General features: G+C 71.9%; 53 protein-coding genes, 1 tRNA gene and 2 pseudogenes (1 of these 56 running past the window's edge). 15 read left to right on the forward strand and 41 right to left on the reverse strand.

Annotation, left to right across the window (positions count from 1 at the left end; all coding sequences use genetic code 11):
• Positions 1 to 158: 158 nt before the first annotated feature.
• A complete protein-coding gene (locus ACF09K_RS09010) occupies positions 159 to 1,442 on the reverse strand; it encodes an adenylosuccinate synthase (protein ID WP_392241827.1) in 1,284 nt (427 codons plus the stop codon).
• Positions 1,443 to 1,684: 242 nt separating this feature from the next.
• Here ACF09K_RS09010 and ACF09K_RS09015 point away from each other — a divergent pair, with 242 nt between their 5' ends.
• A complete protein-coding gene (locus ACF09K_RS09015; protein WP_392241829.1) occupies positions 1,685 to 2,521 on the forward strand; it encodes a diacylglycerol kinase in 837 nt (278 codons plus the stop codon).
• 46 nt (positions 2,522 to 2,567) lie between these two features.
• Here the strand turns inward: ACF09K_RS09015 and ACF09K_RS09020 are convergent, their stop codons facing one another.
• Positions 2,568 to 3,083, reverse strand: a complete 516-nt coding sequence (locus tag ACF09K_RS09020; RefSeq protein ID WP_392241830.1) for a GbsR/MarR family transcriptional regulator — start codon at positions 3,081 to 3,083, stop codon at positions 2,568 to 2,570.
• Positions 3,084 to 3,156: 73 nt separating this feature from the next.
• On the opposite strand from ACF09K_RS09020, the gene ACF09K_RS09025 reads away from it, so the two are divergent.
• Complete coding sequence (locus ACF09K_RS09025) at positions 3,157 to 4,071, forward strand: ATP-binding cassette domain-containing protein (protein WP_392241831.1); 915 nt, start codon at positions 3,157 to 3,159, stop codon at positions 4,069 to 4,071.
• Positions 4,068 to 5,648: an ABC transporter permease gene (locus ACF09K_RS09030; protein WP_392241832.1), complete on the forward strand. Its 1,581-nt coding sequence runs from the start codon at positions 4,068 to 4,070 to the stop codon at positions 5,646 to 5,648. The genes ACF09K_RS09025 and ACF09K_RS09030 overlap by 4 nt, the downstream gene beginning before the upstream one ends.
• A gap of 65 nt (positions 5,649 to 5,713) precedes the next feature.
• Here the strand turns inward: ACF09K_RS09030 and ACF09K_RS09035 are convergent, their stop codons facing one another.
• From ACF09K_RS09035 to ACF09K_RS09050, 4 genes are all read right to left on the reverse strand, one after another.
• Complete coding sequence (locus ACF09K_RS09035; protein WP_392241834.1) at positions 5,714 to 6,934, reverse strand: cytochrome P450; 1,221 nt, start codon at positions 6,932 to 6,934, stop codon at positions 5,714 to 5,716.
• A 44-nt stretch (positions 6,935 to 6,978) separates the two neighbouring features.
• Entirely contained in the window at positions 6,979 to 7,644 is a 666-nt protein-coding gene (locus ACF09K_RS09040) for a response regulator (protein WP_392241835.1), read from the reverse strand.
• Positions 7,641 to 8,996: a sensor histidine kinase gene (locus ACF09K_RS09045; RefSeq protein ID WP_392242421.1), complete on the reverse strand. Its 1,356-nt coding sequence runs from the start codon at positions 8,994 to 8,996 to the stop codon at positions 7,641 to 7,643. The genes ACF09K_RS09040 and ACF09K_RS09045 overlap by 4 nt, the downstream gene beginning before the upstream one ends.
• 246 nt (positions 8,997 to 9,242) lie before the next feature.
• Entirely contained in the window at positions 9,243 to 10,133 is an 891-nt protein-coding gene (locus ACF09K_RS09050; protein ID WP_392241837.1) for an alpha/beta hydrolase, read from the reverse strand.
• A 209-nt stretch (positions 10,134 to 10,342) separates the two neighbouring features.
• Here ACF09K_RS09050 and ACF09K_RS09055 point away from each other — a divergent pair, with 209 nt between their 5' ends.
• Complete coding sequence (locus ACF09K_RS09055; RefSeq protein WP_392241839.1) at positions 10,343 to 10,951, forward strand: TetR/AcrR family transcriptional regulator; 609 nt, start codon at positions 10,343 to 10,345, stop codon at positions 10,949 to 10,951.
• A 53-nt stretch (positions 10,952 to 11,004) separates the two neighbouring features.
• On the opposite strand, the gene kynU is transcribed toward ACF09K_RS09055, so the two are convergent.
• The 11 genes from kynU to ACF09K_RS09110 form a co-directional block, all read right to left on the reverse strand.
• Positions 11,005 to 12,204 (reverse strand): kynureninase, encoded by a 1,200-nt coding sequence (gene kynU / locus ACF09K_RS09060; protein ID WP_392241840.1) that lies wholly within the window; start codon positions 12,202 to 12,204, stop codon positions 11,005 to 11,007.
• Complete coding sequence (locus tag ACF09K_RS09065; protein WP_392241842.1) at positions 12,197 to 13,027, reverse strand: tryptophan 2,3-dioxygenase family protein; 831 nt, start codon at positions 13,025 to 13,027, stop codon at positions 12,197 to 12,199. Before ACF09K_RS09065 ends, kynU begins: the two co-directional genes overlap by 8 nt.
• Positions 13,028 to 13,317: 290 nt before the next feature.
• Complete coding sequence (locus ACF09K_RS09070) at positions 13,318 to 13,731, reverse strand: DUF3151 domain-containing protein (RefSeq protein WP_366059049.1); 414 nt, start codon at positions 13,729 to 13,731, stop codon at positions 13,318 to 13,320.
• 72 nt (positions 13,732 to 13,803) lie between these two features.
• Positions 13,804 to 15,294 (reverse strand): MFS transporter, encoded by a 1,491-nt coding sequence (locus ACF09K_RS09075; protein WP_392241844.1) that lies wholly within the window; start codon positions 15,292 to 15,294, stop codon positions 13,804 to 13,806.
• Between the two features lie 89 nt (positions 15,295 to 15,383).
• The gene (gene fbaA / locus ACF09K_RS09080) at positions 15,384 to 16,415 is read right to left on the reverse strand and encodes a class II fructose-bisphosphate aldolase (protein ID WP_392241845.1); all 1,032 of its coding nucleotides are present in this window, start codon (positions 16,413 to 16,415) and stop codon (positions 15,384 to 15,386) included.
• 146 nt (positions 16,416 to 16,561) lie between these two features.
• Positions 16,562 to 17,113, reverse strand: coding sequence for an orotate phosphoribosyltransferase (gene pyrE / locus ACF09K_RS09085; RefSeq protein WP_392241846.1), 552 nt, complete (start codon positions 17,111 to 17,113; stop codon positions 16,562 to 16,564).
• 10 nt (positions 17,114 to 17,123) lie between these two features.
• Positions 17,124 to 17,993 (reverse strand): aldose 1-epimerase, encoded by an 870-nt coding sequence (locus ACF09K_RS09090; RefSeq protein ID WP_392241847.1) that lies wholly within the window; start codon positions 17,991 to 17,993, stop codon positions 17,124 to 17,126.
• A 71-nt stretch (positions 17,994 to 18,064) separates the two neighbouring features.
• Positions 18,065 to 19,018, reverse strand: coding sequence for an SRPBCC domain-containing protein (locus ACF09K_RS09095; protein ID WP_392241848.1), 954 nt, complete (start codon positions 19,016 to 19,018; stop codon positions 18,065 to 18,067).
• A 315-nt stretch (positions 19,019 to 19,333) separates the two neighbouring features.
• Positions 19,334 to 20,992 carry a polyamine aminopropyltransferase gene (locus ACF09K_RS09100; protein WP_392241849.1) on the reverse strand — a complete coding sequence of 553 codons (1,659 nt, stop codon included), beginning with the start codon at positions 20,990 to 20,992 and terminating at the stop codon, positions 19,334 to 19,336.
• A gap of 36 nt (positions 20,993 to 21,028) precedes the next feature.
• Positions 21,029 to 21,598, reverse strand: a complete 570-nt coding sequence (locus ACF09K_RS09105; RefSeq protein ID WP_392241850.1) for a DUF2617 family protein — start codon at positions 21,596 to 21,598, stop codon at positions 21,029 to 21,031.
• A gap of 391 nt (positions 21,599 to 21,989) precedes the next feature.
• Complete coding sequence (locus tag ACF09K_RS09110) at positions 21,990 to 22,334, reverse strand: hypothetical protein (protein ID WP_392241851.1); 345 nt, start codon at positions 22,332 to 22,334, stop codon at positions 21,990 to 21,992.
• A gap of 142 nt (positions 22,335 to 22,476) precedes the next feature.
• On the opposite strand from ACF09K_RS09110, the gene ACF09K_RS09115 reads away from it, so the two are divergent.
• Positions 22,477 to 23,676 carry a pyridoxal phosphate-dependent aminotransferase gene (locus ACF09K_RS09115; RefSeq protein WP_392241852.1) on the forward strand — a complete coding sequence of 400 codons (1,200 nt, stop codon included), beginning with the start codon at positions 22,477 to 22,479 and terminating at the stop codon, positions 23,674 to 23,676.
• A 16-nt stretch (positions 23,677 to 23,692) separates the two neighbouring features.
• Here ACF09K_RS09115 and ACF09K_RS09120 read toward each other — a convergent pair whose 3' ends face one another.
• Positions 23,693 to 23,956, reverse strand: coding sequence for a type II toxin-antitoxin system RelE/ParE family toxin (locus tag ACF09K_RS09120; protein WP_363087484.1), 264 nt, complete (start codon positions 23,954 to 23,956; stop codon positions 23,693 to 23,695).
• Positions 23,949 to 24,218, reverse strand: coding sequence for a type II toxin-antitoxin system Phd/YefM family antitoxin (locus ACF09K_RS09125; RefSeq protein WP_005483715.1), 270 nt, complete (start codon positions 24,216 to 24,218; stop codon positions 23,949 to 23,951). The genes ACF09K_RS09120 and ACF09K_RS09125 overlap by 8 nt, the downstream gene beginning before the upstream one ends.
• A gap of 101 nt (positions 24,219 to 24,319) precedes the next feature.
• Between ACF09K_RS09125 and ACF09K_RS09130 the strand changes: the two are divergent.
• The 3 genes and pseudogenes from ACF09K_RS09130 to ACF09K_RS09140 all read left to right on the forward strand — a co-directional run.
• A pseudogene (locus ACF09K_RS09130) lies at positions 24,320 to 24,484 on the forward strand (aminotransferase); the annotation flags it as partial.
• 87 nt (positions 24,485 to 24,571) lie between these two features.
• A complete protein-coding gene (locus ACF09K_RS09135) occupies positions 24,572 to 24,829 on the forward strand; it encodes a type II toxin-antitoxin system Phd/YefM family antitoxin (protein WP_392242423.1) in 258 nt (85 codons plus the stop codon).
• A gap of 9 nt (positions 24,830 to 24,838) precedes the next feature.
• Positions 24,839 to 25,099 carry a Txe/YoeB family addiction module toxin gene (locus tag ACF09K_RS09140; protein ID WP_392241854.1) on the forward strand — a complete coding sequence of 87 codons (261 nt, stop codon included), beginning with the start codon at positions 24,839 to 24,841 and terminating at the stop codon, positions 25,097 to 25,099.
• Positions 25,100 to 25,444: 345 nt separating this feature from the next.
• On the opposite strand, the gene ACF09K_RS09145 is transcribed toward ACF09K_RS09140, so the two are convergent.
• The 6 genes from ACF09K_RS09145 to ACF09K_RS09170 form a co-directional block, all read right to left on the reverse strand.
• Positions 25,445 to 26,047 carry a hypothetical protein gene (locus ACF09K_RS09145; RefSeq protein WP_392241855.1) on the reverse strand — a complete coding sequence of 201 codons (603 nt, stop codon included), beginning with the start codon at positions 26,045 to 26,047 and terminating at the stop codon, positions 25,445 to 25,447.
• Complete coding sequence (locus tag ACF09K_RS09150) at positions 26,044 to 27,855, reverse strand: alpha/beta hydrolase (RefSeq protein WP_392241857.1); 1,812 nt, start codon at positions 27,853 to 27,855, stop codon at positions 26,044 to 26,046. The genes ACF09K_RS09145 and ACF09K_RS09150 overlap by 4 nt, the downstream gene beginning before the upstream one ends.
• Before the next feature lie 9 nt (positions 27,856 to 27,864).
• Complete coding sequence (locus ACF09K_RS09155) at positions 27,865 to 28,344, reverse strand: hypothetical protein (RefSeq protein ID WP_392241858.1); 480 nt, start codon at positions 28,342 to 28,344, stop codon at positions 27,865 to 27,867.
• A 245-nt stretch (positions 28,345 to 28,589) separates the two neighbouring features.
• The gene (locus ACF09K_RS09160) at positions 28,590 to 29,144 is read right to left on the reverse strand and encodes a Uma2 family endonuclease (protein WP_392241860.1); all 555 of its coding nucleotides are present in this window, start codon (positions 29,142 to 29,144) and stop codon (positions 28,590 to 28,592) included.
• Between the two features lie 155 nt (positions 29,145 to 29,299).
• Positions 29,300 to 30,292 carry a hypothetical protein gene (locus ACF09K_RS09165; RefSeq protein ID WP_392241861.1) on the reverse strand — a complete coding sequence of 331 codons (993 nt, stop codon included), beginning with the start codon at positions 30,290 to 30,292 and terminating at the stop codon, positions 29,300 to 29,302.
• A gap of 282 nt (positions 30,293 to 30,574) precedes the next feature.
• Complete coding sequence (locus ACF09K_RS09170) at positions 30,575 to 30,805, reverse strand: DUF397 domain-containing protein (protein ID WP_392241863.1); 231 nt, start codon at positions 30,803 to 30,805, stop codon at positions 30,575 to 30,577.
• Positions 30,806 to 30,812: 7 nt separating this feature from the next.
• On the opposite strand from ACF09K_RS09170, the gene ACF09K_RS09175 reads away from it, so the two are divergent.
• Positions 30,813 to 31,136: a cytotoxic translational repressor of toxin-antitoxin stability system gene (locus ACF09K_RS09175; protein WP_392241865.1), complete on the forward strand. Its 324-nt coding sequence runs from the start codon at positions 30,813 to 30,815 to the stop codon at positions 31,134 to 31,136.
• A 166-nt stretch (positions 31,137 to 31,302) separates the two neighbouring features.
• On the opposite strand, the gene ACF09K_RS09180 is transcribed toward ACF09K_RS09175, so the two are convergent.
• The gene (locus ACF09K_RS09180; RefSeq protein WP_392241867.1) at positions 31,303 to 31,845 is read right to left on the reverse strand and encodes a YbjN domain-containing protein; all 543 of its coding nucleotides are present in this window, start codon (positions 31,843 to 31,845) and stop codon (positions 31,303 to 31,305) included.
• A 135-nt stretch (positions 31,846 to 31,980) separates the two neighbouring features.
• Positions 31,981 to 34,581 carry an ATP-dependent chaperone ClpB gene (clpB, locus tag ACF09K_RS09185; RefSeq protein WP_392241869.1) on the reverse strand — a complete coding sequence of 867 codons (2,601 nt, stop codon included), beginning with the start codon at positions 34,579 to 34,581 and terminating at the stop codon, positions 31,981 to 31,983.
• A 118-nt stretch (positions 34,582 to 34,699) separates the two neighbouring features.
• Between clpB and ACF09K_RS09190 the strand changes: the two genes are divergently transcribed.
• Entirely contained in the window at positions 34,700 to 35,113 is a 414-nt protein-coding gene (locus ACF09K_RS09190) for a pyridoxamine 5'-phosphate oxidase family protein (RefSeq protein ID WP_392241870.1), read from the forward strand.
• Between the two features lie 421 nt (positions 35,114 to 35,534).
• On the opposite strand, the gene ACF09K_RS09195 is transcribed toward ACF09K_RS09190, so the two are convergent.
• Both ACF09K_RS09195 and ACF09K_RS09200 read right to left on the reverse strand, forming a co-directional pair.
• Entirely contained in the window at positions 35,535 to 35,873 is a 339-nt protein-coding gene (locus tag ACF09K_RS09195) for a hypothetical protein (RefSeq protein WP_392241872.1), read from the reverse strand.
• 7 nt (positions 35,874 to 35,880) lie between these two features.
• Positions 35,881 to 36,036, reverse strand: coding sequence for a hypothetical protein (locus ACF09K_RS09200; protein ID WP_392241874.1), 156 nt, complete (start codon positions 36,034 to 36,036; stop codon positions 35,881 to 35,883).
• A 155-nt stretch (positions 36,037 to 36,191) separates the two neighbouring features.
• Between ACF09K_RS09200 and ACF09K_RS09205 the strand changes: the two genes are divergently transcribed.
• Positions 36,192 to 37,211, forward strand: coding sequence for a helix-turn-helix transcriptional regulator (locus ACF09K_RS09205; protein WP_392241876.1), 1,020 nt, complete (start codon positions 36,192 to 36,194; stop codon positions 37,209 to 37,211).
• Between the two features lie 5 nt (positions 37,212 to 37,216).
• Complete coding sequence (locus tag ACF09K_RS09210; protein WP_392242425.1) at positions 37,217 to 38,209, forward strand: helix-turn-helix transcriptional regulator; 993 nt, start codon at positions 37,217 to 37,219, stop codon at positions 38,207 to 38,209.
• Here the strand turns inward: ACF09K_RS09210 and ACF09K_RS09215 are convergent.
• The 7 genes from ACF09K_RS09215 to ACF09K_RS09245 form a co-directional block, all read right to left on the reverse strand.
• On the reverse strand, positions 38,167 to 39,138 hold the full coding sequence (locus tag ACF09K_RS09215) for a LuxR C-terminal-related transcriptional regulator (RefSeq protein ID WP_392241878.1): 972 nt from the start codon (positions 39,136 to 39,138) through the stop codon (positions 38,167 to 38,169). The genes ACF09K_RS09210 and ACF09K_RS09215 overlap by 43 nt on opposite strands.
• 827 nt (positions 39,139 to 39,965) lie before the next feature.
• The gene (locus ACF09K_RS09220) at positions 39,966 to 41,069 is read right to left on the reverse strand and encodes a sugar ABC transporter substrate-binding protein (protein WP_392241880.1); all 1,104 of its coding nucleotides are present in this window, start codon (positions 41,067 to 41,069) and stop codon (positions 39,966 to 39,968) included.
• A 603-nt stretch (positions 41,070 to 41,672) separates the two neighbouring features.
• Positions 41,673 to 42,125: a heat shock protein transcriptional repressor HspR gene (locus ACF09K_RS09225; RefSeq protein ID WP_392241882.1), complete on the reverse strand. Its 453-nt coding sequence runs from the start codon at positions 42,123 to 42,125 to the stop codon at positions 41,673 to 41,675.
• 5 nt (positions 42,126 to 42,130) lie between these two features.
• Positions 42,131 to 43,315 (reverse strand): molecular chaperone DnaJ, encoded by a 1,185-nt coding sequence (dnaJ, locus tag ACF09K_RS09230; RefSeq protein WP_392241884.1) that lies wholly within the window; start codon positions 43,313 to 43,315, stop codon positions 42,131 to 42,133.
• Positions 43,316 to 43,351: 36 nt separating this feature from the next.
• A complete protein-coding gene (gene grpE, locus ACF09K_RS09235) occupies positions 43,352 to 44,005 on the reverse strand; it encodes a nucleotide exchange factor GrpE (RefSeq protein WP_392241885.1) in 654 nt (217 codons plus the stop codon).
• A complete protein-coding gene (dnaK, locus tag ACF09K_RS09240; RefSeq protein WP_392241887.1) occupies positions 44,002 to 45,846 on the reverse strand; it encodes a molecular chaperone DnaK in 1,845 nt (614 codons plus the stop codon). The genes grpE and dnaK overlap by 4 nt, the downstream gene beginning before the upstream one ends.
• 95 nt (positions 45,847 to 45,941) lie before the next feature.
• Complete coding sequence (locus ACF09K_RS09245) at positions 45,942 to 47,117, reverse strand: MraY family glycosyltransferase (RefSeq protein WP_392241888.1); 1,176 nt, start codon at positions 47,115 to 47,117, stop codon at positions 45,942 to 45,944.
• 327 nt (positions 47,118 to 47,444) lie between these two features.
• Between ACF09K_RS09245 and ACF09K_RS09250 the strand changes: the two genes are divergently transcribed.
• Together ACF09K_RS09250 and ACF09K_RS09255 are read left to right on the forward strand one after the other, a co-directional pair.
• Complete coding sequence (locus tag ACF09K_RS09250) at positions 47,445 to 49,736, forward strand: heterodisulfide reductase-related iron-sulfur binding cluster (protein ID WP_392241890.1); 2,292 nt, start codon at positions 47,445 to 47,447, stop codon at positions 49,734 to 49,736.
• Positions 49,737 to 50,001: 265 nt separating this feature from the next.
• Entirely contained in the window at positions 50,002 to 51,009 is a 1,008-nt protein-coding gene (locus ACF09K_RS09255; RefSeq protein WP_392241892.1) for a Yip1 family protein, read from the forward strand.
• Between the two features lie 243 nt (positions 51,010 to 51,252).
• Here the strand turns inward: ACF09K_RS09255 and ACF09K_RS09260 are convergent, their stop codons facing one another.
• From ACF09K_RS09260 to dcd, 3 genes are all read right to left on the reverse strand, one after another.
• Positions 51,253 to 52,563, reverse strand: a complete 1,311-nt coding sequence (locus ACF09K_RS09260; protein ID WP_392241894.1) for a DUF5933 domain-containing protein — start codon at positions 52,561 to 52,563, stop codon at positions 51,253 to 51,255.
• Between the two features lie 415 nt (positions 52,564 to 52,978).
• A complete protein-coding gene (locus ACF09K_RS09265) occupies positions 52,979 to 53,488 on the reverse strand; it encodes a phosphoribosyltransferase (RefSeq protein WP_392241896.1) in 510 nt (169 codons plus the stop codon).
• A gap of 7 nt (positions 53,489 to 53,495) precedes the next feature.
• Positions 53,496 to 54,071 carry a dCTP deaminase gene (gene dcd, locus ACF09K_RS09270; RefSeq protein ID WP_392241898.1) on the reverse strand — a complete coding sequence of 192 codons (576 nt, stop codon included), beginning with the start codon at positions 54,069 to 54,071 and terminating at the stop codon, positions 53,496 to 53,498.
• A 541-nt stretch (positions 54,072 to 54,612) separates the two neighbouring features.
• Here dcd and ACF09K_RS09275 point away from each other — a divergent pair.
• Positions 54,613 to 54,683: transfer RNA gene (locus tag ACF09K_RS09275), tRNA-Gly, on the forward strand.
• 297 nt (positions 54,684 to 54,980) lie between these two features.
• On the opposite strand, the pseudogene ACF09K_RS09280 reads toward ACF09K_RS09275, so the two are convergent.
• Positions 54,981 to 55,138: pseudogene (locus tag ACF09K_RS09280) on the reverse strand (VapC toxin family PIN domain ribonuclease); the annotation flags it as partial.
• 16 nt (positions 55,139 to 55,154) lie between these two features.
• Positions 55,155 to 55,215, reverse strand: partial view of a hypothetical protein gene (locus ACF09K_RS09285; RefSeq protein ID WP_392242467.1) — the 3' end only. Its footprint extends 77 nt past the window's final position; only the last 61 of its 138 coding nucleotides appear in the window; the start codon falls outside the window, past its right edge; the stop codon is at positions 55,155 to 55,157.

Below are 55,215 nucleotides of genomic sequence, written 5' to 3' on the forward strand. Positions count from 1 at the left end.
GCCCCCCCCCCGCCCCGGGGCCCCGGGGTCTTGCATGGTGCCCCCCCCCCCCGGGGCGCGGGCCCCCGGGGGGGGGGGGCCGGGGGCCCCCCCCCCCCCCCGCCGGGGGGGGGGGGGCCGCCCGTCGGCCGGTCCCCGGCGGTGTCCCGGGTGGTGCCTCAGATGAACGAGTTGATCTCGATCGTCTCGTCCCGGCCCGGGCCCACGCCGATCGCGGAGATCGGGGCGCCGGACATCTCCTCCAGCGCCTTGACGTAGTTCTGGGCGTTCTTCGGCAGGTCCTCGAAGGTCTTGGCCTTCGTGATGTCCTCGGACCAGCCCGGGAGGGTCTCGTAGATCGGCTTCGCGTGGTGGAAGTCGCTCTGCGAGTACGGGAGTTCCTCGACGCGCTTGCCGTCGATCTCGTACGCCACGCAGACCGGGATCTGCTCCCAGCCGGTGAGGACGTCGAGCTTGGTGAGGAAGAAGTCGGTCAGGCCGTTCACGCGGGTCGCGTAGCGGGCGATGACCGCGTCGAACCAGCCGCAGCGGCGGTCACGGCCGGTGGTGACGCCCCGCTCGCCGCCGATGCGGCGCAGCGCCGCGCCGTCCTCGTCGAACAGCTCCGTCGGGAACGGGCCGGCGCCGACGCGGGTCGTGTACGCCTTGAGGATGCCGATGACCCGGCTGATCTTCGTCGGGCCCACGCCGGCACCGGTGCAGGCGCCGCCCGCGGTCGGGTTCGACGAGGTGACGAAGGGGTACGTGCCGTGGTCGATGTCCAGGAGCGTGCCCTGGCCGCCCTCGAAGAGGACCATCTTGTCGTCCTCCAGGGCCTGGTTGAGCACCAGGACCGTGTCGGCGACGTACGGGCGCAGCTTCTCCGCGTAGCCCAGCAGCTCCTCGACGACCTGCTCGACCGCGATGGCGCGGCGGTTGTACAGCTTGGTCAGCAGCTGGTTCTTGACGTCGAGCGCCGCCTCGACCTTCTGCTCCAGGATCGACTCGTCGTACAGGTCCTGTACGCGGATGCCGACCCGGTTGATCTTGTCGGCGTAGGTCGGGCCGATGCCCCGTCCCGTGGTGCCGATCTTCCGCTTTCCGAGGAAGCGTTCCGTCACCTTGTCGACAGTCACGTTGTAGGGCGTGATGATGTGCGCGTTGCCGCTGATGAGCAGCTTCGACGTGTCGACGCCTCGCTCGTTCAGACCGCTCAGCTCGGAGAGCAGGACCGACGGATCGACGACGACTCCGTTTCCGATGACGGGCGTACATCCGGGCGACAGGATTCCGGAAGGGAGGAGGTGCAATGCGTACTTCTGGTCGCCCACGACGACCGTGTGGCCGGCGTTGTTGCCGCCCTGGTAGCGCACTACATAGTCCACCGAGCCGCCGAGCAGGTCGGTGGCCTTTCCCTTGCCCTCGTCACCCCACTGAGCACCGAGCAGCACAAGTGCGGGCACGCGCGTACACCCCTTCCGGGTGGGGCATGTCCAGGGTCAGGGGCGTACGCGGCGACTCTCACCACCACGTGCACCACGACCGTCGTCGGTCGCGGCACCGCGACCGTCATCGGCCGCCACGCGACCGCCTTCGGTCGCACACCGTCGGACCCGGATGCCCCGGAATAGACGAAGCCCCTGGCGCAATAGCGCAAGGGGCTCTTGCACAAAGATGCTACCCGAGGAAGCGAGGCAGGACCGAGGTGGCGACTTTCGCGACGCCGGAGCAGCTGCTGGTGATCATCGATCCGGTCGCCCGGAGGACGGACGGGGAGTCCGTGCGGATCGCGAAAGACGTGCTCAGCGCGGGTGCGGCGGCGAAAGTGTGCCTCCCGGAGGACGCGGAGGAATTCGCCCGGGTCCTCGCCCGCCGCGGCTCGCGGCGGCCGGTGGTGATCGGCGACGACCGCGCGCTGCTGCGGGCGGTGACCCTGCTGCACCGGCGGCGGGAGCTGGCCGGATGCGTGCTGTCGATGGTGCCCGTGGGCGGCTCCCTGAGCGTCGCGCACTCCCTGGGGGTGCCCCCGGGCACGGTCGCGGCGGCGCGGGCCGTCCTGGACGGCGCCGAGCGGCGTCTGGACCTGCTCGTCGACGACAGCGACGGGGTTGTCCTGGGCGCGCTGCGGATTCCGCCGCTGTCCGACCCGGACGCGCGGCCGGACGCGGACGGCGTACGGCCGTGGCTGCGGACCTGCCGGTCCCTGGTGCGCACGCTGGCGCCGTCCCGGCCGGCCCCGGCCCCGCCGGCGCCCGGCCCCGCCCGGCTGCGGGTCGAGGTCGACGGGGTGACGCTGGTCGACCTGGACCAGCCGGTCGAGGCCGTGTCGGTGACCCCGGACGCCTCCGGCACGGCGGCGGTGGAGGTCCGGCCGGTGTCGGTGGGCGCGGAGGCGTCCCCGCTGGAGGCGCGCGGCCGCACCGTCACGGTGTCCGGTGCCGACTTCCGCTACCGGGCCGACGCGACGGTGGCGGGGCCCGTACGGCGGCGGACGTGGGTGGTCCGCGAGGGCGCGCTGGGGCTGGTGCTGCCGGGGCGGTGAGGAGCCGAGGGGCCGAGCCACGCGCGGTCGGCCCGGCGGTGGGCGTCTAGCCCTTGCCGAAGACCTGCTCGCGGTGGGTGCGCCAGCGCTCCATCATGGCCGCGATCTCGCCCTCGACGAACTCGAAGAAGGCGAGCGTCTCGGCCATCCGGCTGCCCGCGGGGGTGTCGGCGCCGAGGCTGGCGACGCCGTCGCGCAGGGCGGCCTCCCAGCGCTTGAGGACGGTCTCGCGGTTGGTGAGGGCCTCGTACCACTGGTCGCTGTGCACCCGGTAGCGCTCCCGGCGCGAACCGGGCTCACGCTCGCGCGCCACCATGTGCTGATGCGACAGGTACCGGACGGCGCCGGACACCGCCGCGGGGCTGATCCGCAGCTGTTCGCCCAGTTCGGCCGAGGTGAGGGCCCCGGAGTCGGAGGCCAGCAGGGCGGCGAAGACCCGTGCGGCCATGCGCTGCATGCCCGCCTCGACGAGCTGCGCGGCGAAGGACTCGACGAACCTCGACACGGCGTCCGCGTCCCGCCCGCCCCCGGCGCCGGCCCCCGTACCCGCTGCTTCGCTCATGGCCACATCCTAACGACCGTTTTCACACTTCCTTAACTTCACAAATTTCTGAAGCAAGCGTACGTTCTGACGCATGACGAAGGCCATCACGGTGTCCGGACTGCACAAGTCCTTCGGCCGAACCCACGCGCTCGACGGCCTCGACCTGGAGGTCGCCACGGGCGAGGTGCACGGCTTCCTCGGCCCCAACGGTTCCGGCAAGTCCACCACCATCCGCGTCCTGCTCGGCCTGCTGCGCGCCGACTCGGGCACCGCGCGGATCCTCGGCCGCGACCCCTGGCGGGACGCGGTGGAGGTGCACCGCCGCATCGCGTACGTCCCCGGCGACGTGACCCTGTGGCGGAACCTGTCCGGCGGCGAGGTCATCGACCTCCTCGGCCGGCTGCGCGGCGGCCTGGACGCGCGGCGCCGCGCGGAACTGGTCGAACGCTTCGAGCTGGACCCCACCAAGAAGGGCCGCACCTACTCCAAGGGCAACCGGCAGAAGGTCGCCCTGGTCGCCGCATTCGCCTCGGACGTGGACCTGATCGTCCTGGACGAGCCGACCTCGGGCCTCGACCCGCTGATGGAGGAGGTCTTCCAGCGGTGCGTGGCCGAGGAGCGCCGGCGGGGCCGTACGGTCCTGCTGTCCTCGCACCTGCTCAGCGAGGTCGAGGAACTCTGCGACCGGGTCAGCATCATCCGTCAGGGCCGCACGGTCGAGACCGGCTCGCTGGCCGACCTGCGCCACCTCACCCGCACCAGCGTCACCGCCGAACTCGCCGGCGAGCCCGACGGGCTGGCACGGCTGCCCGGCGTCCACGACCTGGACGTACAGGGCCGCCGGGTGCGGCTCCAGGTCGACGCCGACGGGCTGGACGCCGTCCTGCGGTCGCTGAGCGCGACGGGCGTGCGGTCGCTGACGTCGACACCGCCGACGCTGGAGGAACTGTTCCTGCGCCACTACCAGACCGGCACCGCCGGCACCACCGGGGCGGTGGACCGGTGAGCGCCCTCGCGCCCCAGCTCTCGGGCACCGCGACGCTGCTGCGGTTCGCGCTGCGCCGCGACCGGGTGACGATCCCCCTCTGGGTGGGCGTCAACGCCCTGATGGTCCTCTCCCTGCCGAACACCCTGGAGAGCCTGTACGGCACCGCCGCCGAACGCGCCTCCCTCAAGGACCAGATGGCGGCCAACTCCTCGCTGCGCGCCCTCGTCGGCCCGGTCTTCGACGACTCCCTGGGCGCCCTCACCGCCTGGCGGATCGGCGTCTACGCCGGTGCCCTCGCCGCCGTCACCAGCCTCCTGGTCGTCGTGCGGCACACCCGTGACGAGGAGGAGAGCGGCCGCCAGGAGCTGCTCGCCTCCGGGGCGGTGGGGCGGCGTGCCGCGCTGACGTCGGCGCTGCTGGCGGCGGGGGTCGCCGACGCGGTCCTGGCCCTGCTGGTGACCGTCGGACTGGCGGGGCACGGGGCGGCCGGGGCACTGGCCCTCGGGCTGGGGCTCGCGGCCACGGGAATGCTCTTCGCGACCACGGCGGCGATCGCCGCGCAGCTCACCGAGAGCGCGCGGCTGGCCCGGGGGCTGGCCTCGGGGGTGCTGGGCGCCGCGTTCGTGCTGCGCGCGGCGGGCGACTCGGCGACGGACGACGGCTCCTCCGTGCTGACCTGGCTCTCCCCGCTCGGCTGGCTGGAGAACCTGCGGCCCTTCGCGGACGAACGCTGGTGGGTGCTGGCGCTGTTCGCGGCGGCGATCGCCGCGCAGGGCGCGACGGCGTACGTGCTGGCGGGCCGCCGGGACCTCGGGATGAGCTTCCTGCCGACCCGGCCGGGACGGGCCGCGGGCCGGCTGCGCACGGCGGGGGGACTGGCCTGGCGGCTGCAACGCGGCAGCGTCCTCGGCTGGAGCATCGGCTTCCTCCTCGCCGGCGTCGTCTACGGCGCGATGGCGGAGGGCGCGGCCGACCTGGTCGGCGACAACGAGCGGGCCCGCGAGATCTTCGAGCGGATGGGCGGGCAGTCGGCGCTCACGGACGCCTTCCTCGCCGCGATGACCGGCATGCTGGGCCTGGTCGCGGCCCTGTACGTCGTCGCCTCGGTCCTGCGGCTGCACGGCGAGGAGACCTCCGGCCGGGCCGAACCGGTCCTCGCGAACGCGGTCGGCCGGCTGCGCTGGGCCGCCGGCCACCTGGCGATCGCCTTCGGCGGCGCCGCCCTGATCATGCTGCTGGCGGGCCTCGGCCTCGCCGCGGGCCACGGCCGGGAGGCGGGCCCGATCCTGGCCGGCTGCCTGGTCCAGCTCCCCGCGGTGTGGACGGTCGGCGGCCTCGCCGTCCTCCTGTACGGCCTCGCCCCGCGGCTGGCCCCGGTCGCGTGGGGGGTGGCCGGCGCGGTGCTGGTCATCGGCTGGATCGGCCCCGCGCTGGACGTTCCGCGGGCGGTGCTGGACCTCTCCCCCTTCGGCCACCTGCCCAAGCTGCCGGGTGGCGGCATGGAGTGGGGCCCGGTACTGACGCTCACCGCGCTGGCGGCGGCCCTGGTCGCGGCCGGCGTCGCGGGACTGCGCCGACGGGACATGACCACGTGAGGTGAGGGGACGGCCCGGACACGGGGCGGGCTTCCGGCCGGAGGCCCGACCCGGAGCCGGACAGTTCAGGCGATCTCCACGTCGAGTCCCCGCAGGCCCCTGATCACGAAGTTCGGTGTGCGGACGGGTTCCGCCGCGAGGCGCAGCGTGGGGGCCTTCTCCAGGAGGGCCCGCATCGAGGCGGCCAGCTCCATGCGGGCGAGGGGGGCGCCGATGCAGTAGTGGATGCCCGCGCTGAAGGAGATGTGCGGGTTCTCCGCGCGGGTGAGGTCCAGGCGGCCCGGGTCGGTGAAGACCGCGGGGTCGTGGTTGGCGGAGCCGAACAGCATCGCGATCTCCGCACCCCGCGGGATCACCGTGCCGTCGATCTCGATCTCGTCGAGGACCCAGCGCTCGAAGAGCTGGAGCGGGGTGTCGTAGCGCATCAGCTCCTCCACGGCGGAGGGGACCAGCGCGTGGTCGGCGCGCAGGGCCGCCAGCTGGCCGGGGTTGCGGAACAGCGCCCACCAGCCGTTGACCGTGGCGTTCACCGTCGCCTCGTGGCCCGCGTTCAGCAGGAGCACGGCCGTCGAGATCATCTCCTGCTCGGTGAGCCGGTCGCCCTCGTCGTGGGCGGCGACCATCCCGGAGACCAGGTCGTCGCCGGGCTCCTCGCGGCGGGCCGCGATCAGCTCCCGCAGGTACGCGGAGAACTCCACCGACGCCCGCACCGCCCGGCGGGCCGTCTCCTCGGACGGGTTCAGCTCGTACATCCCGCAGATGTCCGCCGACCACGGCCTGAGCGGGGCCCGCTCCGACGCCGGGATCCCCAGCATCTCGGCGATCACCGCCACCGGCAGCGGTTCGGCGACGTCCCTCAGCAGGTCGCCGCCGCCGGCCGCCACCAGCCCGTCGACCAGTTCACCGGCCAGCCGCTCCACGTACGGCTCGAGCCGCTCGACCGTGCGCGGTGTGAACGCCTTCGACACCAGCCGCCGGATCCGGGTGTGGTCCGGCGGCTCCAGGTCGAGCATCCCGTGGTCGTTGAGCGTGTGGAACGGCTCGTGCTCCGCCGGGGGCGCCGTCCGCCCGAAGTCCTCGTGCGTGAAACGGTGCCGGTAGGTCCGCCCGAGCCGCCGGTCGCGCAGCAGCGCCGAGACGTCCGCGTGGTGCGGCACCAGCCACTGGTCGGTGCGCTCGTACCGGATCACCCGGCCCCGCTCCCGCAGTTCGGCGTACGCCGGGTACGGGTCGGCCGTGAACGCCGGGTCCCAGGGATCGAAGCGAAGGTCGTCGGCTGCTGTCATGACCGGACGCTAGCCCGTGGGCCCCGCCGCTGACCAGGGGCGCCTCACCCCGGTCTGACCAGCCGCGCCTCGTAGGCGAACACCGCCGCCTGGGTGCGGTCCCGCAGGCCCAGCTTCACCAGGATCCTGCTGACGTGCGTCTTGATCGTGGACTCCGCCACCACCAACCGCTCGGCCATCTCCGCGTTGGACAGGCCCTGCGCGATGAGGACCAGGACCTCCGTCTCGCGCTCGGTCAGGTCGCCGTAGGACGCCTGGGCGGCGCGGGGCAGCCGGGGGCCGTCGGAGAGCCGGGAGAACTCGGTGATCAGACGCCGGGTGACGGACGGGGCGAGGAGCGCCTCCCCGGCGGCCACGACCCGCACCCCGTCGGCGAGCTGGCGGGCCGAGGCGTCCTTCAGCAGGAAGCCGGAGGCTCCGGCGCGCAACGCCTGGTAGACGTACTCGTCGAGGTCGAAGGTGGTGAGGACCAGCACCTTCGCCGTGCCGTCGGCGGCCACGATCTCCCGCGTCGCCTCGATGCCGTTCAGCTCGGGCATCCGGATGTCCATCAGGACGACGTCGGGCGCCAGTTCACGCACCCGGTCCACCGCCTCGCGGCCGTTGACCGCCTCGCCGACGACCTCGATGTCCGGCATCGCGTTCAGCAGGACGGAGAAGCCCTCGCGGACCATCATCTGGTCGTCCGCGACCAGTACCCGGATGGTCATGCCGCACCGTCGACCGTCGCGGCCGGCGGCACCGGAAGGAACACGGTCACCTCGTAGCCGCCGTCCCCCGTCGGGCCCGCCGTCATCTCGCCGTCCAGCATGGTCACCCGCTCCCGCATGCCCGTGATGCCGTGTCCGGCCCCCGGCGAGGGCTTCACCAGGGCGAGGTCGGCCGGCGGGCCGTTGACGACGCGCAGGCCCAGCCCGCCGAGCACGTAGCCGATCTCCACGCGGGCGCTCGCGCCGGGCGCGTGCCGCAGGGTGTTGCTCAGGGCCTCCTGCACGATCCGGTACGCCGACAGCTCCACGCCCTGCGGCAGTTCGCGCACCGCGCCGGTCACCGCCTTCTCGACCGGCAGGCCGGCCTCGCGCACGTTGGCCAGCAGCCCGTCCAGCTCGGCGAGCGTGGGCTGCGGGGCGTCCGGGGCCTCGTAGTCCTCGGCGCGGACCACGCCCAGGACCCGGCGCAGCTCGGTCAGGGCCGCGACCGCGTTCTCCCGGATCGTCGCGAACGCCTTCTCCAGCTCGGGCGGCGGGTTCTCCACCCGGTAGGGGGCGGCCTCCGCCTGGATGGCGACGACCGACATGTGGTGGGCGACCACGTCGTGCAGCTCGCGGGCGATGGTGGTGCGCTCCTCCAGCAGCGTGCGCCGCGAACGCTCGTGCGCGGTCACCGTCTGCTGGGCCGTGACCTCCTCCTCGGCCTGCCGGCGGATGTGCCAGACGGTGACGGCGAGCAGGACGAGCGCCGAGAGGACCAGCATCGGTCCGACGTTGGTGGAGTAGTGGCTCCCCCCGAACAGCGCCTGGGCGCCGAGGCCGTAGGCGAAGGTCAGCAGCCACATCCAGGCCGTCGCGCGCGGCCGGGTGCGTATCGCCACGACCGTCAGCACGACGAGGTGGGAGACGAAGGTGCCCGGCAGCCACGGCCAGTCGCTCCACGCCGAGCCGAAGGCGGCGACGAGTGTGGTCGACCCCAGCGACAGCCAGAACGCCCCCACCGGGCGGACCAGGGTCAGCAGCACCGGGGCCAGCGCCAGCAGCCCGCACATCATGCCCACCGGGCCGCCGTCCTCGGCCAGGGAGGCCAGGAAGGCGAACGCGCCGGCCGCCCCGACCAGCGCGTGCCGGGACCAGGTGGCGTACACCCGCCTGCGGCCGGTCAGCCGGCGGGTGAGGGGGCCGCCCGGCACGCGGCGGGGCAGCGGACGGTAGGCGAAGGCATCCTCGAACAGGTCCTCCCGCAGCCCCCGCAGCGCGCCCAGGGCGGCCCGGACCTCCGGGCTGCGCGGCCGGTACGCCGCGTACGGGTCGTCAGGCGGCGTGGTCTGCGTCTGGATCGTCTCGGTCATCTCGGTCACGGTCAGAACCGTAGGCGGAGACGGGGTGAGCGGTCGTCACCAGTGAGAAGGGTTCCGGCGGATCCCTCTCAAGTACTACGAGCCGGAGAGCGGGTGCCGGGCGGTGCCGTCGGACGCGTCGTGACGGCGTCCGCGTGCGCGGTCGAGCAGGGCGAAGACGGTCAGGGCGACCGTCGCCCCGGCACGGGGGACGGGCCCCGGCACGGGGGACGGGCCCCGGCACGGGGGACGGACCCCTCACCACGCCAGCTGCGCGATCTCCTCCGCCACCACCGCGCACGCGTCCGCCGCCGGGTCGATCAGCGGGAAGTGGCCGACGTCCTCCAGCAGCGTCAGGCCCACCACCTCGCCCGCCTTCGCCGCCGCGTCCGCGTACGACTCGGCGACGGCCTCCGGGACGATCAGGTCGGTACGGCCCTGGACCAGGGTCGTCGCGATGCCGGTCGGCAGCAGCAGCGCGGGGTCGGCGTACGGCCGCCGCTCGCCGGCGTGCGCCTCGCCGCCGAGGAGTTGCCGCACCGCACCGCCGCACACGTCGAGCTTCTCCGCGACCCCGAAGTCGGCGATCGGGGCGAGGGCGACCACGCCGCGCAGCGGGGGCGGCCCGTCGACGCGCCAGGGCGCGCCGGCCGGCAGGAGGTGCCGGGCCGCGGCCCACAGCGCGAGGTGGCCGCCCGCGGAGTGGCCGGTGAGCACCGTGCGGCGGACGTCCGCCTGCGGCAGGGCCTCCCGGACGAGGGCGGGCAGCGCGTCCAGCGCGGCGGCGACGTCGTCGAAGGTCTCGGGCCAGCGGCCCGCCGCCGTCGCCCCGCCAGGTCCCGCGGCGGCCCCGCCCCCGGAGGCGGCCGCGCCCCGCCGGTACTCCACGTTGGCCACGGCGAAGCCCCGCCGTGCCAGGAAGTGCGCGAACGGCGTGAGGTGCCGGCGGTCGTACGGCGCCCGCCACGCCCCTCCGTGCAGGACGACCACCACCGGCGCGGGGCCGGCCGCGCCGCGCGGCGCGTAGAAGTCGATCAGCTGGTCGGGATGGTCGCCGTAGGCGGCGGTGGCGTCGGGCTCGACCGCCGGGTGCGAGAAGGCCGACTCCTCCTCGGCGGCGGCCCGGGCTGCGACGGCGTCGTCCGGCATGCTCCAACCTCTCAGCGGCAGAACGGAATTGGGCGGAACGGTTCTGGCGGCCCCGGTGGGGATCCGGCCGTTGGCGGGGACGGTATCAGGCCCGTGACGTGCGCGGACACGCGGTTGTCACGCTCGGTGAGGGGTAAACGGTCCTGCCGTCTCGTTACGCTGGTGTCCTGGGGCGGGAGGCCGCCCGTACGCGCACCGAGGAGGCCGTCATGTCCGCCGAGCCCGGCACCGTGCGTCCCGGAGGGCGTACCGCACGTGTGCGGGCCGCCGTGCTGCGGGCGGCCGGGGACGTCCTGGCCGAGGAGGGCTTCGACCGGCTCGACCTCGCGGACGTCGCGCGGCGGGCGGAGGTCGGCAGGACGACCGTGTACCGGCGGTGGGGGTCCGTGACGGGACTGGTCGCCGATCTCCTCGCCGAGATGGCGGAGACGTCGTCGCCCCGCGCGGAGACCGGGGCGGTCATGACCGACCTGCTGGCCAACGCGGCCCTCGTGCGGCGGACGCTGGCCGACGTCCGGCAGGGGGCGCTGTTCCGGGCGGTGATCGCGGCGGCGGCCTGTGACGCGCGCACGGCACAGGCGTTGCGGCGGTTCTACGCGGTGCGGGTGGCCGAGTGGGCGCCGTGCGTGGAACAGGGAGTGGAGCGGGGCGAGTTGCCCGCGGGGACCGACGCGGGGGCGGTGGTGCGGGCGGTCTCGGCGCCGCTGTACTACGAGTGGCTGACCGCGGGGGTGGTGCCGGACGCCCCCGCCGCGGAGCGGGCCGCGCGGGCCGCGCACGCCGCCGCCGCGGCAGGGGTGTACGTCCGTACCGGATGACCGGGCCGGCGTGAGGGACGAGGCCACGAGGCCGGGAGACCCGGGGTGGGGGCCTAGCTCCCCGAGGCCTCGCCCAGCACCTCCCCCAGCACCGCCGCCGCCCGCTCCACGTCCCCGAACCCCACGTACAGCGGGGTGAAACCGAAGCGCAGCACGTCCGGCCGGCGGAAGTCGCCGACCACTCCGCGTGCGATCAGACGGCGCATCACGTCGTCCGCCCCGTCGCAGCGCAGGGCGATCTGGCTGCCCCGCTGCTCGTGCGGGCGGGGCGTGAGGCACTCCACCGCGCCGTCGGGGACGTACGCCTCGACGCACTCCAGGAAGAAGTCCGTCAGGGCGAGGGACTTGGCGCGGACCGCGTCGACGGACACGCCCTCCCAGACCTCCAGCGCCGCCTCCAGCGCGAGCATCGACAGGATGTCCGGGGTGCCGACGCGCCCGCGCGGGGCGCCCGGGGCGGGCTCGTAGGCGGGCCGCATGCCGAACGGTTCGGCGTGCGAGTTCCAGCCCGGCAGCGGGGAGTCGAAGCGGTCCTGGTGCGCGCGCCGCACGTACAGGTACGCCGGTGAACCCGGGCCGCCGTTCAGGTACTTGTAGGTGCAGCCGACCGCGAGGTCCACGCCGTGCTCGTCGAGGCCGACCGGCAGCGCGCCCGCGCTGTGGCACAGGTCCCAGACGGCGAGCGCGCCCGCCGCGTGCACGGCGGCGGTGAGGGCGGGCAGGTCGTGCAGCCGGCCGGTGCGGTAGTCGACGTGGTTGAGCAGCACCGCGGCCGTACGGTCCGACAGGGCCGCCGGCACCTGCGCCGGGTCCACCGGCCGCAGCGTGCGGCCGGTCAGCCGGGCCGCCGACTCCGCGAGGTAGCCGTCGGTGGGGAAGGTGGTCGCGTCGACGAGGATCTCGTCCCGCTCCTCCCCCGCCAGCCGCACCGCGCCCACCAGCGCCTTGAACACGTTGACGCTGGTGGAGTCGCCCACGACGATCTGCCCGGCGGCCGCGCCGACCAGCGGGGCGACGCGGTCGCCGATCCGCTCGGGCGCGGTCCACCAGCCGCTCTCGTCCCAGGAGCGGATGCGCAGTTCGCCCCACTGGCGGCGCACGACGTCGTCCAGCCGCCCGGGGACGGCCACGGGCAGCGCGCCCAGCGAGTTGCCGTCGAGGTAGACGACCTCGTCGAGGACGAACTCCTTGCGCTTGTGGGCCAGTCCGTCGGCGGAGTCCAGCCCGCGGGCCCTGGAGGAGAGGTCAGACATGGGAGCGCGCCGTCCACAGCTCGGGGAACACGTTCTTCTGCGCGCGCTTCTCCAGCCAGGCCACGCCGGCCGAACCGCCGGTGCCCGTCTTGGCGCCCATCGCGCGCCGGGTGGCGACGAGGTGGTCGTTGCGCCAGCGCCACACCAGCTCGGCGACGTCGGTCAACGCCTCGCCCAGGCGCGCGAGTTCGTCGGACTCGTCGCCCGCGTAGAGGGCGGTCCACACCGCCTCCACCTCCGGCGACGGCTCGTAGCGCCGGGAGACGTCCCGCGTGAGCACGGCCTCCGGGACCGCGTGCCCGCGCCGGGCGAGCAGCCGCAGCACCTCGTCGTAGAGGCTCGGCTCGTGCAGCGCCTTCTCCAGCTCGGCGTGGACGCGCGGGGCCCCGCGGTGCGGGACGAGCATCGACGCGGACTTGTCGCCGAGCAGGAACTCCATGCGGCGGTACATCGCGGACTGGAAGCCGGAGCCCTCGCCCAGCGCGCCGCGGTACGAGTTGAACTGGGCCGGCGTGAGCTGTCCGAGCGGCTTCCAGGAGGCGTTCAGCGCCTCCAGCTCGCGCACGGAGCGCTTCAGCGCGGCGACGGCCGTCGGCACGTCGTCCCGGCGCAGGGCCCCGGCCGCGGTCTCCCACTCGTGGACGATCACCGTGAACCACAGCTCCATCACCTGGGTCGTGACCAGGAAGACCATCTCTCCGGGGTCGTCGGAGAGGGTGTGCTGGAGATGGGTGAGCACGTCGGCCTTGACGTAGTCCTCGTACGGCGTCGTGCCGGCGAAGTCGAGATGCGGGGTCTCGGGCTCGTGAGCCTCGTGGGACATCGCTGTCTCCTGATATGTACTCCGGGTAGCGGTCCGCCCCTGCCGTTACCGACACGGGGGCCCCGGTCCCCAGGGGGCATCTTCCGCAATCGTCACCCGAAAGTGCAAGACCCGCCCGATCACACAGGGCGCACCCGCACCCCGGGGGAGCCGGCCGGGAACCGGACCAAGGCCGGCCCAGAACCCGGCCGGGACCGGCCGGGAACCGGCCCAGGACCGGCCCGGGCCCAGGACCGGCCCGGGCCCAGGACCGGCCCGGGCCCAGGTTCGGCCTCGGCCTCGGGCCCGGACTAGCCCAGCGTCTGGGCCGCCGTCGGCGAGGAGTCCTTCAGGAACTGCGTGCAGCGCTCGTACTCCTCCTGCTCGCCGATCGACCCGGCGGCGCGGGCGAGGGCGTGCAGGGCGCGCAGGAAGCCGCGGTTGGGCTCGTGCTCCCAGGGCACCGGTCCGTGGCCCTTCCAGCCGCTGCGGCGCAGGCTGTCCAGGCCGCGGTGGTAGCCGGTGCGGGCGTAGGCGTACGACTCCACCACGCTGCCGCGCTCGAACGCGTCGTCGGCGAGCCGGGCCCAGGCCAGCGAGGACGTGGGGTACTTCGCGGCGACGTCGGCGGGGGCCGTGCCGGCCGCGAGCAGCTCGCGGGGCGCGGGGTCGTCGGGCAGGTGGGTCGGGGGCGGTCCCCCGAGCAGGTTCTCGTGAATGGACATGGGTCCAGTCTGGGGGACCCGCCGGGGTGCGTGCCGACGGGGTCGCGGTCCCGCCCTCCGCCCCTCTTCCTCTCAGCTCTCCGGGTCCGCGGGCCCCGCCGGCGGCCGCGCCGCCGTCCGCTGCCCCTCCAGCGGGGGTGCCAGTACGGCCCCGTGGGTCCTGCACTCGGGGCGGCGGCAGTCCGGCGGCGGGCGGCGCACGGTCGTGAAGGCGATCAGCGAGGCGACGGCCAGTGCCCCCGCGCACCACAGCATGGCCTGCCCGAACGCGTCGTCGAAGGCGTCGGCCGAGCGGTACGCCTCCGCGCCCATCCCGGTCAGCAGGGGCAGCGCGGCCACCGCGAAGAGACCCGCCGCGCGGGCCGCCGCGTTGTTGACGCCGCTGGCCAGGCCCGCGCGGGAGACGTCGACCGAGGCCAGGACGGTCGCGGTCAGGGGGGCGACCAGGGTGACCAGGCCGAGGCCGAGGACCAGGACGGCGGGCAGGACGTCGGCGGGGTAGGAGGCCCCGGGGCCGACCCGGAGCATCAGCAGCATCCCGGCCGCGGCCAGCAGCGGGCCGGCGGTGAGCGGGAGGCGCGGGCCGATCCGCTCGGCCAGCTGACCGGAGCGGGCGGAGAGCAGCAGCATGAGGACGGTCGTCGGCAGCAGGGCCGTACCCGCGCCGAGGGCGGAGTAGCCGGCCACGACCTGGAGCTGGACGGCGGACAGGAAGAAGAAGCCGCCGAGGGCCGCGTACACGCACAGGGTGACCAGGTTGACGGCCGTGAACTGGCGGGAGGCGAAGATGCCGGGCGGCAGCATCGGGTCGGGGCGGTGCCGTTCGACGTGCACGAAGGCCACCGCGGCGGCCAGGCCGGCCACCGCCGCCACCGCCACGGCCGCGGACCCCTCGCCCGCCTCGATCAGCGCGTACGTCACGAGCGCGAGGGCGACCGCGCCCAGGACGGCGCCGAGGACGTCGAAGCGGCCGTGCGCCGTCCCGTCGCCCGACTCGGGGACGTGCCGCAGGGCGACCGGCACGCACAGCGCGGCGAGCGGCACGTTGAGCAGGAACACCCAGCGCCAGCCGGGGCCGTCCACCAGCCAGCCGCCCAGGAAGGGCCCCACGGCCGCTCCGATGCCCCCGAAGCCGGACCACAGGCCCACGGCCCGGCCGCGGTCGTCGCGGTGGAAGGAGGCCTGGATGAGGGCGAGGGAGCCGGGGGTGAGGAGGGCGCCGCCGACGCCCTGGAGGGCGCGGGCGGCGATCAGCACGCCGGCGTTCGGGGCGAGCCCGCACAGCAGGGAGGCGACGGCGAACCAGACCACGCCGACCACGAAGACCTTGCGCCGGCCGTACCGGTCGCCGAGGGAGCCGCCCAGCAGGATCAGCCCGGCCAGCGTCACCAGGTAGGCGTTGGAGGTCCACTGGAGGGCGGCGAGGTCGGCGTCGAGGTCGCGGCCGATGCGGGGCAGGGCGATGTTGACGACGGTCGAGTCCAGCATCGCCATGCCGGAGCCGAGGACCGTGGTGAACAGGATCCACTTGCCCCGGGACGAGGCCAGCCGGACGTCGGGCATGGTCCCAGGTATACCGCGAGCCCGGCGCCGAGGCACCGGGCTCGCGGGGTACGGCGCCGCAGACCGGGAAGGACCCGGCCGGCGGGCCGTTACTTGATCCTCGTGCCCGCCGAGCGCAGGTTCTGCGTGGCCTCGACGACGCGCGCGGCCATGCCGGCCTCGGCCAGCTTGCCCCAGGTCCGCGGGTCGTAGGTCTTCTTCGAGCCGACCTCGCCGTCGACCTTGAGGACGCCGTCGTAGTTGCGGAACATGTGGTCGACGACGGGACGCGTGAAGGCGTACTGCGTGTCCGTGTCGAGGTTCATCTTGACGACGCCGTTCTCCAGCGCGGTCGCGATCTCCTCCGCGGAGGAGCCGGAGCCGCCGTGGAAGACGAAGTCGAACGGCTTGCTGCCGGCCGGCTGGCCGTACTTGGCGGCGACGCCGTCGTTGAGCTCCTTCAGCAGGTCGGGGCGGAGCACGACGTTGCCCGGCTTGTACACGCCGTGCACGTTGCCGAAGGAGGCGGCGAGCAGGTAGCGGCCCTTCTCGCCCAGGCCGAGGGCCTCGGCGGTGCGCAGCGCGTCGTCGACCGTGGTGTAGAGGGAGTCGTTGATCTCGTGCGAGACGCCGTCCTCCTCGCCGCCGGTCGGGGTGATCTCGACCTCGAGGACGATCCGCGCGGCGCGGGCCTTCGCGAGCAGCTCCTGCGCGATGGAGAGGTTGTCGGCGAGGGTCTCCGCGGAGCCGTCCCACATGTGGGACTGGAACAGCGGGCCGAGGCCGGCCTCGACGCGCTTGCGGGAGATCTCCAGCAGCGGACGCACGTACCCGTCGAGCTTGTCCTTCGGGCAGTGGTCGGTGTGCAGGGCGACCGTGACCGGGTACTTCTCGGCGACGATGTGCGCGAACTCCGCGAGCGCGACGGCGCCGGTCACCATGTCCTTGCTGTACTGGCCGCCCAGGAACTCGGCGCCGCCGGTGGAGATCTGGATGATGCCGTCGCTCTCCGCCTCGGCGAAGCCGCGCAGAGCCGCGTGCAGGGTCTGGGTCGAGGTGACGTTGATGGCCGGGTAGGCGAACTTGCCTGCCTTCGCCCGGTCGAGCATCTCGTTGTAGACCTCGGGGGTTGCGATGGGCATTCGTCCGCTCCTTGGGTGTGCGGGTTGGCGTTCTGAGTCTTACGGCCCTGACCTAGACCTTGGGGTTCGACGTCGTCGTCGCGCCCATCTTTCCAGACCTGCGCGGCCGGTCCGTGCGCCGGTCAAGTCCAGGTCATACCGGCTCGTCAGTCCAGACCCAGTTCATCCTTCGAGAAGGCGAACAGGTACGGCACGCCCGCGCCCGCCTCGATCTTCTCCGCGGCGCCGGTCGCCCGGTCCACGATGGTCGCCACGGCCACCACCTCGGCGCCCGCCTCCCGCACGGCCTCCACGGCGGTCAGCGGGGACCCGCCGGTGGTGGAGGTGTCCTCGACGACCAGGACCCGGCGGCCCTTGATGTCGGGGCCCTCGACGCGCCGCTGCATCCCGTGCGCCTTGGCCGCCTTGCGCACGACGAAGGCGTCCAGCCTGCGGCCCCGCGCGGCGGCGGCGTGCAGCATCGCGCCGGCGACGGGGTCGGCGCCCATGGTCAGCCCGCCCACCGCGTCGAAGTCCAGCTCGGCGGTCAGGTCGAGCAGCACCTGCCCGACGAGCGGGGCGGCCTCGCCGTCGAGGGTGACGCGGCGCAGGTCGACGTAGTAGTCGGCCTCCAGACCCGAGGAGAGGGTCACCTTGCCGTGCACCACGGCCTTGTCCTTGATCTGCTGCAGCAGCGCGCCGCGTACGTCGTCCGTCATGCCCCTCAGCTTAGAGGCGGGTCCAGGACCAGGTGGTCGTGGCCTCCAGCGGCTCCAGGGGCGTGACCAGGCGCGGGAGGGTGTTCAGGCCGTCGGGCGGGCCGGTCTGCGGTTCCACGCACACGGCGGCCTCCTGCTCGTCGTAGACGACGACCCACTTCTCGGGGCTCGTCACCTCCAGCCGGAGCCGGCCCGGCCAGGTGAGGGACACGGAGACGCCGTCGGGCATGCCGAAGCAGTCGTCCCAGGGGCCGGGTCTCGGCTCGATCCGGTTGCCGGTCGGCAGGTGGTCCGCGCCGCGCTCCTCCTGCCAGGCGGCGTCGAAGGCGACCTGCACGGCCGCGCCGGCCGCGCCGGTCTCGGTGGTCTCGGTGGTCCGGCCGGTTCCAGCGGGCTGGCCGGCCTGGCCGGTTCCGCTGGTCCCGCCGCCGAGGTTCCGGTTGAACCAGGGGTGCCAGCCGATCTGCGCCGGGAACGACGAGCCGTGCGTCTCCACCGCCATGGACAGCGTCAGCGCGTCCTCGGTCAGCGCGATGATCTGCGTGACCCGGCCGGGCCAGGGCCAGGGGTCGACCAGGTCGTACGTCAGGACCGCCTCGTCCGCCGACCTGCGGGCCACCTTCCAGGCGCCGTCGCGGACGGTGCCGTGGATGGCGTGCGGAGGGGCGTTGAGCGGCATCTGCCGCACGTCCGCGCCGTCCCGGAAGCGGCCGTCCCTGATCCGCCCGCACCAGGGGACCATCGGGAAGCAGCCGAAGCGGTCGCCCTGCCGCAGCAGCTCCGCTCCGCCGACGCGCAGTCCTCCGACCCGCCCGCCGTTGCCGGGCCGGACGGTCACCTCCGCGTCTCCCGCGGTCAGCGTGAAGTCTTCGTCACTCACGGGACGACCCTATCGAGGTGATCAAGGGGGCGTCGGGTGTCACCGTGGCGTTCAGGTCACCGGCGTTCGGGTCACCGGCGTCGCCGCAGCGCGCGGCCGACCACGATCGCCGACGCCACCGCCAGCGCGGCCGCGGGGCCCGCCCAGCGCAGGACGCCGTCCCGGGCGACCGTCTGCGGCGCCGGGACCGGGGCGTACCGGCCGCGCGGCGGGGCGTGGTCCACCTCCTCCGCGCTGCGCCCGATCATCGTGCGGCGCGCGTGCGCGGCCTCGGCCGGGGGGACGCCGGGGTCAGGGAACCCGGCGACGGCGCCGACCGCGTCCGCCGGATCCGCGTCGAGCACGTCCTCGACGTCGTCGAGGTCCTCCACGTCGTCGAGGTCGTCGGTGTCTTCGAGGCCGTCGGTGTCTTCGACATCGTCGTCCAGGTCGTCCGCGTCGAGCGACCCGTTCACGGAGTCCAGAACGCCGGGTCCCGGCGGGGGGACCTCGGGCTCGCTTCCGGTCTCGGTGACGGCCTCGGTCTCGGCGACGGCCTCCGCCTCGGTGACGGTGGCCGTGGCGGGAGGTTCCCCGGCTTCTGCCTGTGCCTCCGCTTCCGTTTTCGCTTCCGCCCCGAGGTTCTCCGCCCACCGGTCCAGCAGGCGTACGGCCGCCGAGTGCACGGCGTCCGCCGGGAGTTCCGCGATCCGGCCGTCCGCCGTCGCCGTACCCGCGAAGCGGAGCGTGGTGGCCCCGTCGGTGTCCCGCAGGCCCAGGGTGAGCGCGAGTCCGACCGTTCCGGAGCCGCGGGCCTCGGTGGCGTCGCCCTCGACGGCGTACCCGCCGTCCTCGCGGGCGGTGACGCGCAGGGCGCCGCGGTAGGTGACGGTGTGGCCGCCGACGCGCAGCTTCAGCCGGCCGGCGACGGGCTCGGTGCCCGCGTCCTGCTGGAAGCCGGGGAGGGCCCGGGCCACCCGCGCGGGGTCGGCGAGGGCCGCCCGCAGTCGCTCTGCCGGAACCGGAACGAACACCTCATGCTCCATAAGGCCGGAGCCTACCCAGCGGGTCCGGGAATGCACCCGCCGAAACCTGGATCGGCACCACCCGCGCACCGGCCGGGCGTACCCTGCGCGCGCCCTGCGACGCGGGCGTACCCTGCGCGCGCCCGGCGACGCGGGCGGCCCGGCGGGCCCGTCGTGGCGCGGGCGGACCGGGGCCGAGGTCCCTGCCACAGCGCGGGCGGACCGGCGGGCCCCTTCAGCGGCGCGGGCGGACCGGGGGTGGAGGCCCCTCCGACAGCACGGGCGGACCGGGGCGGGTTTCTCCCACAGCACGAGCGCGCCGGGGCCGAGGCCCCTTCAGTGGCGCGGGTGGACCAGGGTGGAGGCCCGCAGGCCGGCCGGGCCCGCCCGCAGTGGCTGTTCGCCGGGGCCGAGCCGCAGGCCGGGGCGGGTCCCGACCGCGGCCAGGACGAAGCCCTCGCCGCCCCCGGCCCGGTAGGGGGCGGTGCGCAGACCCGCCGCGCGCATCGTCGTCTCGACCGTCCAGAAGGTGTACGGCCGGACGCCCACCGGGCCGGCGTGGACCGCGAGCCGGCCGCCGGGGCGCAGGGCGCGGCGGGCGAGGCCGTAGAACTCCTGGGAGTACAGCTTCGTGCCGGCGGTCATGCCGGGGTCGGGCAGGTCGGCGACCACCACGTCGTACGTCCCCGGCGGGGTCCCGCGCAGCTGGCGGAAGGCGTCGCCGGTGGTGACGCGGACGCGCGGGTCGTCGAGGGCGTGGCCGTTGAGGCGGGAGAGCCCGGGGTCGGCGCGGGCCAGCCGGATCAGGGCGGGGTCGAGGTCGACGACGTCGACGCGGCGGGTGCCGGGGCGGGCGAGGAGTTCGCGGACGGCCAGTCCGTCGCCGCCGCCGAGGACGAGCACGCGCGCGTGCGGGCCGGCCGTCGCGGGGCGGACCAGGGCCCGGTGGCGGCGGAGCCAGTCGTGGCCGCCGCCGCGGAACCGGCCGTCCAGGTAGAGGGCGAGGGGGCGGCCACCGGTGCCGCCGGTGAGGACGATCTCCTGGACGCCGGTGTGGAGGGCGACCCGGACGTCGTCGCCGTAGACCGCGTGGCGAGCCGCCTGTTCGAAGTCGTCGACGAGGACGGCGGCGCAGGTGAGGACGGCGAGGACGGTGACGACGGCGGCGAGGAGGAGCCGGCGGGCGCGGCGGGTCAGGTCGCGGCGGAACAGGCCGAGGACGAGGGCGCCCCCGGCGATCACGTTGACCGCGCCGGTCAGCAGGGAGCTGGTCAGCTGGCCCAGGAAGGGCAGCAGCAGGAAGGGGAAGGCCAGGCCGCCGACCAGCGCGCCCACGTAGTCCGCAGCGAACAGGTCGGCGACCGCGCCGCCCGCGTCCTGGCGGCGGACGCGCTGGATCAGTTCCATCAGCAGCGGCACCTCGGCGCCGATGAGCAGGCCGATGACGAGGCAGAAGACGACGAGCAGGACGCGCGGGCCGGCCCCCCACAGGCCGCCCCAGCCGCCCGTCCAGGCGAACACGGCGTACAGGGCCATGGCGCTGCAGCCGCCGACCAGGGCGAGGGCCACCTCGACGGCGGCGAACCCGGCGGCGGCGAGGCGGCGCAGCCGTTTGGCCGCGAGGGACCCGATGCCCATCGCGAACACCACGACGGACAGCACGACGGAGGCCTGGGTGACCGAGTCGCCCATCAAGTACGAGGCGAGGGCGACCAGTTCGAGTTCGTAGACCAGACCGCAGGCCGCGCAGACGAACACGCACGCGAGCACCAGGAACCGCCCGGTGCCCGGCCGGACGGGCAGCCGCGTGGGCCCGCACCAGTTCGGAGCGCCCGGGGGGACGCCGGCCGGAACACCGTGCGGTGCGACGGGCGGGACACCGGACGCCGCACCGGGCGTCACCGCGCCGGGCGTCGCGCCGTCGGGCGTCGCGCCGCCGGGCGTCGCGCCGCCGGATGTCGCGCCGGGCGGGGCCGGTGCGTGCGGTTCGATCACGACTGCGACGTTACGTGACGATTACGGCACCTTTTGTCACCCACACGTGTGGGATTCGCGGTCGATCGGGTGCCGCGGGTTTGAGGCGGTCACGGGCGCCGGCACTCTCGCGCTCACCCGCGTCCTCGTCGCCACCAGGTGCCCGTCCTGCGGGTAGGCGTGCCAGGTCCGCCAGTGCACCTGGCCCTCGTGGCGCTGCGCGAGCAGGGCCGTGAAGGCGTGCGGGCTGCCCGGGAAGACGCCCGCGAGGCCGTGCGGGTGGTCGGAGACCAGGGCCAGCAGTTCCTGGGCCCGGCTCGCGAACCGGTCCGGCGTGAGCGCCTCGACGCGGGCCGCGAACTCGTACTCCCAGTCGCCCACCCGTTTGGCGACGCCGAGCGGGAGGGGGGTGCTGCTGCCGGGGATGCACGCGACCGTCTCGGAACAGGAGCCCCGCTCCCCCTCCAGCAGTACCTGGTGCGAGGCGCCGAGGAGCCTCAACTCGATTATGGCTCCCGACAGTTCGAGATCGAGCGTGGCCAGGGCGGGCAGCGGCTCGCGCCCCAGGGCCCAGGCCAGGTCGGCCGCGCACGTGTCGGTGTAGGAGGTGTTCAGGGTCGTGAGCATGACTCGGCTCCGCTAGGACGCACAGAAGAGGAAAGGTCCGGCACACCCCCGGTGGCTCCGGGGGGAAGTCGGCCCCGGCCGGCCCGGCGTGGGGAGGACGTCCGCGCGGGACGTCCGAGGGGTCCGAGGGGCTGCGTTGGTGATTTAGAGGGAATCATGAACTGTGGTGACGCCACAGCGTTTTTACCCAACTTCGCGGGGTTTCCATCCCTCAGAGGGCTCCACAGCTCAACTGTTCAACCCCGGCGCGCGCCGGGCGGCCCGGAAGCGGCCCGGAAGCGGTCCCGCCCGGTCCCGCCCGCCGGACGCGGGACGACCGCGGGCGCCCTCGGTCAGGGGGCGGCCCCGCGGCCCGGATGCGGCTTCCCCGGGGAAGCTCAGCTGCCCCGTGTCAGCTGCCTCCGCCGCATCCGCCGCCTCCGCCCCCGCAGGACGAGCCGCCCCCGCAGGACGACGAGGATCCGCCGCCGCAGGAGTGACCGCCGCCCGAGTGGGAGCCGCCGGAGTCGCTGCCCGAGTCACTGGAGGAACCGCACGCCACGGCGGCCCCGCCGCCGGCGGCCCACCAGCTGCCGCCGCTGTCCCCACTGCTGCCGCCACCGCCTCCCCCGCGCGAGCGGGTGCCGGGCCGGGACGGTCCCCGGTGTCCGGCGGTGCTCCTGCGGACGGCCGTGACGATGACGACCACCAGCAGGACGACGACTGCGAGTACCGCCAGGATGATGCCGACTGCCATGGCTCCACCCTCCTTCCGAATCCCCCGAAGCGGCCCCCCGTGGGCGCCTCGCGCAACCGGTACGACCGGTGCGTGCACGGGGGATGCCCGGCCGCCGCGGCCGCCAAAGCGCACTTGAGGAACTCCAGAGCTTGGGCGCAGGATGACCGGCATGACCGCCACCGCACGCCCCTTCCTCAACCGCCGTCTCGCCGAGTTCGGGACGACGGTCTTCGCCGAGATGTCCGCGCTGGCCCTGCGGACGGGGTCGCTCAACCTCGGCCAGGGCTTCCCGGACACGGACGGACCGGAGGAGATCCGCGAGGCGGCCGTGCGGGCGCTGCGGGACGGGCGCGGCAACCAGTACCCGCCGGGCCCCGGCGTCCCCGAGCTGCGCGCGGCGGTCGCCGGGCACCAGCACCGCCGCTACGGCCTGACGTTCGACCCCGACACCGAGGTCCTGGTCACCGCGGGCGCCACCGAGGCGATCGCCGCCGCCCTGCTGGCCCTGCTGGAGCCGGGCGACGAGGTCGTCGCCCTGGAGCCGTACTACGACTCCTACGCGGCCTGCATCGCCATGGCGGGCGCCACGCGGGTGCCGGTGACGCTGCGGGCCGACCCCGGCCAGGCCCGTTTCCGCCTCGACCTCGACGAGCTGCGCGACGCGGTGACGGACCGCACGCGCCTCCTGCTGATCAACACCCCGCACAACCCGACCGGCACGGTCCTCACCCGCGAGGAGCTGACCGCGATCGCCGAACTGGCGGTGGAACGGGACCTGCTGGTCGTCACCGACGAGGTGTACGAGCACCTGATCTTCGACGGTGCCGAACACGTCCCCCTGGCCACCCTGCCGGGCATGCGGGACCGGACGGTGACGATCGGAAGCGCCGGCAAGACCTTCTCGTTCACGGGCTGGAAGGTCGGCTGGGTGACGGCCTCGGCCCCGCTGGTGTCGGCCGTGCGCTCGGCGAAGCAGTACCTGACGTACGTCGCCTCCGGCCCGTTCCAGTACGCCGTCGCCGAAGCGCTCGCGCTGCCGGACAGCTACTTCGAGGCGTTCCGCGCCGACATGCTGACCAAGAGGGACCTACTGGCGACGGGGCTCGCGGACGCCGGGTTCGAGGTGTTCCGGACGGCCGGCACGTACTTCATCACCACCGACATCCGGCCCCTCGGCGAGAGCGACGGCATCGCCTTCTGTCGCTCCCTCCCCGAACGCGCGGGCGTCGTCGCCATCCCCAACGCGGTCTTCTACGACCACAAGGACGCGGGCGCGCCGTACATCCGTTTCGCGTTCTGCAAACGCGTCGAGGTACTGGCGGACGCGGCGGAACGGCTCCGCAAGGCGTTCGCGCACTGACCCATGTCAGGAGCGCTCAGGTGTCGTAGACGGTGGAGCGATGCCCGACGTGCACGACCCACACCACCAGCTCGCCGTTGTCGATTGTGTAGATCACGCGGTAGTCGCCCACCCGTAGGCGCCGCCGGTCGGGCTGGGAGACGAGGGCCGTGGTGTTGAACCCCATCGGGTCGTTCTCCAGCTCAGCCAGCTTGGCCAGAATACGGAGGGCCATGTCTCGCGGCACCTTGCGGAGTTCGGCCTGAGCCTCGGCTCGGAAGACGGTGCGATACTCACTCACTGCGCGCCAGCGTCTCCCTCATGATGTCCTCGATAGGGATGCCGGGTGCCGGGTTGGTCATGCGCTCGTCGATGATCCGGTTGATCTCGCGCTCTTCCCACTCCTGGTACTTGCGCAGCACTTCGATGGACACCACGGCAGCGACCTGCTTGCCGCGCCGGGTGATGACGGTAGGTACGTCGTCCCGGTCGGCCCGCTCCACGACCTCGGCCAGGTGTGCCCGGACATCGCGGATCGACTCTATGGGCATGGGCTGCGTCATGCACCCAAGGGTACCGAGTGTCTCATGTGTACACAACAGCCCACTGTCTCTCGAGCATGCAGCTCCGTGGACCCTCACGCGAATACGTGCGCGAACGAGGCGTCGCCTGGGCGACGGCCCCGCCCCCGCCGGTCTCGGCCGTGCGCTCGGCCAAGCAGTTCCTGACGTACGTCGCGTCCGGCCCGTTCCAGTACGCCGTCGCCGAGGCCCTGACCCTCCCCGACACCCACTTCGACGCCTTCGGCGCGGAACTTCCGCGCCGAAGGCGCACCCGATCGCAGCCGTTGTTCCGGCGCTTGCCCACACCACAAGGGCCCACGTACAATTTCTTGTACGTTGAAGGAGGTTCGATCGTGAAGACCATGTCGTATTCCGAGTCGCGCGCGCGGTACGCCGAGGTGCTCAACTCCGTCACCGACGACCGCGAAGAGGTCGTCATCACCCGGGCCGGGCGTGAGCCGGTCGTCATCGTCTCCCTTGAGGACTACGAGTCCCTGAAGGAGACGGCGTACCTGCTGCGGAACCCGGCAAACGCCCGGCGCCTGCTCGCGTCCATCGACGAACTGGAAAACGGCGGCGGCACCGTGCGCGAGCTGGCGACCGGAGAATAAAGGCCGGGAATGAAGATCACCTTCTCCTCCCGCGCCTGGGAGGACTACCTGTGGTGGCAGCTCCAGGACCGGAAGACCCTCAAGCGCATCAATACGCTCATCGCGGACATCGCCCGGAACGGCAACGAGGGGATCGGCAAACCGGAGCCGCTCAAGCACGGATTCCAGGGGTACTGGTCGCGCCGCATCAACGACGAGCACCGACTGGTCTACAAGGCCACCGAGGACAGTGTCCTGATCGCGCAGTGCCGCTACCACTACGAGAACTGACAGGACTCGACCTGATCGAGCACAGCGCCTGCCGACCCCTGTGTCACGCAGCGCTCACGCAGGCCGACAACGATTGATGCCGGGTTCCGGATCCTCACCGGGCAACAGCCGGAACACGGTGGACAGGTATCCCTCACGAGTGCCCGACGCCTGCGGACGGCGGCGGAGACCGCAATCGCGGCTCCGAGGAGTACGACAGCATCGGTAGCCTGCGCCACCATGATGCGCGCTTGGATCCTGTCCACGCCGCTTGCGCTCTCGGCTCAGCCGCCGCGACCGGGGGTCCTGGCGTATGAGACGACGCCTTCCGCCCGGCGCCCTTGACCAGCCGTTCATTTATGAACGCTAGAACTCCTGGTCAAGATTTGTCCCCTCGGGGGCACGAAAACACCCGGATGTGAGATTGAACAAGATTTTAGGGTCTTTCTCTGTCCCGGTTGCAGGGCTCGACACCCACAGCTCGGCGTTCAAGGAGAAGGGCTCCGTCTTGGAGTCGGCCGTAATCTCCAACGTCTTGCTCTTGCTGTTGTTGGGGCCGTATTCGACGATCTTCCAGCCCTGCTCAGGGAGATTGTCCTTCAGGCGCTGAAATCCGCCCCTCAGTTCGTCCTCGGAGACGCCGTAAACGGACCATGGGTGAACAGTGCTGTACAGGCGCTCAGGATCTTCTTCGCAGGGTGCGATACCGGGTCCGGGCTCAGTCACCTTGCCTTCTTTGATGCCAATCATGTCGTAGATCTGACTGGAAACAGCTTTCGCTTTCTCCCGAGCCTCTTCCACGCCGAGCGTGGCACTCTTGGAGCTGGTGGATTCATCAGCTGCAGATGCGTTTTCACTGCGGTCCACTGTGCTCGAACATCCCGTTCCGGCGAGAGAAAGAACAGCGATCAAGAAGGCAGCACCAAGACGGTGCACTCGAAGGCGGCGATTGCGGTCGGGGGAAATCAATCGTCTTCCTCTACCTTGTCGTAGCGGCCGGCAACCACCGCTGCCTGGTTCTTTAGGCTTTGTGAGCTTTCATTCCAATAGTCACTGTGACCACCCGTGTCCACGTCCATGCGATGGGCGCCGAAGGCTTCGTCGGAGGGGATGACCTGAACGTACCCGGCATTGAAGGGGATTCCGTTCCAGGTCTCGACGTCCCATTTTTCACCGCCGAGGCGGGCCACCTTGCCACCAGCCGGCACAGGGTCGCTGGTCGCAGCCTCGGACCACACATGATCCTTACCCACATCGAGATCATTCGCATCGCCCACGAGCATGCCAGGACTGCCGGCCACGACGATGTCGTCCGCCGACATGCCCCCTTCCGCCATGGACGCGGCGCCAACCGTCGTGGAGCCATAGCTGTGGCCGATGACTGTCGTGTGGCTGGCGTCCGGACCGCCTTGAGCCGTCTCGAGTCCATCCAGGAATCTGTTGAGCTTCGGCGCTCCGTCATACGCCCAGTGGTCATCCATCGCCTCCGGCGCGATGTTCTGCGGGGCGTCGTAGCCGATCCAGGTAATCGTGGACACGGACTGGCCGGGATTCATTGCGTGGGCTTCTGCCCACACCCTGGCCATTCGCCCGATGTCCCCACCGGCTCCTTCAAGGCGTGATTTCGTTCCCGGCACATATACTGCCGTATGGTCCGCCGTGTCCGGGTTTCCGTTGGCGACGATCGCGTGTCCGTTGCCTTTGGCGTCGAAGCCAAGAAGATAAGCCGGAGGAAGCCCATCCCTTCCTGTGGCATCGAAACGACTCTGGATGGCGTTCATTCCCTTGAGGGTATTTTCCAGAGAAGCTTTTCTGCCACTGTATTTTTCGTCCCATTCCTGCCATTCATCATTCAAGCGCGGATAGCCACCGTGAGGGCCGTAGATGTAGCGCTCAGGCTCGGGAGGAATGGAATCAAGGTCCATCTGGTACTTCGCCTGCGTTTCCGCCAGAACCGTGCGGTTGGCATCGTCACGGACGTCGGCCGGCAGGCCGTCGAGCGCGCCGACGGCAGCCGGATGGAGGGTCAGGTAGGCCGTCTGCTGCTCTGCGGTAAGACTCTTCCACCAGTCGGCGTTGTCCTCCGGGCTGCCGCTCTTGGGTGGTTCTTTGACGCTTTCGAGATATTCTCCGGCACCCTTGAGGACACCGTCGGTGTCCTTCTTCACGTCCGCCCAGTCACGGTCGGAGACGGTCAGGTCGTCGTCGGCCTTCAGCGCCCGTAGCTTCGGAGCCCACTTCCCGTCGGCCTCCGTGGCCTCCTTGAGAGCGGTGGCGATCTGGTTGGCGTACTCCTGCGCCAGAAGGCGGTTGGGATTGGGATCGACGTTGCCCGCCTGGCGGCCGATCGCGGCAGCCGTCGGGTCCGTCAGACCGGACACCGTGCCGCCTTCGGGAAGTCTGCCGTCGGTCTCCTCCCCGCCCGATGGGTAACTGATCGACCCGTCGGCGTTCACAGTGAACTCCTCCGCCTGCGCGCCCGTGACCGCGATATCCAGCCTCTTCTTGGCTGCTTCCAGGTCGTACGAGAAGCCGTTGAGTGCCGTGCTGATCAGACCACACTCGACCTGGGTGTAGTGGAAGTTCTCGGCCGCTTCCTTGAGTTGGACCAGTGCCGCGTCGGCGGCCTCGCCCTTCAAGGACCCACGCATGGCCGCGGCGATCTGGTTTTCGATGCAGTCCTTGGCGGCGCCGGCCATGTCACTCGTTGTGCGGTACCCGTCCGCGGCATCCGCGAACTCGGACGGCTTGAGGGCCCTGAGCGTCGTGTAATCCATGGCGCCCGATCACCGACCTTCGGACTTACCGCCGACGGCGGAAGTGTCCTCGTACTGAACCTTCAGCCCAGCGATCTCAGCCTTGATCGCCTCATCGGTCTTCAGCTGGTCGCTGCCCACCTTCTCGAACAGCTCAGCCAGCTTGCCGCACCGCTTGCTCACATCCTGGAGATAGCGCTTCCAGGAGCCGTAAACCTCCAACTGAGCCGCAGCGGTGAGGCACTCGGAATCCTTACCGAGTCCTGTCTGACCGTCTGCCATACTCGCCAGCGCCTTGGTGATGGGCTCCCGCAGTCCCCCCACACTCGTCCCCGCTTTGCTCCACACCGACTTGTCGGATCGCATCCCGTCGGAACCGCCGCCGCTGCCCCACGGCCCCCCGCCACCAGCGCTGCCTCCCTGGTCGGCCGGCATTTGGTTGAGCTGCATCTGCGTGGTGTGCCGCTCGGCCGCCGCGGCCTTGAGCTGCTCCCACTCCTCCCACGCCATGCGTGGTGCCTCCCCGTGTCGTGCTGGTGCGCCGCCGAGCGGATCCGTGTCGGTCACCGCATCCTCCGATGACTGATACGCACCGTAACGCCGCTGCATCACATGGCCCATCCGTATCGGACACACGGCGTCTGAGTACGTGTACTCAGATCAGATCTCTCCTGGACCTTTGAGAGCGCCGCTGCCTCATGTGCTGGTAGGCGTATCGGGGAGCGGCTCCGCCACGGCCGCGCCGGAACCCTTCGTCAGCGGGCGTCCATCTCGGGCTCCGGGTGCGGGAGTTCGTCGAGGTCGAGGGTGAAGGTGCGGCCGTCGGCCAGGGGGATGGGGAGCTTGCCCGTGCCGTACTTGTGCGTGTGCGCCGCGATGTAGCCGGTGGCGGTCGGCTGGCTGTGGAGGACGACTTCCTGAGCGTAGGGGTCCACGACCAGGTAGGCGGGGATGCCGTACCGGCCGTACTTCGCGGTGCAGTCGTCGTAGTCCTTGCGCGCGGAGGAGGTCGAGACGACCTCGGAGATCAGCAGGACGTCCTCGAAGCTGTAGCGCTTGCCCTCCCGGCGGGCGTCCTCTCGGAGGATCGCCAGATCAGGGGCGGAGTTCTCGTCGGCGGGGAAGTCGATGTAGACGTCGGAAGTGACCTTCGCGTGGCGTCCGAGGGACACGATCGTGTCGTACTGCATCGACTTGATCGTGCTGGAGTGCTCGAAGCTCTGCGGAGTCATGATCACCTTTCCGTCGGCTCCGAACAGGACCGTGTATCCCTTGGGGAACTCGGTGTGCACGATTGCGTCGACGCTCATGAACGGCTCCTTCCCGTGTGGTCAGGATACGGCGGACAGTGCCACGTCACCGGGCCTGGTGATACGGCTGTGGGTTCGGTCCGGACAGGTCCTGGGGCCGACCTGTCTCCGTCGTTCCACGGGAGAACGTGTGCGCATGCAGGAAGGTCCCACGCTCAGCCCGCCGCGCGGAGTTCGTCCTCGGCGCGGCAGTCGCGGCAGCGGACGTGTCCCGGTGTGCGCATCGGCCGCTCGCAGCCGTCGCAGTCCACCCGGGGTACGACCGCCGGGCGTACGGGAGGCTCCGCGCCCCTGGCCGGCAGCGGCAGGGGCGTCTCCCCGAGCCGGTAGGCGAGGATGCCGACGGGGCGGGCCAGCAGCGGGGACGGGAGCCCGGCGGTGAGGTGGTCCGTGATGTGGGTGGGCAGCAGGCCCGCCGCGAGCCACCGGCCGACGGCAGGGGCGAGGCGGGCCACCTCCCGTTCGGACAGGATGAGGCGGGGGTCGACCCGGCGCAGGCCGGCGAGTACGGCGACGGCTCGGGGGTCGGCTTCGGCGAGCGGGGCCGGGGGGTCAAGCTCGGCGAGCAAGGCCGAGGGCTCGACCTCAGCGAGCGGGAGCGGGGTCGAGGGCTCGGCCTCGGCGAGCAAGGCCGGGGGATCAAACCCGGCGAGCGGGGCCTGGGGGTCGGGTTCGGCCGGTACGGGGGGCCGCGCGGTTTGCCGTACGGCCGCTGGTGCCGGCGGGGTCGCCGTCGCGGGCTTCCTCCGGGGCCGGGGTGGCCCGGGAGGCTCGGGGGGTCCGTCGGGATGCGGGGCGCCGCCGGGCACGTCGTAGAAGTACGTCCGGGTGCGGACCTGGCCGGAGGGTGTTCGCTCGCGGCGGCGTTCCAGGTGTCCGGCCGCCTCCAGTTCCCTGAGCGCCCGCGAAATGAGGATCTCCCCCTCGCTGAAGTGCTCGCACAGGGCGGCGATGCTCACGGGGGAGCCGTCGGGCAGGGAGGCGATGTAGGCCGCGACGCCGATCGTGACCGCGCTGCCGCGCCGCTGGGCGAGGGCGTTGGAGATCACCGTGAAGTCGGCCGTGAGGCGGGTGCGGACGTGGATCACGCCGGACGTCGGAGCTCCGGCGTCGGCGCGCAGGCGCGCGTTAGACTGCGAGTCAGCCATCGGGAAGCGGGTTTCTTCCTGATCGGTCAGGCCCTCGATCGGGATTGCCGTCCCGGCCGGGGGCCGTCGTCTGTGTGGGGTTGTGCGGCGAACGTAACCGCCCGTGTCCCGCCCCCGCAAGCCGGTCACCCGGACGGGTGACGCGGGCTTCGCGGCCGGGGAGGGTGGGTGGGTGGGCAGTTCTTTCCCCCGGTTCTTTCAGGAGGTCAGCGGCTCGCCGGGCCCTCGCGGACAAGGGCCCGGTGAGCCCGGGACGCGGACGGCGACCGGCTCCCGGCCGCCTCAGAGGCGGCGGTCCCCGGACTTCAACTCGCCTTTGAAGGACGTCCAGGCGGCGGTCGCGAAGCACACCGCCGGACCCTGCGGGACCTTGCTGTCACGGACCGGGACGACGGCTCCCCGGAACCCGTCGGCCACCTCCACGCAGTCGCCGCCCGCCTGATTGCTGTAGCTGCTCCTGCGCAACGCGGCGCCGTTCAGATCGGGACGGGAGACGTCCGCGCCGACCGGCACCCATCACGTGACCTGTGAACTCACCCTGCACGACGGCCGGGTCCTGCGTACCCGCATCCCGCACCCGGTCGACCGCACCGCGTACGGCACGGCGATGTGGCGGCACATCCTGCGGGACCAACTGGACGTGACCGAGGACGAGTTCTGGGCCTGCGCGCAGCGGGGCGAGCTGCCCGACCGGGGCGCTCCCCAGCCGCCGCGCGAGGCGCTCCCCGCCGATCTGGTGCACCTGCTCATCCACCGGGTGGGCGTCGGCGAGGACGTCGTGGCGGGGATGACCCGGGACGAGGCGGTGGCGAGGCTCCAGAAGCACTGGACGGGCGGGAGCTGAGCCGCGCCCGGCGAGGCACCCGTCGTCCACAGCCTGTGGGCGACCGGACCGAGGCCCCGCACGGCGAGAGCCCGGCCCTGGCGCGCGGCCCTGATGGGTCGCGGCCCTGGCCGGGCTCTCGTTCGCCTGGGGCGTGCGACGGGCGCCGTTCGCCGGGGGCGGTCGGCTACTCGTCGCCGGACTTGTCGTCGTCCTCGGGCTTGTCCGCCTCGTCGACCGAGGACTCCAGGCCCAGCTGCTCCACGAGCCACCTGTCGAACTCGATGGAGGCGCGCACCCAGCTCACCGTCGAGGAGACGAAGAACTCGAGGTTGACGCCGGCGCCGATCAGCATCTGCGTCTCGCCGATGAGGCGGACGGTGCCGTCGTCGTGGGTGTGCGTGTAGACCTTGGGCCACAGGGTGCGGCGGTTCCAGTCGTCGATGGCCTCCAGGATCTGGGGCTTCTCGTCGATCTGGTGCGGACGGTCGAAGAACGTGCGCACCGAGTAGACCGCCTGGTCGCCCTCGCCGCGGAACATGAAGTACGTGCGGAATTCCTCCCACGGCGCCGCGAGGTCTCCCTCGTCGTCGACGACGTACTTCAGCTCCATCTGGTCGAGGAGCTGCTTCACGAGGTCCTGATCCGGAACGACGGGGCCCGCCGGTCCCTGGGGCTGCGGCTCGGGCTGGCCCCCGAAGTTCGGAATCGAGGACGGGTCGATGGTCACCGTGATTTTCCCTTCGTACGGATCTGGCCATCCTCCCCCATGCGGGGCGGGGGGTGGCAACCCCCGCCCCGAGGGTTCACCTCCGGTTGGCGGAATTCCGCTCAGGGCGTGCGTCCGGTCGGCCCCGGACGCCGGTCAGAGGGTCTTTCCGGTCGGCGCGGGGCCCACGATCAGGCCGTCCCCGAAGGCGTCGACCCGGACCGTGTCGCCGTCCTTGACCTCGCCCGCGAGGATCTCCTTGGCGAGGCGGTCGCCGATGGCGGTCTGGACGAGGCGGCGCAGCGGCCGGGCGCCGTACGCCGGGTCGTTGCCCTCGTCGGCGAGCCAGGCGAGGGCCTCCTCGGTGACCTCCAGGGTGAGCCGGCGCTCGGCCAGCCGCTTGGCGAGCCGGTCGATCTGGAGCCGCGCGATCCGGGCCAGCTCCTCCTTGCTCAGCGCCGAGAAGACGACCAGGTCGTCGAGCCGGTTGAGGAACTCCGGCTTGAAGGACGCCCGGACCACCTCCAGGACCTGCTCCTTCTTCTCGGCCTCGGTGGAGAGCGGGTCGACCAGGTACTGGCTGCCCAGGTTGGACGTCAGCACCAGGATGGTGTTGCGGAAGTCGACCGTGCGGCCCTGTCCGTCGGTGAGGCGCCCGTCGTCGAGGACCTGGAGCAGGATGTCGAAGACCTCCGGGTGCGCCTTCTCCACCTCGTCCAGCAGCACCACGCTGTACGGCCGGCGCCGCACGGCCTCGGTGAGCTGGCCGCCCTCCTCGTAGCCGACGTAGCCGGGCGGGGCGCCGACGAGCCGGGCCACGCTGTGCTTCTCGCCGTACTCCGACATGTCGATGCGGATCATGGCCCGCTCGTCGTCGAAGAGGAAGTCGGCGAGGGCCTTGGCCAGCTCGGTCTTGCCGACGCCGGTCGGACCGAGGAAGAGGAAGGAGCCGGTCGGGCGGTCGGGGTCGGCGATGCCGGCCCGCGAGCGGCGTACGGCGTCGGACACGGCCCGGACGGCCTCGCCCTGGCCGATGAGCCGCTTGCCCAGCTCGTCCTCCATGCGCAGCAGCTTCTGCGTCTCGCCCTCCAGGAGGCGGCCGGCCGGGATGCCGGTCCAGGAGGCGACGACGTCGGCGATGTCGTCGGAGCCGACCTCCTCCTTGACCATGGTGTCCTTGGCGGCCTCCTCCTCGGCCTCGGACGCGGCCTCCAGGTCGCGCTCCAGGGTCGGGATCTCGCCGTACAGCAGCTTGCTGGCGGTGTCGAAGTCGCCGTCGCGTTGCGCCCGCTCGGCCTGGCCGCGCAGGTCGTCGAGCCGCTCCTTCAGCTCGCCGACCCGGTTGAGGGACTGCTTCTCCTTCTCCCAGCGGGCGGTGAGGCCGCGCAGCTCCTCCTCCTTGTCGGCGAGGTCGCGGCGCAGCTTCTCCAGGCGCTCGCGGGAGGCGGGGTCGGTCTCCTTGTCGAGGGCGAGCTCCTCCATCTTCAGGCGGTCGACGGCGCGCTGGAGCTCGTCGATCTCGACGGGGGACGAGTCGATCTCCATGCGCAGCCGGGAGGCCGCTTCGTCGACGAGGTCGATGGCCTTGTCGGGCAGGAAGCGGGAGGTGATGTACCGGTCGGACAGGGTGGCCGCGGCGACCAGCGCGCTGTCGGCGATCTGGACCTTGTGGTGGGCCTCGTACCGGCCCTTGAGGCCGCGCAGGATGGCGATGGTGTCCTCGACGGACGGTTCGGCGACGAGGACCTGCTGGAATCGCCGCTCCAGCGCCGCGTCCTTCTCGATCCGCTCGCGGTACTCGTCCAGGGTCGTCGCGCCGACCATGCGCAGCTCACCGCGGGCGAGCATCGGCTTGAGCATGTTGCCCGCGTCCATCGCCGAGTCGCCGCCCGCGCCGGCGCCCACGACGGTGTGCAGCTCGTCGATGAAGGTGATGATCTGCCCGTCGGAGTCCTTGATCTCGGCGAGGACGGTCTTCAGCCGCTCCTCGAACTCGCCGCGGTACTTGGCCCCGGCGACCATGGCCCCGAGGTCGAGCGAGACGAGCCGCTTGTTGCGGAGGGACTCGGGCACGTCCCCCTTCACGATCCGCTGGGCGAGCCCCTCGACGACGGCGGTCTTGCCGACGCCGGGCTCGCCGATGAGGACCGGGTTGTTCTTCGTGCGGCGGGACAGTACCTGGACGACCCGCCGGATCTCGGTGTCCCGGCCGATGACCGGGTCGAGCCGGCCCTCGCGGGCGGCGGCGGTGAAGTCGGTGCCGAACTTCTCCAGCGCCTTGTACGACCCCTCGGGGTCGGCGTTGGTCACCCGGCGTCCGCCGCGGGCCTTGCGGAAGGCCTCCAGCAGCTTCTTCGCGGTGGCGCCCTGCCGGTCGAGCACCTCGCCGGCCCGGCCGCCCTTCGCGGCGGTCCCGATGAGCAGATGCTCGGTGGAGAGGTACTCGTCGCCGAGTTCCCGCGCGCGTTCCTGGGCGTCGGCGATCACGGCGAGCAGTTCGCGGTTGGGCTGCGGGGGCGCGACGGTGGACCCGGCCACGCTGGGCAGCGAGCCGAGCACCTGCTCGGCGCCCGTGCGCACGGCGGCCTGGTCGGCGCCGACGGCGGCGAGCAGGTCGACGATGTTCTCGTTCTCCTGCCCCTGGAGCAGCGCGAGGAGCAGGTGTGCCGGGGTGAGGTCGGGGTGTCCTGCGGACAGGGCCTTGTTGCCGGCGGTCTGGATGGCTTCTCGGCTCCGGTTGGTCAGCTCTGCGTCCACGGTCGCTGTCTCCTCCTTGCGTGTCAGCCGTCGTCACTGACTCTGTCAGCGTACATAAACTTGAGTCTATTCCACTCAAGGTTGTGTCCGGGAGTCTCCCGGGGGTTAGGTTCCAGCCATGGCCGCATACCCCCAGGACCCGGGCGCCCCCGACGCGCCGTACCTCGACTTCTGGCGTGAAAAACACCTGTGCACCCTGACCACACCACGCCCGGACGGCTCTCCGCACGTCGTCCCGGTCGGAGTGACGTACGACCCCGGGAACCGGCTCGCCCGGGTGATCGCGGACCGGGCGAGCACGAAGGTGCGCAACGTCCTGGCGGCCGGCGCGGAGGGCGCCCGGGTCGCGGTGTGCCAGGTGGAGGGCCGGCGCTGGGCCACGCTGGAGGGCCGGGCCCTCGTCCGCGCCGAGCCGGACCGGGTCGCGGAGGCGGAACGCCGTTACGCGGAGCGCTACGGCCGGAGCCCGCGCCCCAATCCCACGCGCGTGGTGATCGAGATCGAGCTGACCCGGGCGATGGGCCGAGGCTGAGGGCAGGAGGGGCTGGGGGGCAGGACCGAGGGGGCGACGGGCGCGGCGGGCCCGGGACGAGGCGCGGTGCGCCGGGCACGGCAGGCCGGGGACGAGGCACGATGCGCCAAGCACGGCGGGCCGGGGGCCCGGAGCGTCGGGCGGGAGACGGGCCGCGACGCGCCGGGCACGGCGGGCCGGGGCAGGCGCCACGGGCCGGAGGGCCGGGGCACGGTACGCCGAGCGGGCGACGGGCCCGCCGACGCGGCCCGGTGCCGGCCGGCGGATGACGTGAACCACACCGGCGGCTTCCGGCCACCTCGCCGCGGTCCGATAACCGGAAATATCCCCGCGAACGACAGCGGCGTCACCGTGTTCAGGTCACGGTGACGCCGCTGCGGGGGGAAGTACCTGCGCGATCTGTTACGACGGGGGAATCGCGTCAGGCACTGCGGGGGGTGGCTGAGATGGTCCTGGGCACGGCCGGGCTCGCCGACTCCGCCAGGTGGTGGTCCCGCTGGTCCAGGTTGACGAAGATCATTCCGTACCGGATGGCGCACCGTACGGGCTGGGGGGCTCCTCGGGGCCGTCGCAGGCACCGGTACGCGCGTACGTCGTCGTCCTCGTCCCGGGTCACGACGACCGGCTCCCCGAACACCGTCACCATCAACGAGTCACCACTGTGGGGGATGGCGGTGACCAGGTCGATGAAGTGCCAGCCGGAGCGGTAGGCCGTGGCCATCTCGCGTCGGAAGGAGCGGTCGTCAGGAGGAGTCGTCATCTGCCCGTCAGCCCCAACTGCTGTCGTCCGCGCCGGTCGGCGTCACGATGCCCCAGCTGCTGTCGCCGGCGACGGCGGTGCTCGGCTGCTTCACACCCCAACTGCTGTCCGCCAGGGCGTCGCTCTCCGCACCCGCGAGGCCACTCAGCACTCCGAAGGCCACGGCGGCAGAGAAGGCGGCGACAAGAACCGAGCGAAGCTTTCTCTTGCCCATAGTCGGCTTCGTCCTCACTTGATGGTCACCTCTTCCCCCGTCGAGTAAGACGATGGCTCATTCGGGCACGTCGTGGCCACACGATCGGTGCATCATGTTCCTGCATGTTCAGGACCCTGGGGGGTGGAAATTTGGCAACTATCGGGACTAAAGGGACACATCCCCATGCGGTGACCGAATTGTGTGAGGCCGGCGCCCGGTTGTACGCGCAGGCCCTCCGGGCCGGGCGCATCACCCGCGCGGACGTGGAACCCGCTCCGTGCCTGAGGGAGTTCGCCCTCCTGCACCCGGACCCCGACGACGCCGACTGGCTGCGGCCCGTACCACCGGCGGTCGCCCTGGCCCAGCGCCTGAACCCCATCGAACGCGAGATCAGCGAGCACCGGCGGGCGTCGATCGAGATCGCCGACGCCTTCGAACCCTTCATGGCGCTGAGCGCGCAGTCCACCGCCTCCACGCACTCCATCACGGTCCTGGAGGGCTTCGACCGGATCAACGCCGCCCTCGACCTCGCCACCGCACAGTGCCGGTCCGAGATGCTCACCGTCCAGCCCGGCCAGCGGCGGCTGGAACACACCCTCGAACAGGCCCTCGACCGCGACAAGCCGCTGACCGACCGCGGGGTGCGCATCCGGACCCTGTACCAGCACACGGCCCGGCACAGCCCCGAGACGCTGGCCTACGTGGCCCAGTTCACCGACGGCAAGGTGGAGTACCGCACCATCGACGAGCTCGTCGAACGCCTCATCATCTGCGACGAGACCGTGGCCTTCATCCCCACCCGCGACGACCGGCAGGTCGCGCTCGAACTGCGCCACCCCGGCCTCGTCCGCTACCTGGTCAAGGTCTTCGAGTTCATGTGGAGCCGCGCCGTGCCCCTGAGCGCGGGCGCCCCCTACGAACCGGCGCCGGACGGCATCACCGACATCCAGCACTCCATCGCCAAGCTCCTGGTGGAGGGCCACGTCGACGAGGCGATCGCCCGCCGGCTCGGCATGAACGTCCGCACCTGCCGCGCGCACATCGCCAAGCTCGCCTCGACGCTGGGCAGCGGCAGCCGCGCCCAACTCGGCTACCTCCTCGCGCAGTCCGGGATCCTCAAGCAGGAGGACGGCGCGCAGTGAACCCGGTGGACACGCCGCCGCACCCGGAGCACGGCGTGGAGGAGCTGTGCGCCGCGGGCCTGGAGCTGTACGCGCGGGCCCTGCGGGACGGACACGTCACCGGCAAGGACGCCGAGGAGGAGGCCCCCTGCCTGCTCGGCTTCGGCCTGCTGCACCCGGACCCCTGCGAACCCCGGGTCCTGAGACCCGTCGCCCCGGCCACCGCACTGCACCGGTTCCTGCGCGCCTCGGCGGCCCGCGTCGCCGAGGAACGACGGCGCGAGACCCTGCTGCTGGCGGAGTTCGAGCCACTGACGCGGATCGACGGGCGGTGCACCGCGGACGCGGAGGCGTCGGCCCTGCGCATCCTGAGCGGCACGGAGCAGATCAACCAGGCCATCACCGACGCCATGGGCGAGGCGTCCCGGGAAGTCCTGTGCATCCAGCCCAGCAGCCACTGCACGGGCGCCCGCGACGAGGCGGCCCAGGCCGTCGCCATGCGCCGCGACCAGGCGCTCCTCGACCGCGGCGGCCGTATCCGCACCCTGTACCAGCACACGCAGCGGTACCGGCCCCTCGTGCTGTCCCGCTACGAGCAGCTGCGGGGCGACGCGCAGGCCCGCACCCTCGACGAGATCACCGACCGGCTCCTCCTGATCGACCGGACGGTGGCGTTCATCCCCGCCAACGCCGACCGCAGCCTCGCCCTCGAGATCCGCCACCCCGCGCTGCTCTCCTTCCTGGTCACGGTCTTCGACCGGCTGTGGCGCCTGGCCACCCCCATGTATCCCGAGACGGTCACCCGGCCCAGCCGCAACGGCGTCACCCCGCGCCAGCGCGCCATCGCGGCCCTCCTCGTCGAGGGCCACACCGACTCCGTCATCGCCGACCGCCTCGGCATGAACGTCCGTACGGCCCGGGTGCACATCGCCAAGCTCGCCGTCACCCTCGGCAGCGAGAGCCGCGCCCAGCTCGGCTACCTCATCGGGCGCTCGGGGATCCTCGACCCGGAGGGCTGAGCGGGGTCCGCGGCGCGCGGCACGTCGAGGCCGACCTGGGCGATGCGCACGCCCAACTGGGTACGGCTGACCGCCCCGAGCGTCTCCGAGAGGCGGGCGATGTGCGCGCGGCAGGTGCGCACGCTGATGCCGAGGCGCTCGGCGATCACCGCGTCCTGGTGCCCCTCCGCCAGCAGTGCGGCGATGGACTGCTCCCGGTGCGAGACGCCCTCCACACGGGTGTCGGGCAGCGCGGCGGTCAGCGGGACCGCCAGCCGCCACAGCCGGTCGAAGACCGTGCCCAGGTAGGCGACCAGGGCCGGGTGGCGCAGCTCCAGCGCCATCGTGCGGTCGGCGTTGGCGGGGATGTACGCGACCGTGCGGTCGAACAGGATCAGCCGGTCGACGACCTCGTCGAGGGTGCGGGCCTCGACCGCGTCGCCCATCAGCTCCAGGTAGTTGAGCAGGCCCTGGCCGTGCCGGGCGACGTGGTTGTAGAGGTCGCGCATCCGCACGCCCCGCCCGCGCAGGGCGAGCGCCCGGTGCAGCCCCTCCGACAGTTCGTGCTCGCGCCGGATGCCGCCGGGCTGCACCGTCAGCACCTCGGTGGTGCACGCCTCCGTCGCCTCGTCGAGGGCCGCCTGGATGCGGGAGGCGCCGTCCAGGACGCGGATCGCCGCGCCCTCCCCGGCCGGGCCGCCCGGCGTGGGCCCGCCGAGCCCGGCGTACCACTCGAAGGCGGCGACCGCCGAGCCCATCCGCAGCCGACTGGCGCTCACCTCGTCGTAGAGTCCGCGCAGCAGTCGGGTCATGACCTCCTGCGGGGAGGTCGGGACCAGCCAGTCCATGTCGTCGGGGTCGGGGTGCAGCAGGGCGAGGTCCAGCAGACAGGGCACCGGCTCGGCGTCCCGGCGCGGCACCCGGCCCCGCCGTACGGCCCGGGAGTACACGCGGTCCCCGGCCTCGCACAGTCGGTCAGCACCGTGAGGATGCTCCTCCGCCCCGTGCCCGGCCATCGGCCATCCCACCCCCGCCGTCCGCGTGTCGCGCGTCGTTCGTGTTTTCGGCGTTTCCCGCGTTTCCCGCGTTGTCCGCGTTTTCCGCAGCGCAACTATGCGCGGCCCCGGACCGGCTCCGCAACACGGCTCCTCCCCGCGATCCTTTTGAATTCCGCCCATTTACGCGGGTTCCTCCCGGCCTCCGCCCCTCGCTTTGCAACAAGCTGATGCTCCCCGCGGACGTCCGGCGGGAACCCGTGCACGTCTTCGCACGCCCGTGCGCCCCGCAACCCACCGGGGGCCGACCGCGTCGCACCCCGCCCCTGATACCCCCTCACGGCGGCTCCACCGCGCGCACGCGTGCGGTCGGCGCCGGCGGGCGGGGCGCGCCGTCCGCACGTCCGGGAACCGGCGTGCGGCGCGGCCGCGGACCCGTCGCGCCGCACCCGGCCCGCCGAACGGGGTCAACGGCGGCAACGGAACGCCCGGACGGCCCGCGCGGAGGGCGGTACCCGGGGCACGAGGGAGGCGTTCGCGGGGAGGGGCGGAAGGAGCCGGGGGGACGGGGGGGAAGCGAGGGGCGGGGAGGGACGGGAAGCGGGGAGGGGTGGGGAAGGCCGCTCCGCCCGGACACGGCCCGGCGTCGCGCGCGGGCAGCCGCCAGGCCGCCCCGGGCCACGCCGGGCTCCCGGGGCCGCCCGAGGGCCCGGTACGGGTCCTGCGGGGGGCTGGGGGCCGGGACCGGGACCCGCCCGCCGTCCCGACCCGGCTCGCGCCGGTCAGTTCAGCTTGAGGGCCTGGCAGGCGGCCGCGTACTTGGCGGTGCAGATGTCGGACGGCTTGTAGATGCCGTCCGCGATGACGGTCTCCTTGATGTTCTTCTTCGTCAGCGCCACCACGGTGACCAGCTGGGCCGGGATCTCCTTGTCGGTGGGGCTGTCGATCTTGTCGCGGGTCAGGGCGTCGAACTCGATGTCGCGGCCCTGGACCTTGGCGACGGCCATCTCCGCGGCCGCCTCCGCCATCTGCGGGTAGGGCTTGTACACGCTCATGTACTGCTCACCGCTGATGATCCGCTGCACCGCGGGCAGCTCAGCGTCCTGGCCGGTGATCGGCGGCAGTTCCTCGACGCCCGCGGCGCGCAGGGCCTCGATGATGCCGCCGGCCATGGCGTCGTTGGCGGAGTAGACGGCCGCGATGTTGCCCTTGCCGATCTTCTCGATCGCCTCGGCCATGTTGGACCGGGCGATCTTCGGGCTCCAGTCCTTGGTGTCGTAGGACTCGGAGATCGTCACCCGGCCGCTCAGCTCCGACATGGCGCCGTCCTTGAACTGCTTGGCGTTCGGGTCGGTCGGCGAACCGTTCATCATGACGATCTTGTCGGCGGTGCTGGGCGTGTTGATCGCCTCGACCAGGGTGCGGCCCTGCACCTGGCCGACCAGCTCGTTGTCGAAGGAGACGTACGCGTCGATCGGGCCCTCGGCCAGCCGGTCGTAGGCGATGACCGGGATGCCGGCGTCCTTGGCCTTCTTCACGGTGTCCGCGATGGCGCGCGAGTCGACGGCGTCGAGCAGGATGACGTCGATCTCCTCGTCGATCATCCGCTCCATCTGGGAGATCTGCGTCTCGCTCTTCGAGTCCGCGTTGGCGTACTCCGTCTTGCCCTTGTTGTTGGTGAGGTCGGCGACCTTCGCCTTGATGATGGGGTAGTCGAACTCCTCGTAACGGGTGTTCGTCTTCTCCGGCATCAGCACGCCGATGGTGATGTCGTTGCTCTTCGTCGGTGTCGCTTCGCCGCTGTCCTCCGTCGCGCTCAGCATCCCGCATCCCGCGAGTGAGAGGGACATCGTGGAGGCAGCCACGGCTATGGCGATACGACGCATTCGAGGGCTCACTTCAGGTGCGTTCCGGACATGGGTGCGACATGTTGTCCCAGGTGGCTCAAAAGCCAACGCGGCGGCGACCATCGGCGTCAAGCCGTACTACTTAACGAAGTGACAACATCACACTCCGCTTAGCGCGTGAAGACACATGGAGACGGGGCGGAAACCCTCCAAAACCCCTTTACGGACCCTCCACGCGACACGAGTTCACACATTCGCCAACAACCGCACAGCCCTCTCCGGCCTTCACGGACCGTCATCACGGCGGACCGCCCGACCGCCCCCGCCCGAACAGAGGGCCGCACGAAGTCGGCCAGCTCCGGAGCCGGTGCGGGCCGACCCCGGTGCCGGCTCCGGGGCCCGCGCGTCCGGCAGCCCGGCACCGCACCTCGCACGTCCGGCGCCCCGGCCCCGCGCGGGGCGGCGGGGCGGCGGGGCGGCGGCCGCCCGGCCGGGAGAACACGAAGCGAACACGAAGGGCCCGGAGCACCTGAAGGCCCGGAGCAGGAGCACGCGAAGGGCCCGGAGCACGCGAAGCCCGAAGAACCCGAAGGGGCCCGGAGGCATCGGCCTCCGGGCCCCTTCGGGCGTGCTGTCGCGTCGTCAGTCCTGGGACTGCTGTCGCTTCGGCCGCCACACGACCAGGGCGCTGGTCTGCTGGACCTCCTGGTAGGGCACCAGGTCGCGCCGGTAGGAGGCGTGGACGGCCGCCTCGCGCTGTCGCATGGTCGCCGCCGCGCCGTCGAGGGCCGACTCCAGCTCCGCGATGCGGGACTGGAGGGCCACGACCTGGTTCTCCAGCTCGATGATCCGCTTGATGCCCGCCAGGTTGATGCCCTCGTCCTGGGACAACTGCTGTACCGTGCGCAGCAGTTCGATGTCGCGGGCCGAGTAGCGGCGGCCCCGGCCGGCGGTGCGGTCCGGGGACACCAGCCCCAGGCGGTCGTACTGGCGCAGGGTCTGCGGGTGCAGGCCGGAGAGCTGAGCCGCCACCGAGATGACGTAGACCGGGGTCTCCTGGGTCAGTTCATACGGATTGCGCCGACGGCCGTCCATCACTCTCAAGCTCCCTTCGCTGCCTCGAACAGCTCCGCCCGCGGATCCTCACCCGCGGTCGCCTCGCGATACGCCTCCAGTGCGTCCCGAGCATTCCCCGGGAGGTCCTTCGGAACACTCACCTCGACGGTGACCAGCAGATCGCCGCGGGTGCCGTCCTTGCGGACCGCGCCCTTGCCGCGCGCCCGCATGGTGCGTCCGTTGGGCGTGCCGGGGGGCAGCTTCAGCGTGAGCGACGGGCCGCCCAGCGTGGGCACCCTGATCTCACCGCCGAGGGCGGCCTCCGCGAACGTCACCGGCACGGTCACCGTGAGGTTGTCGTCCTTGCGGCCGAAGACCGGGTGCGCGTCGACGTGGACGAGCACGTACAGATCGCCGGCCGGGCCGCCGCGCTCACCGGGCGCCCCCTTGCCGCGCAGCCGGATGCGCTGCCCGTCGGTGACGGCCGCCGGGATGCGGACCTGCATGGTGCGGGAGGACTTGGCGCGGCCGCTGCCCTTGCAGTCCGGGCAGGGGTGCTCGGCGATCAGGCCGCGGCCCTTGCAGTCCGGGCAGGGGTCGGTCAGCGAGAACCCGCCGCCCGAGCCCCGCGCCACCTGGCCGGTGCCGACGCAGGTCGGGCACACGCGCGGCGTGCCGTTCTTGTCGCCGGTGCCGGAGCAGGCCTTGCAGGGGGACTGCGAGGACATGCGCAGCGGGACCGTCGCGCCCTCGATGGCCTCCGTGAAGGTCAGGGTGACCTCGGTGTCGATGTCCTGGCCGCGCCGGGGCTGGGTCCGGGTGGTGCCCGTGCCGCCGCCGCGGTTGAACAGGCCCCCGAAGACGTCACCGAGTCCGCCGCCGAAGCCGCCGGCTCCACCGCCGGCGCCGCCCTGGGCGCCCCCGAAGAGGTCGCCCAGGTCGAAGTTGAAGGAGCCGCCGCCCGCGCCCGGCCCCGGGCGGAAGCCGCCGTTGCCGAAGAGGGCGCGTGCCTCGTCGTACTCCTTGCGCTTCTTGGGGTCGCCGAGGATGTCGTTCGCCTCGGAGATCTCCTTGAAGCGCTCCTCGGCCTTGGCGTTGCCCTTGTTGGCGTCCGGGTGGAACTCGCGGGCGAGCTTCCGGTACGCCTTCTTGATCTCGGCCTCGGTGGCGTCCTTGGGGACGCCGAGGACCTTGTAGTAGTCCTTCTCGATGAAGTCCTTGGTGCTCATCCCCGACGTCCCTCCTTCCTCGTCCGCTCGTCAAGCTCAGCCCTCGTCCGGGCCACCGCTCTCCTTGTCGTCGCCGGCCTCCGCCTCGTCGCCCTTGGCGGCCTGCGCGCCGGGCTGGGGCTCGGCGACAGCCACCCGCGCGGGGCGGATGGTGCGTTCGCCGATCCGGTACCCGGGCTGGAGGATCGCCACGCACGTCGTCTCGGTGACGTCCGGGGCGTAACTGTGCATCAGGGCCTCGTGGATCGTCGGGTCGAAGGGCTCGCCCTCCTTGCCGAACTGCTGGAGGCCCATCTTCGCCGCCACGGTCTCCAGCGACTCGGCGACGGACTTGAACCCGCCGACGAGCTCTCCGTGTTCCCGCGCGCGGCCGATGTCGTCGAGCACGGGCAGGAGTTCGGTCAGGAGGTTCGCGACGGCGATCTCCTTGACCGCGATCCGGTCCCGCTCGACCCGGCGGCGGTAGTTCTGGAACTCGGCCTGGAGCCGCTGGAGGTCCGCCGTGCGCTCGTCGAGCGCCTTGCGGGCCTGGTCCAGCTGGGCCACCAGTGCCACGGTCTGGTTCTCGTCCCCGGCCGGGGCCGGCTCCTCCGCCGCGGCGGAGGAGTCGGCCTGCGGCTCGGCGTCTTCAGGGGTGGCGCCGGAGGGGACGTCGGGCTTCTCCTCGAAGCCCGGGGTCTCCTCCGTCACGCGGCACCGTCCTTGCGCTCGTCGTCGACGATCTCGGCGTCCACCACGTCGTCGTCGGCGGCCTTGGCGCCGGCGCCCGGAGCCTCGCCGCCGGCGGCCTGAGCGGCCTGGGCGTCGGCGTACATGGCCTGGCCCAGCTTCTGGGAGACGGCCGCGACCTTCTCGGTGGCGGTGCGGATCTCGGCGGTGTCCTCGCCCTTGAGGGCTTCCTTCAGCTCGCCGATCGCGCCCTCGACCTCGGTCTTGATCTCGCCCGGGACCTTGTCCTCGTTGTCCTTGAGGAACTTCTCCGTCTGGTAGACGAGCTGCTCGCCCTGGTTGCGGGCCTCGGCGGCCTCGCGGCGGCGGTGGTCCTCGTCCGCGTACTGCTCGGCCTCCTGGCGCATGCGGTCGACCTCGTCCTTCGGCAGCGAGGAGCCGCCGGTGACGGTCATCTTCTGCTCCTTGCCGGTGCCGAGGTCCTTCGCCGTGACGTGCATGATGCCGTTGGCGTCGATGTCGAAGGAGACCTCGATCTGCGGGACACCGCGCGGGGCCGGCGGCAGACCGGTCAGCTCGAACATCCCGAGCTTCTTGTTGTACGCCGCGATCTCGCGCTCGCCCTGGTAGACCTGGATCTGCACGGAGGGCTGGTTGTCCTCGGCGGTGGTGAAGATCTCGGACCGCTTGGTCGGGATCGTCGTGTTCCGCTCGATGAGCTTCGTCATGATGCCGCCCTTGGTCTCGATGCCGAGGGACAGCGGGGTGACGTCGAGGAGCAGGACGTCCTTGACCTCGCCCTTGAGGACACCGGCCTGGAGCGAGGCGCCGATGGCGACGACCTCGTCCGGGTTCACACCCTTGTTGGCGTCCTTGCCGCCGGTCAGTTCCTTGACCAGCTCGGCGACGGCGGGCATGCGCGTGGAGCCACCGACGAGAACGACGTGGTCGATCTCGGAGAGGGCGATGCCGGCGTCCTTGATGACGTTGTGGAACGGCGTCTTGCAGCGCTCCAGCAGGTCGGCGGTCAGCTGCTGGAACTGGGCGCGCGTGAGCTTCTCGTCCAGGTGCAGCGGGCCCTCGGCGGAGGCCGTGATGTACGGCAGGTTGATCGAGGTCTCGGTGGACGAGGACAGCTCGATCTTGGCCTTCTCCGCGGCCTCACGGAGGCGCTGGAGGGCCATCTTGTCCTTGGCGAGGTCCACGCCGTGACCGGACTTGAACTGCTGGACCAGGTAGTCGACGACGCGCTGGTCCCAGTCGTCGCCACCGAGGTGGTTGTCGCCGTTGGTGGCCTTCACCTCGACGACGCCGTCACCGATCTCCAGGAGGGACACGTCGAAGGTGCCGCCGCCGAGGTCGAAGACGAGGATCGTCTGGTCGTCCTTGTCGAGGCCGTACGCGAGCGCTGCCGCGGTGGGCTCGTTGACGATGCGCAGGACGTTGAGGCCGGCGATCTCGCCGGCTTCCTTCGTCGCCTGGCGCTCGGAGTCGTTGAAGTAGGCCGGGACGGTGATGACCGCGTCGGCCACCTTCTCGCCCAGGTAGGCCTCGGCGTCCCGCTTCAGCTTCTGCAGGATGAACGCGCTCATCTGCTGCGGGTTGAAGTTCTTCCCGTCGAGCTCGATCGTCCAGTCCGTGCCCATGTGACGCTTCACGGAGCGGATGGTCCGGTCCACGTTCGTGACCGCCTGGCGCTTGGCCACCTCGCCGACCAGCACCTCGCCGTTCTTGGCGAAGGCGACGACGGACGGCGTGGTCCTGGCACCCTCGGCGTTGGTGATGACGGTGGGCTCGCCGCCCTCCAGAACGCTGACGACGGAGTTGGTTGTGCCCAGGTCGATGCCGACCGCACGTGCCATGGTGATCTTCCTCCAGCTGACTTGAGTGGAACAGGCTCAAGTGTGCACGACGCTCACCGCTGGGTCAACAGACATGAGTCAACGGGACTCAACTCTTATCCGTTCCTTACGCGCAACGAGCCGCCGACCTGCGATGACGCGCTACGACGAGGCGCCCGCAGGGGTGATTCCGCCGACTCCCGAGGGGGCTGGACCAGCGACACGGACGAACGCCCGGGGCGGTGGCGGTGGTGCGGGGGGAGCCCCTGGCGCGCCCGGACGCCCCGCCCCGCGCGCGTCTCGGGACCGCCGCACCCCTGCCCCGGCACGCGCGCGCGTACGCGCCACAGCACGAGGACGACGACGGGCACGCCGCCCGCCACCCAGAGCACGGCCGACGTGCCCAGCACCCCGGTGTGCACCAGCGTCCCCACCAGGACCCCGGGCAGGGCGGCCGCGGCGACGGCCACCGTCGCCCCCGCCGGGGTGAGGCCGAGCCGGCGGAACCGGTGGGCGAGGTGGTCGGGGCCGCGGCGCAGCAGCGGGCGTCCGGCCGTGCGCCGGGCCAGCACGACCAGGGCGACGTCGGCCACGGCGACCGCGGTGAGCGCGAACAGCACCCCCGCGCCGGTGGCCGCGTCCTGCCCCGCGCGCGTGGTGACGGCCGCCGCGGCGAGCAGGAAGCCGGTGAACAGGGCGCCGCAGCCGCCGAGCGCCACGCGCGCGGGCGGCCAGTTGTGCAGGAGGAAGCCGGTCAGCGCGGCGGCGAGCACGCTCAGCAGCACCGCCAGACCGTCCATCACCTCGGCCGCGGCACAGGCGGCCACCCCGAAGGCGGTGACGGCCCCGGCGGTGCCGCCCACCCCGTCGGCGTGGTCGAGCGCCCGGAAGGCGAGGGCGACACCGGCGATCCAGCCGACGGCGGCGACTCCGGCGGGCACACCGGTGTCGGCGTACGGGACGACGAACGCCGCCGCCACGGCCGTACCGACGAGGAGGAACCGGGTCTTCAGCCGCCAGGCGTCCGCCACCAGCCCGAGGACGGCGACACCCGCCCCGGCGGCGAGCAGCGTGCCCGTCCCCTCGCCGAGCGGCGCGAGGCCGGTGCGGTCGCCGGCGACGGCGACCCCGCAGGTGGCGAGCACGACGGCCACGCCCCCGGACAGCGGCACGCGTCGCTGCCGCTGCCGCCGGTCGAGCAGCCCGAGCCGCAGGGCGGGGACGCGCAGCAGCGCGGCGAGGACGGCGGCGAGGAGCAGGGCGGTGGCGGCGGCGACGATCCCGTAGAGCACGGCTATAAATTAGTCATAAATGTATCTATTTGGTACGAATAACACGGTCGAATTTCCCCCCGCCCCTCCGTCCCCCCACGTCGGCCCAATGCCGGCCCGATGTCGGCGCCGCACCGCTCCCGCGCCGCTTCCGTACCGCCCCCACCTCATCCCCGCCCCGCTCCCGGACCGCCCCTGAGGCGACCCTCAGCGATCCAGATCACCCCGTGCCCGGCTACAGTGCGGCGGAAGATAGGGGTAGTCTCAGACGGACTGCATAAGTTACCGCTTAGTAATGTCGGCGCCGCCGACGAGATCCCGCAAACCTCGCAGGCCCGAGGAGCCCCCATGCAACTCGCCGCGATCATCGTGTCGCTGGCCCTGACCGTGGTCGGCGTCGCCCTGCTCGCCCGCGCCATCGGCCAGTTCGTCCGGTACTTCAAGCTGGGCCAGCCGGTCCCGGCCGGCACCCGGACCGACAACCCCTACCAGCGCAGCGTGACACTCGTACGCGAGTTCCTCGGCCACACGCGCATGAACCGCTGGGGCATCGTCGGCGTCGCCCACTGGTTCGTGGCCGTCGGCTTCCTGACGCTGCCGCCCACCCTGGCGCAGGCGTTCGGCCAGCTCTTCCAGGCCGACTGGACGCTGCCCCTGATCGGCACGTTCCTGCCGTTCGAGATGTACATCGAGTTCATCGGCGTGATGACGATCCTGGGCATCGCCGTGCTCATCGTGATCCGCCTGCTGAGCCTGCCGTCGCGGCCCGGCCGCAAGTCCCGCTTCGCGGGCTCCAAGTCCGGTCAGGCGTACTTCGTCGAGTACGTCATCCTCACCATCGGCCTCGCCATCTACGTGCTGCGCGGCCTCGAGGGCGCGCTCCACCACGTCGAGCACTACGAGGCCGGCTACTTCGCGTCGTACCCCCTGGTCCTCGCCTTCAAGGGCCTGTCGGTCGGCGCGCTGCAGAACCTCGTCTACCTCACCGCGATGATCAAGATCGGGACGTCCTTCGTCTGGATGATCGTCGTCTCACTGAACACCAACATGGGTGTCGCCTGGCACCGCTTCCTCGCCTTCCCCAACATCTGGTTCAAGCGCGAGGCCACCGGCGGCACCGCCCTCGGCGCCCTCCAGCCGATGACCTCCGGCGGCAGGCCGATCGACTTCACCGACCCCGGCGACGACGACGTCTTCGGCGTCTCCCAGGTCGAGCAGTTCTCCTGGAAGGGCCTGCTGGACTTCTCCACCTGCACCGAGTGCGGTCGCTGCCAGTCGCAGTGCCCCGCCTGGAACACCGGCAAGCCGCTCTCCCCGAAGCTGCTGATCATGTCGCTGCGGGACCACGCGCACGCCAAGGCCCCCTACCTGCTCGCGGGTGGCGGCAAGAGCATGGAGGGCGAGGAGAAGGCGTCCGAGGAGCAGCTCAAGGACGTCCCCGCCGCCGCGCTGGCCGAGGCCGAGCGCCCCCTCATCGGCACCGCCGAGGAGAACGGCGTCATCGACCCGGACGTCCTGTGGTCCTGCACCACCTGCGGCGCCTGCGTCGAGCAGTGCCCGGTCGACATCGAGCACGTCGACCACATCGTCGACATGCGCCGCTACCAGGTCATGATCGAGTCCTCGTTCCCGTCCGAGGCGGGCACGATGCTCAAGAACCTGGAGAAGAAGGGCAACCCCTGGGGCCTGGCCAAGAAGCAGCGCCTGGAGTGGACGAAGGAAGTCGACTTCGAGGTGCCGGTCGTCGGCAAGGACATCGAGGACCTCTCCGAGGTCGAGTACCTGTACTGGGTCGGCTGCGCCGGCGCCCTCGAGGACCGCGCCAAGAAGACCACCAAGGCCTTCGCGGAGCTGCTCCACATCGCGGGCGTCAAGTTCGCGATCATGGGCGGCGACGAGAAGTGCACCGGTGACTCCGCCCGCCGCCTCGGCAACGAGCCCCTGTTCCAGGAGCTCGGCATGGAGAACGTCATGGCGCTGAACACGGCGTTCGGCGAGGAGACGGACGACGAGGGCAAGGTCGTCCCCGAGACCGCCAGGCCGAAGTCCGCCAAGAAGATCGTCGCCACCTGCCCGCACTGCCTGAACACCCTCGGCAACGAGTACCCGCAGCTCGGCGGCGACTACGAGGTCATCCACCACACCCAGCTGCTCCAGCACCTCGTCGACGAGGGCAAGCTGATCCCGGTGACCCCGGTCGACGGCCTCATCACCTACCACGACCCGTGCTACCTGGGCCGCCACAACAAGATCTACTCGCCGCCGCGGGAGATCATGACCGCGGTGCCCGGACTGCGCCAGCAGGAGATGCACCGCCACAAGGAACGCGGCTTCTGCTGCGGCGCCGGCGGCGCGCGGATGTGGATGGAGGAGCGGATCGGCAAGCGCATCAACAACGAGCGCGTCGACGAGGCCCTGTCCCTGAACCCCGACATCGTCTCCACCGCCTGCCCGTTCTGCCTCGTCATGCTCACGGACTCCGTGAACGGCAAGAAGAACGAGGGCAAGGCCAAGGAGTCCGTCCAGGTCGTGGACGTCGCCCAGCTCCTCCTCGACTCCGTCAAGACCCCGGTCGACGACGAACCCCCCGCGGGCTCGGCCGAGTCGGAGAACGAGCCGGAGCCCCAGCCGGTGAAGTGACCGCCGGCGACCGCACGTCGCGACGCCCCCCGTCCCTGGTGGACGGGGGGCGTCGTCGTTCGTACGGGGGGCTGTGCCGAGGGCCCCGGCCGCCGGTGCCCGCGGCCGTGCCGAGGGTGCCGGTCGCCGGTGCCCGCGGCCGTACCACGGCTCCCGGCCGCCGGCGCCGATGCCCGTCCCGCGGGTCCCCCGGACGGCCGTACGAGGGACCCCTGGACGGTCGTACGGGGAACCCCCGGGCGGTCGTACGGGGACCCCTTAGGGGATGTCACAGGTCGGCCGCAATGCCGCCTCCGGAGGGCCGGGCCCCGCACGTCACTCTCCGGGACCAGGTACGTTCGACGACGTGGCTGGATTCAGGATCGGACGAGGCGGCCGGGACGGCCGCGCCCCGCAAGCGCGACCCCATGACCCTCCCCGCGGGCGGCAGACGCCCCCGGGGCCGTCACCGCACGGCTACTCGCCGGCGCAGCAGCCGTACCCGCCGCAGCAGCGGCCGCAGTACGGCGGCGGAGGCGGCGGCCAGCAGTGGCCCCCGTCGGACGGTGGTGGCCAGGGCGGCGGCGAGCCGGAGTACTTCGGCGGCGGCGACCACTACGGCACGCCCCCGCACGACCCGTACGCCGCGAACAACCCGGGTCACACCCAGGCGTTCTCGATCGACGACCACCAGCAGTACCACCAGGGCGAGACGTACCACGCGGGCGCCGCGGCCCCGGCCGGGCCGACCGGCCCGCGCCTGCCCTGGAAGCAGCTCCTGCGGGGCGTCGTCCTCTCCCCCGACCAGACCTTCCTGCGGATGCGGGACTACACGCTGTGGGGCCCCGCCCTCGTCGTCACCTTCCTCTACGGCCTGCTCGCGGTGTTCGGCTTCGACGACACCCGTGAGGACACGATCAACGCGACGCTGTCCAACGCGATCCCGATCGTCCTGACGACGGCCGTGGCGATGGTGGTCAGTTCCTTCGTCCTGGGCGTCGTCACCCACACCCTGGCCCGCCAGCTCGGCGGCGACGGCGCCTGGCAGCCCACGGTCGGCCTCTCCATGCTGATCATGTGCCTCACGGACGCCCCGCGCCTGGTCTTCGCCATGTTCCTGGGCGGCGACGCCTCGTTCGTGCAACTGCTGGGCTGGGCCACCTGGGTCGCCGCCGGCGCCCTCCTCACCCTCATGGTGAGCCGCTCCCACGACCTGCCCTGGCCGAAGGCCCTGGGCGCGTCGGCGATCCAGCTGGCCGCCATCCTGTCGATCGTGAAGCTCGGCACCTTCTGACGCCCGGCACCGACACGGAGAAGGCCCCCGGAGACCGGGGGCCTTTCTGGTTGCCGGGCCTTCCCGGCTGCCGGGCCTTCCCGGCTGCCGGGCCTTCCCGGCTGCCGGGCCTTCCCGGCTGCCGGGGCCTTCCCGGCTGCCGGGGTCTTCCCGGTTCCGGAGGCCCGGAGGGGTCGACGCCGACCGGGACGCACGCCGACCGGGGACGGCGTGCGTCGGACTGCGTGCGTCGGACTGCGTGCGTCAGACGGCCAGTTCGGGTCGCGGTTCGGGTTCCGGCGCCGGCACGGCCTTCGGCTCCCACCGTGCGGTCGTCCGTACGTAGCCGTAGACCACCGAGCCCATGGCCAGCAGCAGGAGCGGTCCGAACACCCACGGGTACGCGGCCATCTCCGACGGCAGGTAGCGGTACGACACCAGGAGCGCGGTGAAGACCGCCGCGCCGTAAGCGGCCAGCCGGAGGCCCGACCGGTCCCAGCCGTGGTCGAACGAGCGCAGGGCCGCCTCGATGGTCAGCGTGAACACCACTCCGGCGATGAGGTCGGCGCCGTAGTGGTAGCCGAAGCCCAGCGTCGCGCAGAGGGTGGCGACCAGCCAGAAGGTGCCCGCGTACCGCAGGAGGCGCGGGCCCTTGCGGGAATGGAGGAAGATCGCGGTGGCCCACGCCGTGTGCAGGCTGGGCATGCAGTTGCGCGGGGTGATCTCGTCGAAGGACATGTGGACCGGGGTCTGGAGCGGCGGCGGTGTCCGCGGCCACAGGTCGGCCACGGCCCAGGGCTCGCTGGGCGGCATGTCCGGCGCCCACAGGCTGACCCCCGCCCAGTGCTCGGCGCCCGTGCCGTAGGCGAAGATCGGCCCGACCACCGGGTAGATCATGTAGAAGGCCGGGCCGACGAGGCCGATCACCAGGAAGGTGCGCACCAGGTGGTGGCGCGGGAAGCGGCGCTCGACGGCCACGTTGCGCAGTTGGTACAGCGCGGCGACGACCGCGGCGACCGCGAGCTGGCCGTAGACGAAGTCGAGGAAATTGAAGCCGACCGGGCCGCTGGCCGTGACGACCCGGCCGACCAGCCACGAAGGGTTGCCCAGCGCGTGGTCGGCGGTCGCCACGTACTGGTCGAGCACGAGGGGGCGGGTCTCCGAGGTGATGAGCAGCCAGGTGTCACCGGTCTTGCGGCCGGCCATCAGCAGGAGGGCCAGCGCGACCCCCTTCAGCAGCAGGAGGCGTTCCGGGCCGGTGCGGCGCGTGACGGCGACGACGGCGCAGCCGAGGATCACCCACAGGGCGCCGTTGCCGAAGGGGTGGCCTTCGGTCACCTCGATGCCGAACACCCACCGGACCGACAGGAAGGCGAGGTCGACACCGATCGCGGCACCGACGGCGATCAGCCGCTGCCTCCAGGTGAGCACCACCATCATCAACGCCATGGAGGCGTACAGCAGGCCCCCCGACTTGGGCGGGAAGATCACTTCCCGTGCCTGCGTGGTCATCGGCCCCGGCAGGCCGAGACGACGCGCCACCAGTTCCAGCGTGACGAGGAACCCGAGGGCCACGGCCGTTCCCGCGGCCCACAGGATCACCCGGGGCCGACGCCCTCCGGAGAACTCTGTCCTGTCCTTTATTCGCGAAAACACCCGCGATGCTATAGGTATCAATTGTTTGACCGATTTAGTAGTTTTTGACTGGCCAAGGTGATCAACACGCCGACGGCACGGCTTTCCGGTGAAGGAGGGCGACGGGGACGTTCATCGCGAGTTCGAACATGTTAGCGGCGCGGTACGAACGGGTTACGCGGAAGGGCCGACTCGCGGGCGAATCGGACCGGAGCCGGAACCGAAGTCCGAGCGGGGACCAGAACCGGAACAAGAACGAGAACCAGAACCGAAGCCGGAACGGGAAGCGGAACCGGAAAAGGCGAACGGCCGGGACCACCGTGGTGGTCCCGGCCGTCAGCGCTCCCGCCTCAGGTCAGAGCGCTTCCCTGGACGGCGTGACCGGCTCCCCCGACCTGCGGACGACGGGCAGGACGCTCCACGGGAAGTTGATCCAGTCATCGGTGCGCTTCCAGACGTACTCGCACTTCACGAGGGAGTGGGACTTCTCGTAGATCACGGCGCTGCGGACCTCGGCGACGGCGTCGAGGCAGAAGTCCCGCACCAGCTTGAGGGTCCTGCCGGTGTCGGCGACGTCGTCGGCGATCAGGACCTTCTTGTCGGAGAAGTCGATCACGTCGGGCACGGGCGCGAGCATGACGGGCATGTCGAGGGTGGTGCCCACGCCGGTGTAGAACTCGACGTTCACCAGGTGGATGTTCTTGCAGTCGAGGGCGTACGCGAGTCCGCCGGCGACGAACACCCCGCCACGGGCGATGCTGAGCACGATGTCGGGCTCGTAGCCGTCGTCGACGATGGTCTGGGCGAGTTCGCGGACGGCGACGCCGAACCGCTCGTAGTCGAGGTTCTCCCGCGCGTCGCTCATACGCCGCTCACACCCGGGTCCGGTGGAAGTTGAGGAAGGAGCGGGACGCGGTCGGTCCGCGCTGCCCCTGGTACCGGGACCCGTACCGCTCACTGCCGTAGGGGTGCTCGGCGGGCGAGCTGAGCCGGAACATGCACAGCTGCCCGATCTTCATGCCCGGCCACAGCTTGATGGGCAGGGTGGCGAGGTTGGACAGCTCGAGGGTGACGTGCCCGGAGAAGCCGGGGTCGATGAAACCGGCGGTCGAGTGCGTGACGAGCCCGAGCCGGCCGAGCGAGCTCTTGCCCTCGAGCCGGGAGGCGAGGTCGTCGGGGAGCGTGATGACCTCGTAGGTGGAGGCCAGGACGAACTCCCCGGGATGCAGGATGAACGGCTCGTCACCCTCCGGCTCCACCAGCCGCGTGAGGTCCGCCTGCTCGACCGAGGGGTCGATGTGCGGGTACCGGTGGTTCTCGAACACCCGGAAGTAGCGGTCGAGGCGCACGTCGATGCTGGACGGCTGCACCATGGATTCGTCGTAGGGATCGATCCGTACCCGTCCGGCGTCGATCTCGGCCCGGATGTCCTTGTCTGAGAGAAGCACGCCCCGAGGATACGCAAGGCGCGCGGACCGGCCGTCATCAGGACGATTCCGCGCGCCAGGCCGCTGCCGCCGCCGGAGCCGCTCGCCGCTCCCGCAGCCGGCCGCTCCGCTACCGCTTCTCGAAGGTCACCGGCACCACACTGCGGAGCCGGGCACACCGAGGACACCGGACGAGCCGCCCGGGACCGAGCCGCTCGGCCTGCTGCATCGGGAACGAAGCGGTGCTGAACACGTGCCCATCGGCACAACGGACGACGGTGTGATCCATCAAGTCGTCGAGTCCCTTCCCCAAGAGCCGCGTCCGGCTGCTGCTCGCCGGACGACGAAAGCCACATTACGGGAGGAACGAAACGACCCTCCAGGCGGCACTCCGTCCACCCAGGGACCCTCTCCTGCCCTCTTACCGTACGCCCCAACTCCCGCCCCGGTAACCCGGATCCCGCCCCTCGAAACACACTCGGCCCCCAGGGCTTCAGCACCGGGGGCCAGGGATGAGGTAGAGTAACGGCGCGATCAGACACCGGCCGGACCGGCGTCTTACGCGGGTGTAGTTTAATGGTAGAACATCAGCTTCCCAAGCTGAGAGCGCGAGTTCGATTCTCGTCACCCGCTCTTCTTCAAGCCCCAGGTCAGCGACCCGGGGCTTGTTTCATGGGGGTCTCGTTGCTGCGGTTTGCGAGTGCTCCCGCACTCCGAGACTGGGCACGCAGAGGGCGCGCACGCCTTGCGAGGGTGTCCCCATCACGTCGCAGCATGGCGCTGACCTTTACTTTCATACAGATGAGCCGGAGGCGAGCCCTCAGCCCGCTGTTCCCGGGCGATGGCGGACGCCCGTCCTGCACCTGCTTCGTCGTGGGCGGCACACAAGCCCCTTGCGGGAGCGGGTACTTGACCGCCGCGGGTCCTGCGTCAGAGGGGAAGGTCGTCAGGGAGCACCCAGAACGCCTTATAGCGGCCCAGCGGGTGTACGGCCGGAAGTCTCGTCGGTCGAGGGTCAGGATCGCGTCCGTGTCGTAGTCGGCGGCAAGGGCCACGTCCACCGCGTCGGCGAGGTCGAGGTCCAGCGCCTCGACAATGTCGTACTCAGCCGTGGGTGTCCGCGTTGAAGTGGGGCGTGGCACGCCTTACGGCGAAGTCCACGCCC

It is taken from the genome of Streptomyces sp. NPDC014882 (genome assembly GCF_043081325.1).
GTDB lineage: Bacteria > Actinomycetota > Actinomycetes > Streptomycetales > Streptomycetaceae > Streptomyces.

Excerpts from the sequence above, each read along its gene's own strand:
- ACF09K_RS09020 (WP_392241830.1), bottom strand. The coding sequence starts at position 3,083 with ATGAGCGAAGCAGCGGGTACGGGGGCCGGCGCCGGGGGCGGGCGGGAC.
- ACF09K_RS09025 (WP_392241831.1), top strand. The coding sequence starts at position 3,157 with ATGACGAAGGCCATCACGGTGTCCGGACTGCACAAGTCCTTCGGCCGA.
- ACF09K_RS09035 (WP_392241834.1), bottom strand. The coding sequence starts at position 6,934 with ATGACAGCAGCCGACGACCTTCGCTTCGATCCCTGGGACCCGGCGTTC.
- ACF09K_RS09040 (WP_392241835.1), bottom strand. The coding sequence starts at position 7,644 with ATGACCATCCGGGTACTGGTCGCGGACGACCAGATGATGGTCCGCGAG.
- ACF09K_RS09045 (WP_392242421.1), bottom strand. The coding sequence starts at position 8,996 with ATGACCGAGACGATCCAGACGCAGACCACGCCGCCTGACGACCCGTAC.
- ACF09K_RS09050 (WP_392241837.1), bottom strand. The coding sequence starts at position 10,133 with ATGCCGGACGACGCCGTCGCAGCCCGGGCCGCCGCCGAGGAGGAGTCG.
- ACF09K_RS09055 (WP_392241839.1), top strand. The coding sequence starts at position 10,343 with ATGTCCGCCGAGCCCGGCACCGTGCGTCCCGGAGGGCGTACCGCACGT.
- kynU (WP_392241840.1), bottom strand. The coding sequence starts at position 12,204 with ATGTCTGACCTCTCCTCCAGGGCCCGCGGGCTGGACTCCGCCGACGGA.
- ACF09K_RS09065 (WP_392241842.1), bottom strand. The coding sequence starts at position 13,027 with ATGTCCCACGAGGCTCACGAGCCCGAGACCCCGCATCTCGACTTCGCC.
- ACF09K_RS09070 (WP_366059049.1), bottom strand. The coding sequence starts at position 13,731 with ATGTCCATTCACGAGAACCTGCTCGGGGGACCGCCCCCGACCCACCTG.
- ACF09K_RS09075 (WP_392241844.1), bottom strand. The coding sequence starts at position 15,294 with ATGCCCGACGTCCGGCTGGCCTCGTCCCGGGGCAAGTGGATCCTGTTC.
- fbaA (WP_392241845.1), bottom strand. The coding sequence starts at position 16,415 with ATGCCCATCGCAACCCCCGAGGTCTACAACGAGATGCTCGACCGGGCG.
- pyrE (WP_392241846.1), bottom strand. The coding sequence starts at position 17,113 with ATGACGGACGACGTACGCGGCGCGCTGCTGCAGCAGATCAAGGACAAG.
- ACF09K_RS09095 (WP_392241848.1), bottom strand. The coding sequence starts at position 19,018 with ATGGAGCATGAGGTGTTCGTTCCGGTTCCGGCAGAGCGACTGCGGGCG.
- ACF09K_RS09105 (WP_392241850.1), bottom strand. The coding sequence starts at position 21,598 with ATGCTCACGACCCTGAACACCTCCTACACCGACACGTGCGCGGCCGAC.
- ACF09K_RS09110 (WP_392241851.1), bottom strand. The coding sequence starts at position 22,334 with ATGGCAGTCGGCATCATCCTGGCGGTACTCGCAGTCGTCGTCCTGCTG.
- ACF09K_RS09115 (WP_392241852.1), top strand. The coding sequence starts at position 22,477 with ATGACCGGCATGACCGCCACCGCACGCCCCTTCCTCAACCGCCGTCTC.
- ACF09K_RS09125 (WP_005483715.1), bottom strand. The coding sequence starts at position 24,218 with ATGACGCAGCCCATGCCCATAGAGTCGATCCGCGATGTCCGGGCACAC.
- ACF09K_RS09140 (WP_392241854.1), top strand. The coding sequence starts at position 24,839 with ATGAAGATCACCTTCTCCTCCCGCGCCTGGGAGGACTACCTGTGGTGG.
- ACF09K_RS09150 (WP_392241857.1), bottom strand. The coding sequence starts at position 27,855 with ATGGATTACACGACGCTCAGGGCCCTCAAGCCGTCCGAGTTCGCGGAT.
- ACF09K_RS09155 (WP_392241858.1), bottom strand. The coding sequence starts at position 28,344 with ATGGCGTGGGAGGAGTGGGAGCAGCTCAAGGCCGCGGCGGCCGAGCGG.
- ACF09K_RS09160 (WP_392241860.1), bottom strand. The coding sequence starts at position 29,144 with ATGAGCGTCGACGCAATCGTGCACACCGAGTTCCCCAAGGGATACACG.
- ACF09K_RS09165 (WP_392241861.1), bottom strand. The coding sequence starts at position 30,292 with ATGGCTGACTCGCAGTCTAACGCGCGCCTGCGCGCCGACGCCGGAGCT.
- ACF09K_RS09190 (WP_392241870.1), top strand. The coding sequence starts at position 34,700 with ATGGCCGCATACCCCCAGGACCCGGGCGCCCCCGACGCGCCGTACCTC.
- ACF09K_RS09195 (WP_392241872.1), bottom strand. The coding sequence starts at position 35,873 with ATGACGACTCCTCCTGACGACCGCTCCTTCCGACGCGAGATGGCCACG.
- ACF09K_RS09205 (WP_392241876.1), top strand. The coding sequence starts at position 36,192 with ATGTTCAGGACCCTGGGGGGTGGAAATTTGGCAACTATCGGGACTAAA.
- ACF09K_RS09220 (WP_392241880.1), bottom strand. The coding sequence starts at position 41,069 with ATGCGTCGTATCGCCATAGCCGTGGCTGCCTCCACGATGTCCCTCTCA.
- ACF09K_RS09225 (WP_392241882.1), bottom strand. The coding sequence starts at position 42,125 with ATGGACGGCCGTCGGCGCAATCCGTATGAACTGACCCAGGAGACCCCG.
- dnaJ (WP_392241884.1), bottom strand. The coding sequence starts at position 43,315 with ATGAGCACCAAGGACTTCATCGAGAAGGACTACTACAAGGTCCTCGGC.
- dnaK (WP_392241887.1), bottom strand. The coding sequence starts at position 45,846 with ATGGCACGTGCGGTCGGCATCGACCTGGGCACAACCAACTCCGTCGTC.
- ACF09K_RS09250 (WP_392241890.1), top strand. The coding sequence starts at position 47,445 with ATGCAACTCGCCGCGATCATCGTGTCGCTGGCCCTGACCGTGGTCGGC.
- ACF09K_RS09255 (WP_392241892.1), top strand. The coding sequence starts at position 50,002 with ATGTCACAGGTCGGCCGCAATGCCGCCTCCGGAGGGCCGGGCCCCGCA.
- ACF09K_RS09265 (WP_392241896.1), bottom strand. The coding sequence starts at position 53,488 with ATGAGCGACGCGCGGGAGAACCTCGACTACGAGCGGTTCGGCGTCGCC.